Source organism: Actinomadura keratinilytica, assembly GCF_039539665.1.
Classification (GTDB): Bacteria; Actinomycetota; Actinomycetes; order Streptosporangiales; family Streptosporangiaceae; genus Spirillospora; species Spirillospora keratinilytica.
This window is the reverse complement of sequence record NZ_BAABDO010000041.1, coordinates 1-47,814: the sequence shown is the minus strand read 5'-3', so window position 1 is coordinate 47,814 and position 47,814 is coordinate 1. Positions and strand designations below refer to the sequence as shown.

Sequence of the window (47,814 nt, the reverse complement as noted above, 5' to 3'; positions counted from 1 at the left end):
GCCGCGCCGTGCGCGCGGCCGGGCGGCGGCGAGCCCGGCCGGAGTGAACACGGCCGCGAGCACGGCCGCGCAGAGCACGGCCGCGGCGACGCGCCGGCCCGCTGGTCCGGCCCCGACTGGGACCGCGCGGTCGAACTGATCGGCAAGGCCGACGAGATCTGCCTGGCCTGCCATGTGACCCCCGACGGGGACGCGCTGGGTTCGATGCTGGCGCTGGCGCTGGCGCTGCGGTCCCTGGGCAAGCGGGTGCTGGCCTCGTTCGGCGAGCCGTTCACCGTCCCGACGAGCCTGCGCTTCCTGCCCGGCCAGGACCTGCTGGTCGAGCCGTGGCGGATGCCCGCCGCCCCGCAGCTGATGATCGCGCTGGACACCGCGGCGGCGGACCGGCTGGGATCGCTGGCGCCCCGGGTGCGCGCCGCCGCCACGCTGATCGTCCTGGACCACCACGCGTCCGGCGGCGGGTTCGGCGTCCGCGGGCCCGAGCAGGTCCGGCTGGTGGACCCCGAGGCGGCGGCCACCGCCATGCTGGTGGACGAGCTGATCCGGCTGCTGCGCGTCCCGCTCACCCGCGACATCGCCCTCGGCCTGTACGCGGGGCTGGCCAGCGACACCGGCTCGTTCCGGTACCGGTGCACCACGCCCGCCGTGCACGCGATGGCGGCGCGGCTGCTGGAGGCGGGGGTGCGCCCCGACGAGGTGAGCCGCGAGCTGTGGGACCGCGCGTCGTTCGGCTACCTGCAGGTGCTGGCGGGCGCCCTCGGCCGGGCCCGGCTGGACCGCGACGCCGCGGGCGGCCTGGGCCTGCTGTGGACGGCGATCAGCCGGGACGACCGGACCGACCGCGGCGTGCCCTACGACCAGCTCGAAGGCGTCATCGACCAGCTGCGGCGGGCCGACGACGCCGAGGTCGCGGTGGTGTGCAAGCAGACCGACGACGGCGACTGGTACGTCTCCACCCGGTCCCGGGGCCGGGTCGACGTGGGCGGCGCGTGCGGCGAGCTCGGCGGCGGCGGGCACCGCACCGCCGCGGCGTTCACCGCCACCGGCGAGCCCGCCGACACCATCGACCGGCTGCGCGCCGTGCTGCGCGGCCCCGGCGACCAGCGCGACCACGGGGGGACGGGGTGAGCGACCGCACGCGGATCTCGGGGCTGGTCGTCGTCGACAAGCCCGCCGACTGGACCAGCCACGACGTGGTCGGCCGCATGCGGCGGCTGGCCGGCACCCGGCGGGTCGGGCACGCCGGCACCCTCGACCCGATGGCCACCGGCGTGCTGGTGGTCGGGGTGGGCGCGGCGACCCGGCTGCTGGGGCATCTGGCCCTGACGGAGAAGGCCTACGACGCCACGATCCGGCTCGGCCAGACCACCAACACCGACGACGCCGAGGGCGAGATCACCGCCACCGCCTCGGCCGCGGGCGTCACCGACGAGGCCCTGCACGCCGGGGTGGCGGCGCTCACCGGGCCGATCAGCCAGGTGCCGCCGCAGGTCAGCGCCATCAAGGTGGACGGCAAGCGCGCCTACCGGATGGCCCGCGAGGGCAGGCAGGTGGCGCTGGCGGCCCGTCCGGTGACGGTGCACGCGTTCACCGTCACCGCCGTGCGCCGCCACGGCGACCTGGTGGACGTGGACGCGTCGGTCACCTGCTCGTCCGGCACCTACATCCGGGCGCTGGCCCGCGATCTGGGCGCCGCGCTCGGCTGCGGCGGCCATCTGACCGCGCTGCGCCGCACCCGCGTCGGCCCCTACGACCTGGCCATGGCCCGCACCCTGGACCAGCTCGCCGAGAAGCTGGAGGTCATGCCGATGGCCGAGGCGGTGGCGGCCGCGTTCCCGCGCCGGGAGGTGTCGGCCGACGAGGCGCGCAAGGTCGTGCACGGCGGGCGGCTGCCCGCGGCGGGCCTGGGGCCGGGGCCGGTCGGGGTGTTCGCGCCCGACGGGACGCTGCTGGCGCTGATGGAGGAGCAGGGCAGGGTCGCCAAGCCGCTGGCCGTGTTCGCCCCCTAGCGGTGCGTCCGCCTTTGTTGCCTCCGAGTAAACTTCGTCGCGGTCCGGCGGGTTTCGCGTCATGAGGCGGCCCCCTCGGTCGTGCGGCGGGGCGGCGCATGGCAGTCTGTGATGCGACAGGGAAGACCGGGCAGGCAGGTTCCGACGCAGGGGAGTGCATGGTGCGGCGCTGGCATGGCCTCGACGAGGTTCCCGCCGACTGGGGCAGGTCGGTCGTCACCATCGGCGTGTTCGACGGCGTCCACCGGGGGCACCAGCGGATCGTGGGCCGGGCCGCCGAGCTGGCCCGCGAGCGCGGGCTGCGGTCGGTGGTGATCACTTTCGATCCGCACCCCGACGAGGTGGTCCGCCCCGGCACCCATCCGCCGCTGCTGGCGTCCACCGCGCGCCGCATCGGCCTGCTGGAGGGCCTCGGCACCGACGCGGTGGTCGTGGTGCCGTTCACGCTGGAGCTGTCGAAGGTGCCGCCGGACGAGTTCGTCCAGTCGGTGCTGGTGGACCGGCTGCACGCGGCGCACGTGATCGTCGGCGAGGACTTCCGGTTCGGCCACAAGGCCAAGGGCGACGTGGCGCTGCTGCGCGAGCTGGGGGAGAAGTACGACTTCACCGCCGAGGGCATGCCGCTGGTGGCCGACGGCGACACGATCTCCTCCACCTCCATCCGCGCCCGGCTGGAGCAGGGCGACGTCGAGGGCGCCGCGCACGCGCTGGGCCGCCCGCACCGCGTGGAGGGCGTGGTGGTGCGCGGGCACATGCGCGGCCGCGCGCTGGGCTTCCCCACCGCCAACCTGGAGACCCAGCCGCACACCGCGATCCCCAGCGACGGCGTCTACGCCGGGTGGCTGGTGGGCGACTCCGACCGGTATCCGGACTTCCGCTGGCCCGCCGCGATCTCCATCGGCACCAACCCCACGTTCGAGGGCGGCGGCGAGCGCACCGTGGAGGCGTACGCGCTCGACCGCGACGACCTGGACCTGTACGGCGAGCACATGGCCGTGGACTTCCAGGCCCGCCTGCGCGACACGCTGAAGTTCGACTCGGTCGAGGCGCTGATCGAGCAGATGCACCGGGACGCGGAGCGCACCCGCGAGATCACCGCGGACGCGACGTAGCCCCGGCGGCCGCGCGGTCCGCGGCGCCGCGCAGGGGCCGTCCGGGCCCTGCGAGGGCCGTACGGGGCGAAGCGGGGCGATCACCATCCGTCAAGGGGCGGAGGTCGGTGCACAAGCCGGGCATGGTACGGTGAAGAGTCGCCGGAACCATACCGGCCGGTGGGCTGCACCCTCATGCGGCTCGCCCCCTTTATTCCTGAACGCATCATGCGGACCCGGACGCCCGGCGGGGCGCGGGATCTGCGGATGACGATCTCATTGAAGGAGCCACGTGCCGCTCGACACCGCTACCAAGCAGAAGATCATCGCCGAGTTCGCGACCACTGAGGGTGACACCGGATCCCCGGAGGTCCAGGTCGCGCTGCTGACCAGGCGGATCAACGACCTGACCGAGCACCTCAAGGAGCACAAGCACGACCACCACAGCCGCCGCGGCCTGCTGCTGCTGGTCGGCCAGCGTCGCCGGCTCCTGAAGTACCTGCAGAACAAGGACATCAACCGCTACCGGCGGCTGATCGAGCGCCTCGGTCTGCGCCGTTAGGACGGTGGGGGGAGCGGCTCGCTCGGGGCCGCTCCCTCCGACTATTCGCCCCCGGCGGGTGTGAACCGCCCGGGGCCGGACAACTGAAGACAGAAGAGAGCCTCGCGGACTTCCCCCTGGTGCGGGCCGGTCCTCGGTAGTGGCTCCCGGATCATGCCTCCGCCGGAGACGGGTGGCGGCGCGCGAGAACGTGGGAGATCCGGGCGCTTCGATCGAAGACCGGCACAGCGCGACATCCACGGGAACCGGGCCGCGAGGGCGCACGAGAAACCAAGGAGATTCCCGTGACCGAGATTCCCGTGAGCCAGGGCGCGCGCATGGAAGGGGCGCACAGCTCCGCGGCCGTGATCGACAACGGTCCGCTCGGCACCCGCGTCGTCCGGTTCGAGACCGGCCGGCTGGCCCGCCAGGCCGCCGGCTCGGCCGTCGCCTACCTCGACGACGAGACGATGGTGCTGTCGGCGACCACCGCGTCCAAGAAGCCGAAGGAGAGCCTGGACTTCTTCCCGCTGACGGTGGACGTCGAGGAGCGGATGTACGCCGCCGGGCGCATCCCCGGCTCGTTCTTCCGCCGCGAGGGCCGCCCGTCCGAGGACGCCATCCTCACCTGCCGGCTGATCGACCGGCCGCTGCGCCCCTCGTTCGTCAAGGGGCTGCGCAACGAGATCCAGATCGTCGCGACGGTCCTGGCGCTGCACCCCGACCACCTGTACGACGTGGTCGCGATCAACGCCGCGTCGCTGTCCACCCAGCTGGCCGGGCTGCCGTTCTCCGGCCCGATCGGCGGCGTGCGCGTGGCGCTGATCGACGGCCGCTGGGTCGGCTTCCCCACCCACCCCGAGCTGGAGCGGGCCACCTTCGACATGGTGGTGGCCGGCCGGGTGCTGGAGGACGGCGACGTCGCGATCATGATGGTGGAGGCCGAGTCCACCCGCGACACCCTGGCCCTGGTGGCCGAGGGCGCCGTGGCCCCCACCGAGGAGACGGTGGCCGAGGGCCTGGAGGCCGCCAAGCCGTTCATCGCCGCGCTGTGCAAGGCGCAGTCCGAGCTGGCCGCCAAGGCCGCCAAGCCCGTCGCCGAGTACCCGCTGTTCCCCGACTACCAGGACGACGTGCTGGAGGCGGTCAACGCCACCGTGGCCGCCGAGCTGGCCGAGGCGCTGACGATCGCCGACAAGCAGACCCGCGAGAACCGGCTGGACGAGATCAAGACGTCCGCGCTGGAGAAGCTGGCCCCCGACTTCGAGGGCCGGGAGAAGGAGATCCCCGCCGCGTTCCGCGCCGTGACCAAGCGGCTGGTGCGCGAGCGGATCATCCGCGACGGGGTGCGCATCGACGGCCGCGGCGTCAAGGACATCCGCAGCCTGGCGGCCGAGGCGCACGTGATCCCGCGGGTGCACGGCTCGGCGCTGTTCGAGCGCGGCGAGACCCAGATCCTGGGCGTGACGACGCTGAACATGCTGCGCATGGAGCAGACGATCGACACGCTCAACCCCGAGCGCACCAAGCGCTACATGCACCACTACAACTTCCCGCCCTACTCCACCGGGGAGACCGGCCGGGTCGGTTCGCCCAAGCGCCGCGAGATCGGGCACGGCGCGCTGGCCGAGCGCGCGCTGATCCCGGTGCTGCCCAGCCGCGAGGAGTTCCCGTACGCGATCCGGCAGGTGTCGGAGGCGATCGGCTCCAACGGCTCCACCTCGATGGGCTCGGTGTGCGCGTCCACCATGTCGCTGCTGGACGCGGGCGTGCCGCTCAAGGCGATGGTGGCCGGCATCGCGATGGGCCTGATCCACGAGGGCGGCGAGTACGTCACGCTGACCGACATCCTCGGCGCCGAGGACGCCTTCGGCGACATGGACTTCAAGGTCGCCGGCACCCGCGATCTGATCACCGCGCTGCAGCTGGACACCAAGCTGGACGGCATCCCCGCCCAGGTGCTGGCCGCGGCGCTGCGCCAGGCCCGGGGCGCGCGGCTGGCGATCCTGGACGTGATGGCCGAGGCGATCGAGGAGCCCGCGGAGCTGAGCCCGAATGCGCCGCGGATCATCACCATCAAGGTCCCGGTCGACAAGATCGGCGAGGTGATCGGCCCCAAGGGCAAGATGATCAACTCGATCCAGGACGACACCGGCGCCGACATCACCATCGAGGACGACGGCACGATCTACGTCGGCGCCACCGACGGCCCGTCCGCCGAGGCCGCCCGGCAGGCGATCAACGCGATCGCCAACCCGCACATGCCCGAGGTGGGCGAGCGGTACCTGGGCACCGTCGTCAAGATCACCGCGTTCGGCGCGTTCGTGTCGCTGCTGCCCGGCAAGGACGGCCTGCTGCACGTCTCGCAGATCCGCAAGCTGCACGGCGGCGCCCGGATCGAGAACGTCGAGGACGTCATCAAGGTCGGCGAGAAGATCCAGGTCGAGGTGACCGAGATCGACCAGCGCGGCAAGCTGTCGCTGGTGCCGGTGGAGGTCGTCGAGCGCGAGGCCGCCGAGCGCGAGCAGGCCGCGGACCGCGGCGGGTACGGCGACGCCGCCGCGGCCGAGGACGCCGAGTCCGCCGCGGACGGCGGCCCGGCCCAGTCCGAGGGCGGCGAGCGGCGGCGTCCGCGCCGGCGTCGCACCCGCCGCGGTGGAGGCGACGACGCGGCCCAGCGCAACACCTGACCGTACGGGGGACTTCCCCCGCTGGAAGTCATGACCGACCGGCCCGCCCCATAGGCTTGGGGTTCGGCCGGTCGGCCCGTTTGGACCCGGCGTGAGGCGCCGGATCGTCCGCCCCGAGTGAATGCGAGCGACGACGTGACCCTGGCGGCGAGGGCGCAGGAGCCCGGAACGACCCATACCATCCACCCCGGCAGCGACGGTTCCGGTCCGGTCAAGCGGACGGTGCTGCCCGGCGGTCTGCGCGTGGTGACCGAGTCGATGCCGACGGTGCGGTCGGCGGCGTTCGGCATCTGGGCGGCCGTCGGCTCCCGCGACGAGGCCCCCGCCGACGCGGGCGCCAGCCACTACCTGGAGCACGTGCTGTTCAAGGGCACCGAGCGGCGGTCGGCGCTGGAGATCTCCGCCGCGGTCGAGGCGGTCGGCGGCGACCTGAACGCCTTCACCGCCAAGGAGTACACCTGCTACTACGCGCGGGTGCTGGACTCCGACCTGCCGCTGGCCGCCGACGTGGTGTGCGACATGGTGGCGTCCTCGCTGAACCGGCCCGAGGACGTGGAGGCCGAGCGCGGCGTGATCCTCGAAGAGATCCACATGCGCGACGACGACCCCGGCGACCTGATCCACGACGAGTTCGCCGCCGCGCTGTACGGGGACGGGCCGCTGGGCCGCCCCATCCTGGGCACGGTCGAGTCGATCAACGCGCTGACCCGGGACCGCATCCACGGCTACTACCGCGAGCGCTACGTCCCGCCGAACCTGGTGGTGGCGGTGGCGGGCCGGGTCGACCACGACGAGGTCGTCCGGCTGGTGCAGGAGGCCTACGCCGACCGGCTGACCGGCGACGCCCTGCCCAGCCCGCCCCGGCTGGGCGGCGAGCCGGTCCCGGTGTCCCCGTCGGTCCGCGTGCTGGACAAGGACACCGAGCAGGCCCACCTGGTGCTCGGCGGCGTCGGCGTCGCCCGCGGCGACGACCGCCGGTTCGCGCTGGGGGTGCTGAACGCGGCGCTGGGCGGCGGGATGTCGTCGCGGCTGTTCCAGGAGGTCCGGGAGAAGCGCGGCCTGGCGTACTCGGTGTACAGCTACACCTCCCAGTACGCCGACAGCGGCGTGTTCGGCGTGTACGCCGGCTGCCAGCCCGGCAAGGTCGACGAGGTGCTGTCCATCTGCCGGGACCAGGTCGCGGCGGTGGCCGAGCGCGGGCTGACCGACGAGGAGCTGGCGCGCGGCAAGGGGCAGCTGCGCGGCGGCATGGTGCTGGGCCTGGAGGACACCGGTTCGCGGATGAGCCGCATCGCCAAGAGCGAGCTGGTGTACGAGTCGCTGCTGGCCGTCGACGAGGTGCTGGCCCGCATCGACGCGGTCACCCCCGACGACGTGCGCGAGGTGGCCCGGGACGTGCTGGCCGGGCCGCAGGCCCTCACCGTCATCGGCCCGTTCGGCGACCGCGATTTCACCCTCTGAGCTGGGGCTGGGATAGGCTCGGTGACCGGTCCGAACAGGAGGAGAACGTGATCAAAGTCGGGGTGCTGGGCGCGCGCGGGCGCATGGGCGCCGAGGTGTGCCGGGCCGTGCAGGGCGCGGACGACATGGAGCTGGTGGCCGCCGTCGACCAGGACGACGCGCGCGACCCGCTCGCCGCCGCCGACGTCGCGGTCGACTTCACCCATCCCGATGCGGTCATGGACAACGTGCGCTGGTGCGTCGAGCACGGCCTGCACGTGGTGGTCGGCACCACCGGGTTCGACGCGTCCCGGCTGGACACCGTGCGGTCCTGGCTGGCGGCGCACGGCAAGGGCAACGTGCTCATCGCCCCCAATTTCGGCATCGGCGCCGTGCTGATGATGCACTTCGCGCAGAAGGCCGCCCCGTTCTTCGAGTCCGTCGAGATCATCGAGCTGCACCACCCGAACAAGGCGGACGCGCCGAGCGGCACCGCGCACCGCACCGCCGAGCTGGTCGCGGCGGCGCGCGGCGAGGCGGGCACGGGCCCCTCGCCGGACGCCACCACCGCCGAGCTGACGGGCGCGCGGGGCGCCGACGTCGACGGGGTGCGGGTGCACGCCGTCCGCCTGTCCGGCCTGATCGCGCACCAGGAGGTGCTGCTCGGCGGGCACGGCGAGGTGCTCACCGTCCGGCACGACTCGATGAACCGCGAGTCGTTCATGCCGGGCGTGCTGCTGGGCGTCCGCTCGGTCGCGGGGCTGCCCGACCGGCTCACCGTGGGCATCGAGTCGCTGCTCGGGCTGTGATGCGCTTCGCCGGGGAGCCCTGGGACTACCTCGCCGCGGACGAGGTGATCGACCACGAGCATCCGGTCGTGCAGCAGGTCGCGTCCGAGCTGCGCACCGGCGACGACGTCGCCTACGCGCACGGCGCGTTCGAGTACGTCCGCGACCGGGTGACCCACTCCATGGACGCGGGCGACCGCCGCGTCACCTGGCGCGCGTCGGACGTGCTGAGCGAGGGCACCGGCCTGTGCTACGCCAAGGCGCACGCGTTCGTGGCGCTGCTGCGGGCGGGCGGCGTCCAGGCGGGGCTGTGCTACCAGCGGCTGCGGGACGGCGACGGGTTCGTCGTGCACGGGCTGGCCGCCGCGCTGATCGACGACCGGTGGGTGCGGCTCGACCCGCGCGGCAACAAGCCGGGCATCGACGTGCGGTTCTCCGCCGACGAGGACGCCCTGGCCTTCCGCCCCGACCCGGCGCTGGGCGAGGAGGACTACCGCACCGTGTACGCCGCGCCGCACCCCGCCGTCCTGGACGTGCTCAGAAGCCACGACGACTGCGTGGCGATGTGCGAGAACGGGCGCCTGCCTTCCGCGCTGGAGTGACGTTGCGTCGCTAGGCTTTCGCCATGCGTAGCGTTCCGTTCGCCGCCGCGGCGGCTGCCGTGGCGGCCGTCACCGCCGCCGCCACACCGGCGGCCGGTGCCGTCGCGGCCGGCCCGCACGGCCTCGGGGGCGACATCGACGCCATCCTCGCCGACCCGCGCCTGGCGGGCGCCGGGGTCGGCGTCGCGGTGCGCGACGCGCGGACGGGCCGGACCCTGTACGAGCGGGGCGCCGACAGGCCGCTGGTGCCCGCGTCCAACCAGAAGCTGCAGACCCTCGCGGCCGCGTTGGATGCGCTGGGCCCCCGGTACCGGTTCCGCACGACCGTCGCGTCCGGGCCCCGCAGCGGCGGGCGGGTGCACGGCGACCTGTACCTGAAGGGCACCGGCGACCCGACGCTGCTCCCGCGCGACTACCGCCGCCTGGCCGGGGCGGTGGCCGCGGCGGGGATCCGGCGCGTGGAGGGCAGGCTCGTCGCCGACGACACCCACTTCGACGACCGGCGGCTGGGGGACGGCTGGGAGGCCGACGACGAGCAGTACGCCTACGCCGCCCAGGTGTCGGCGCTGACGCTGTCCCCGGACCGGGACCTGCACGCCGGGGCGGTGCGGGTGGACGTCGCCGCGACGCGTCCGGGTGCGCCCGTGCGCGTCGCGCTGCGGCCGCCGACCCGCTACCTCACCGTCGACAACCGGGCCAGGACCGGCAGGCCCGGGACGCGGTCCACGCTGTCGGTCACCAGGCCGCGCGGCACCACCGTCATCCGCGTCACCGGCCGGTATCCGGCGGGCGGGCCCGCGCTGCGGCGGCTGCGCAGCGTCCACGAACCCGCCCTGTACGCGGCGGCCGTCTTCCGCGCCGCGCTCCGCGCCCACGGCGTGCGCGTGGACGGCGCCACCGTGCGCGGCCGCACGCCCGCCGACGCCAGGCCGGTGGCCGTCCGCAGCTCCGTGCCGCTGGCGAGGCTGGCCGTCCCCTACATGAAGCTGAGCAACAACACCATCGCCGAGATCCTGGTCAAGGCGATGGGCCGCGAGAGGAAGGGCGTCGGGAGCTGGCCCGCGGGCCTGTCGGTGACGCGCCGCCGACTGGGCCGCCTCGGCGTGGACGCCTCGCGCCTGACGCTCGCCGACGGCTCCGGTCTGTCGCGCGCGAACCGGACGACGCCGCGGCAGCTGACCGAACTGCTGCTGCGGGTGCGCGGCGAGCCGTGGTTCCCCGCGTTCGCCCGCTCCCTGCCGGTGGCCGGGCACCCCCACCCGTGGGTGGGCGGCACGCTGGCGTCCCGGATGAGGCACAGCCCCGCGGCGGGGAACGTCCGCGCCAAGACCGGCACCCTCACCGGCGTCACCGCGCTGTCGGGCTATGTGAGGGGGCGCGGCGGGCGCCCCCTGGTCTTCTCGATCGTCCTCAACGGCTACCGTGCCCGGTCCGCGCCCAAGGACATCGAGGACAGGATCGCGATCCGGCTCGCGGGCGGGCCGCTCCTGTCGCGCGCCGCCCGCACGGCCGCCCCGCAGACGGGCCGCGAATGCTCCTGGACCGCCGCCTGCTAGCCCCTGCTAGCCCTGCGACGTCTTCGGCAGCACGAAGCCGTGCTTGTGGAACAGCGCGCGGGCGGTGGGGGTGGTGAGCCAGTCGACGAAGTCGGCCGCGTCCTGAGGGTGCGCGCTGTCCTTGACCGCGGAGGCCGGGTAGGCGGCGGTGACGTTCTGCTCGGCGGGGATCGGCACACTGCTGGTGGCGATGCCCGCCGACCGCAGGTCGGTGATGTAGACCAGCCCGGCGTCCGCCTCGCCCGTGCGGACCCGGTCCAGCACGGCCCGCACGTTGATCTCCTCGGAGCTCCACCGCACGGTCAGGTTCGCGCGGGCCAGCATCTGGCGCGCGTACCGGCCGGCCGGGACGGACTCCGCGGCGACCGCGATCCGCAGGCCGCGCCGGGTCAGGCTGGACAGGCCGCGGATGCGCCGGGGGTTGCCGGGCGCGACCGCGATCGTCATCGAGTTGTGCGCGACGACGCGGCGGGGCCCGACGAGATCGGCGGCGGCCTGGTCCATCGCCGTCTCGTCCGCGGTGATCAGCACGTCGCCGGTGTCGCGGTCCTCCAGCCGCGCGGCCATCTCCTGGGAGCCGCCGAAGACCGTCTCCAGCCGCACGTCCCGGTGCGTCTGGGTATAGGCGGTGACGAGCTCGCCGAGGACCTCGGTCAGCGACGAGGCGGCCAGCACGGTGAGCGTCCTGGGGCCGGACGAGCGGCCGCAGCCCCCCGCGGTCCCCGTGAGACAGAGCAGGACGAGGACGGCGCAGGCCACCAGGCGCCGTCGACGGGGGGTGTCGGGCATATGGCCTCATCTTAGGGATCGCTCCGGTCGCCGCCGGTGATTCGCCCCCGGTGTGTCAGTGCGCGCGGCTAGTGTGCGTGCAGGCGGATGCGCCGGACGACGGCGCGCCGGCCCGCACGCGGTCCGCGTGCGCGTGACGCAACTTCCCCCTGAACGGAGGCGTGGATGTCGCTCGACCTGATGGAGCTGCTGCCCGACGACTGGCGGAGCCGACTCGACCCGCTGGTGGACCCGGAGGTCATGGCCGGGCTCGGCGCCTTCGTGGAGCAGGAGTACGCGTCGGGCACCGTGTACCCGCCCCGGGAGGACCTGTTCAACGCGTTCCGGCACTGCCCCTACGACCGGGCGCGGGTGCTGATCCTCGGCCAGGACCCCTACCACGGGCCGGGGCAGGCGCACGGGCTGAGCTTCAGCGTCCGCGAGGGCGTGCGGCTGCCTCCGTCGCTGCGCAACATCTTCAAGGAGCTGGCCGCCGACCTGGGCGTGCCGGTCGCCAAGTCCGGCGACCTGACCCCGTGGGCCGACCAGGGCGTCCTGCTGCTCAACGCGGTGCTGACGGTGCGCGAGGGGCAGGCGGGCTCGCATGCGGGCAAGGGCTGGGAGCAGTTCACCGACGCCGCCATCCGCGCGCTGAACGACAAGACCGACCGGGTGGTGTTCGTGCTGTGGGGCGGGTACGCGCGCAAGAAGGCGCCGCTCGTCACGGGCGCGCACCACGTCGTCCTGGAGTCGGCGCACCCCAGCCCGCTCAGCGCCAAGAAGTTCTTCGGCACCAAGCCGTTCAGCGCCGTCAACAAGGCCCTCGCCGACGCGGGCCAGCCCGAGATCCGCTGGGAGCTGGCCGGGGCCGAGCAGGGCTAGCGGGCCCGGGGCGGACGGCTCACAGGGCCAGGCGGCTCACAGGGCGAGGCGGCTCACAGGGCGAGGCCGATGGCGAACAGCGCGCCGAACGCCAGCTGCAGGCGGCCGGTCTGGCCCAGCACGGGGATCAGGGCCGGGCCGGTCGCGCCGCCCATCACGGTCTGCGTCGGCGGCACCGACAGCGGCGCGGCCGGCAGCGCCAGCAGGGCCCACGGGTGCGGGGCGGCCATCGCCAGCACGATGGTGAACGGCAGGGCGGTGCACGCGGCGTACAGGATGCGGGTGCGTCGGTCGCCGAGCACGACGGCCAGGGTGCGCTTGCCGGAGGCGGCGTCGGTGGGGATGTCGCGCAGGTTGTTGACGACCAGCAGCCCGCAGGCCAGCAGCCCGACCGGCACCGCCGCCGCCCACGCCTCCCACGGCAGCGTCTCGGTCTGCACGTACACGGTGCCGACGACGGCGACCAGCCCGAAGAACACGAACACCGACAGCTCGCCGAGCGCCCGGTACCCGTAGGGGTTCTTGCCGCCGGTGTAGAACCAGGCGGCCAGGATCGCGGCGGCGCCGACCAGCAGCAGCCACCAGGTGGTCACCGCGGCCAGCACCAGGCCCGCCACGGCGGCGGCGAGGAAGCAGCCGAGGGCCGCCGCCAGCACCTGGCGGGGCGCCGCGACCTTGGAGCCGACCAGCCGCAGCGGCCCGACGCGGGCCTCGTCGGTGCCGCGGATCCCGTCGCTGTAGTCGTTGGAGTAGTTGACGCCGATCTGCAGCAGCAGCGCGACGAACGCCGCGAGCAGGGCCCGCCACCACACGAACCCGTCCTGGCCGATGGCGACCCCCGTGCCGACGGCGACGGGGACGACGGAGGCGGGCAGGGTGCGGGGCCGGGATCCGGCGATCCATTGGGAGAGCGTGGCCACGGTGACCTCTGTTCGGGGACGCTTGTCGGGGACGCTGTTTCGGGTGACGCGGTGCGCCGGTTTACCGCCTAGATTCTCGCCGATTCCGATCACCGCGTGCGCCGGGCCCGCCGCCGTCGCCCGCCGGGCCGCCGCCCGGACGCAGCCGCAGCGCCGTCACCAGGCCGAGCGTCAGGACGGCGCCCGTCGCCAGCAGCGCCTGCCGCGTCCCCGCGGCCAGGCTCTGGTCCGCCGCCCGCGCCACGTCGGCCATGCCGGGCGCGTCGTGCAGGTCGCGCGCGAACGTCCCGGCGCTGTGCCGCAGCTCGTGCACGATCACCGCCTGCCGGTCCGCGGTCAGCGGGCCCTCCTGGAGCCGGTCGGCCATGGCGTTCCCCACGCCGGTGGCGAACACCGCGCCGACGAACGCGATGCCGAGGGCGCCGCCGATCTGCCGGGAGGTGGACTGGGTGCCGGACGCCTGGCCCGCCTGCGCCCTCGGCACGTCCATCAGCGACACGTTGGTCAGCTGCGCGGAGGTCAGGCCGAGCCCCAGCCCGTACAGCAGCATCCACGGCGCCATGCCGAGCCCGCCGGTCTCCGGGCCGAGGACGACCGCCAGCGCGAGGACCGCGGCGACCTCCAGCACCATGCCGAGCTGCACGACCCGGTGCGGCCCGCCGCGCTGCGCCAGCCGCCGCGCGGCGCCGCCCGCCAGGAACGCGCCCGCCGCCAGCGGCAGGATCGCCAGGCTGATCTGCAGCGGCGCGCTGCCGTGCACGCCCAGCAGGAACAGCGGCAGCACGAACAGCAGGCCCAGCTCGCCCACGTTGACCAGGGCCAGGGCCAGGTTGCCGCGCCGGAAGCCGGGGATCGCGAAGAGCGTCAGGTCGAGCAGCACGGGGCGGCCCGCGGCGGCCCTGGCCCGTTCCACCAGCACCAGCGCCGACAGCAGCACCGCCGACAGCCCCAGCATGACCGGGACGGGCGACGGCCCGCTCTCGGACCAGTGGAACGGCCCCACCGAGAACGCCCGGGTCGCCGTCCACCAGCCGTAGGACTGGCCCTCGATCAGCCCGCACATCAGCGCGCCGAAGCCCAGCGCCGACAGCACGCCGCCCGCCCAGTCGATGTCGCGCAGCGCGCCCCGCCGTCCGGCCGTGCGCGCCGGGCGCGGCGCGCGGGTCTCCGGCATCAGCAGCAGCGCCCCGGCGGCCAGCGCGGCGCAAAGCGGCAGGTTCACGCCGAACGCCCACCGCCAGCCCGACGCGGACGCCACCGCGCCGCCCAGCAGCGGGCCCAGCGCGGCCATGCCGCTGATCAGCGCCCCGTAGAGCCCGAACGCCGCGGCCCGCTCCCGGCCGGTGAACGTCGCGTGCACCGTCGACAGGGCGGCGGGCAGGATCATCGCGGCGCCCACGCCCTGCGCGGCCCGCGCGGCGATCAGCGCCGACCCGTCCGGGGCCAGCGCGGCGGCCGCGCTCGCGGCGGTGAACACGCCCACGCCCAGCACGAACAGGCGGCGCCGCCCGAACAGGTCGCCCGCCCGTCCGGCGGGGATCAGCAGCGCGGCGAACACCAGCGCGTACACCGAGGTCACCCATTCGGCGTCGGTGCTGGTGAGGCCGAGCCCGGAGATGATCTGGGGGAGCAGGACGCTGACGATCGTGGCGTCCACCACGATCAGCGCGACGCCCAGGCTGATCACGACCAGGCCGAACCAGCGGTTGCGGCCGGTCGCACGGGCCGGCGGCTGCGCGGTCGGCGAGGTCAGGGGCGTCGACAGGGGCTCGGACATGGGCACGGCTTCCAACATAAGGGCGGGGCGGAGCGGCCCCGCACCGCCCCCGGCGTTACGGCGCGGACCGGTCCCGCGGTGCGCGGATGTCGGTGTGCAGCCGGATCTCGCGCACCGGCTCGCCCATGTCGAGGGTGCGGGACGTCCCGTCCGGCGCCCACCCGGCCGACCCGAGGAACGCGCGCATCGCCTCGTCCGCCTCGAACACCCACGTGGTCAGCGTCTCGGCGCCGTCGTCGCGCAGCAGGTCGGCGGTGGCGGCCAGCAGGCGGCTGCCGTGCCCGGCGCCGGTGTGCGCCGGATCGACCAGCAGCGCCACCAGTTCGGCGGTGCCCGGCGCGGCGTCCGGATCCTCCGACGGGCCGTGCGCGGCGAACCCCACGACCAGGTCGGACGCCACCGCCACCAGCACCCGGTGCCGCGGGCTCGGCGGCGCGGTGATCGACTCGGCCCACCGCTCGTGCCAGCGGTCGCGGGCGGCCGGGCTGGTCACCTGCTCCAGCACCGCGGCGGGCAGCAGGTCGCGGTAGAACCGCCGCCAGGCGCGGACCTGGATGTCGGCGACGGCGGCCGCGTCCGGGCGGCGCGCGGGCCGCACGCCCGCATCGGCCATGGCGTTCCGTCCTCTCCTCGCGCGTACGCGATCACGCTACCGCCCCGCGCGCGTCACGACCCCTGCGCCCGCGGGGCCGCGGCGCGGCGGCGCGCCCGGTAGGCGCGGGTCTTGGTGCGGTTGCCGCACACCCGCATGGAGCACCACGCGCGGGAGCGGTTCTTGGACGTGTCCAGGAACGCCCACAGGCACGTGTCCTGCCGGCAGACCTTCAGCCGGGGCCAGGTGCCGTCCGCGGCGGCGGCCGTCCCGGCCGCCTCGCCGACCGCCAGCCCGGCCGCCACGCCGGACCCGGCCGGCACGAGCACGGGCCGCCCGGCGGCCAGCGAGATGCGCAGCGGCAGCCGCTCCAGCACCCCCTCCAGCTCCGCGGGCGGCGGGCCGGCGGCGGGGGAGTGGTGGGCGAGCATGGCGGCGCGCAGGCCCTCGCGCAGGGTGACGGCGGCGGCGAGGTCCTGCCCGGTCGCCCGCGCCGGGCCCGCGACCAGCCCCCGGTCCTCCAGCCAGTGCGCCAGCTCGCCGGGCGTGCCGAGCCGGTCGACGCCGCGTTCCACGTCGAGCGTGTTGACGAAGTCCCGCAGCAGCAGGGCCGGGCCGGATTCCGCGGCTCGCATCTCGGCCATCTTCTCTCCTGCCCTCCGCGGCCGAGGCTACCAGGGCAGACACCGGTGTCCGTGATCGACCGGTCGCGATACGGCACCGGTCGATCAGGTCACGGCATGCAGGGCGGCCGCCAGGCGGCGGACCCCCTCGGCCAGTTCCGCCTCGGACGCGGCCGCGGCATAGCTGAGCCGCAGGTGGGGGCCGGACGGCTCGGCGGGGAAGAACGGCCGTCCCGCGCTCACCAGCACGCCCCCCTGCAGCGCCGCGTCGGCCAGCTCGACGTCGCTCGTCCCGTCCGGCAGCCGCGCCCACAGGTGGAAGCCGCCGGAGGGACGGTTGACCTGCAGCTCCGGCAGTTCGCGGCCGAGCGCGGCGAGCAGCGCGTCCCGCCGTGCCTTCAGGGCGGTGCGCACGGCGCGCAGGTGGCGCGGCCAGCCCGGCGAGCTGACCAGCTCCAGCAGCGTCTCCTGCAGCGGCCGGGCCGGGAAGAAGCCCTCGACCAGCTGGGTGGCGCGGATCCGCTCGGCCACCGGGCCGCGGGCGATCACGGCGCTCACCCGCAGGCTCGGCGCGGTGGCCTTGGTGAGCGAGGCGATGTGCACGACGCGGCCGTCGGCGTCCTGGGTCGCCAGCGGCGGCGGGCCCGGCTGGATCCCCAGGTGGCGGGCGAAGTCGTCCTCGATCACGAACGCGCCCGCGGCCCGCGCCACCGCCAGCACCTGGGCGCGGCGCTCGGCGGCCAGCACCGCCCCGGTCGGGTTGTGGAAGGTCGGCTGGCAGTACAGCGCGCGGGCGCCGGTCATCGCGAACGCCTCGGCGAGCAGGTCGGGACGCACTCCGTCGGCGTCCACCGGGACCGGCACCGGATGCAGCCCGCTCGCCCGCGCGACGGCCGTGGCGCCCACGTAGGTCGGCGACTCGACCAGCAGCGGCGCGCCCGGCGGCAGCAGCGCCCGCAGCACCGTCGTGATCGACTGCTGCCCGCCCGAGGTGATCAGCACGTCGGCGGGGGCGACGTCGCCGCCGACCGTGCGGGCGAACCAGGCGCGCAGCTCCGGCACTCCGCCCAGCGGCGGCGTCTCCCAGGCGGCCGGACGCCGGGCCGCTCTCGCCGCCGCCGCGGCGATGGCGCGCGCCGGCTGCAGCACCGGATGCAGATACCCGCCGCTCAGCGGCACCACGCCCTCGCGCGGCGGCTCCAGCAGCCACGCCACGCCGCCCGCCTCGATCGACCGGTCGCCGAGCGCGACGGCCTGCCAGCCGTGGTCGGCGGGCCCGGGCGCCTTGGTCGGACGCTCGGCGACGAAGGTGCCGCTGCCCGGACGGGTCACCACCACCCCCTCGGCGGCGAGCAGCCCGAGCGCCCGCGCCACCGTGACGGGGCTGACCTTGTGCCGGGCGACCAGGACGCGGCTGGACGGCAGCCGGGTACCGGGCCGCAGCCGCCGCGCCTCGGCACGCAGCACTTCGGCCAAGGCCGCCGCACTGCTATCCTTTTGCATGAGATATAAGGATAGCGCTACTGGCCCCGTGTCGATAGTGCCGCGCGGCCTGGGCCTGGCCGGGCTCGGCGTGCTGATCTACTCGTTCACCTTCCCGAGCACCGTCTTCGCGCTGGAGGGCCTCGACCCCTACCTGATCGGCATCGGCCGCTCCGCCGCGGCCGCCGTGCTCGCGGTGTTCGCGCTCGCCGCGGTGCGCGCCCGCCCGCCCCGCCGCGACCAGTGGCCCGCCCTGCTGGCGGTCGGCGGCGGCGTCATCTTCGGCTTCCCGGTGCTGTCCACGCTCGCCCTCGACCACGGCGCCTCGTCCGCGCACTCGGCCGTCGTGACCGGCCTGCTGCCCGCCGCCACCGCCGTGGCCGGCGTGCTGCGCGCCGGGGAACGGCCGTCCCCGGCGTTCTGGCTGGCCGGCGGCGCCGGAGCCGCCTGCGTCACCGCGTTCGCGATCGCCCGCGGCGCCGGCCGCCTCACCCCCGCCGACCTGCTGCTGTTCGGCGCGCTGGTCTCCGCCGCGATCGGCTACGCCGAAGGCGGCCGCCTGGCCCGCGACATGGCCGGCTGGCGCGTCATCTCCTGGGCCACCGTGATCTGCGCGCCGATCACCTTCCCCGTCACCGCCCACCTGCTGGCCACCACCGACCCCGACTGGACGCCCCGCACCGCCGCCGGCTTCGGATACGTCGCCCTGTTCTCCGCCTACCTGGGCTTCTTCGCCTGGTACGAGGGCCTGGCCCGGGCCGGCATCGCCCGCGCCAGCCAGCTCCAGCTGGCCCAGCCCGTCCTGACCCTGCTGTGGTCGGGCATCCTCCTCGGCGAGCTGATCGACGCCCTCACCCTGCTGGCGGCGGTCGCCGTCCTGCTCTGCGTGGCCCTCACCCAACGCACCCGCATCCGCTCGACAACCCCCACCGCAACTCCCCGCAACGACCGACCGACCCCCGCCCCAAGATGACCACCCCGCCGCTGTCATCACTCCCGTCGACGCGCGCTGGGCAGCCCGACGAGGGCCGTGTGGATGTGGTCGTCGAGTTCGGCGACGAACGGCTCGGACCGCCACGGCCGCAGCTCTTGCCGCGCCTGCCGCAGCCGCCACGCGGGCACCCTGCCCCGCGTGGCGGCCGCGAGCTCAATGCACTCGTGCAACCGTCCGGCCGCCGTCTCCGCCGCCCCCGGACCTCCGGTACGCAACGTGGCCGACGCCCGGTCGGCCGGCACGATTCGCGCGCTGGACGCTTCCCCGCGACCCCCCCGAGCGCCCGCGCCGCCCGGCCGAGCCGCTCCTCGGCGGCCTCGGCCTCGCCCAGGAACAGGCCGCAGACGCCTTCGAAACCCTCCGGCCGTCCCTTGGAGAACGTCCCGCCCATGGGATCGTCGGAGGTGTCGGTGTCGAGATCGCACCAAGCCAGGCGCAACGCGGCCCGCGCGTGGCGGTGCAGGGGAGGAGTGCTACGCGCAGCCGTCTCCGCCTGGAGCGCGTGCGCCCGTGCCCGCACGAGCCGACTCGGGCCGCTGCACGCGTCCGCCACGGCGGCATCGGCGAGGCGCCGGGCCCTGGCGATGTCGCCGGTGGCGTAGTAGACGACCATCGTCTGGCCGGTGCGGATGAGCGCACGGCGGGACGGGTCCGCACCGCCGGTGGTGCTCACCGCCTGCTCGTAGAGCGCGAGGGCCGCGCCGTCGTCATGGGTCTCGAACGCCGGCCGGGCCGCCAGGGCGTACGCGGTGCCCGCGACCCGGCGAAGCCGCGCCCGCACGGTCGGCGGCTGCTCACCGGCCGGAAGGCGCCGGCAGGCGTCGACCACCGCGGCGTGGCTCAGGTGCAGACGCACGAACGGCACCGAGCCGACCTGCGCGTCGACCGCTGCGGTGGCGGCGCCGAGCTCATCGAGCAGCGGCAGGTCGACGGTCTCCGGACGGGCGAGGGCCGCGGCGAGATGCCGCCGCGGGCGCGTACCGAGGAACGCCAGAAGGCTCGTCCCGGACTCGGTGACCGCCGCCGCCGTGAAGGAGGCCGACTCGTCCAGCCGGTCCCGGTCCACGCCCAGCGACGACAGTGCCGCCGGCAGCTCCTGGGAAGTCCGAGCCCGGGCCAAGGGCGACGGCTCCGAGAGGCGTGCGGGCGTACAGGTGGGCGAGTAGCACTCGGTAGCGCTCGTCGGGCGGGTGCTCTCCCGCCTCCCAGCGGGCGATCGTGCGTTTGATGCTCGCGGGTCGGGCCGCGGCGATGCGGGCGAAACGCAGCCGGCTCGCCAGGGAGCGCAGTTCGGCCGCCAGGTCGCCCCAGGACATGCCGCGGGCCTCGCGGAGGCGGCGGAGGGTCCGCGCGCCCTGCTGCCTGTCGGTGCTCACATCCGCAGTACATCACCGATAGTGATCAAATGGGTGCGATCAGGCGTGGAAGTCCCCGCTCGGCTGCATAGGCGAGCGTGTAGGCCGGGCCGCTGATCGCGGCGACGCTCGACCGCGTCATGGATGTCGCCGGCGAGGCGGCCCCCGGTGCGGGGCCGCCTGTCGGTGACGGAAGTTGAGCGGGCGCCATCGTTTGGCTCGCTTGTGTGGGGTCGCGCTGGAAGTCTCCGTTGTGTGATGGGGTGGGGCTTGTTGCAGATCGTCTTTGGTTAGGGGTGTGTCTGTGCGGCGGGGGCTGAGGGTGGTGTTGTGGGGGTGCGCCTATGTGCTGGGGTTGGTGGCCCTGGTGGTCGTAGGGGCGTGGACGTGGTGGCAGCCCGAGCCCAGGGCGCGGGGCACGCTGGTCAACGGGCTGTGGGCGCGACACCAGTGGGTGGGGGAGACGCACAGCGAGCAGGAGTACCGCGACCTGGCGCGGCTGCTGCGGGAGAACCGCATCACCGACGTGTTCTTCCACGCCGGGCCGTTCGAGGCCGACGGCACGGTGCCGCCCGCCAAGTACCGCAACGCGGGCAAGCTCATCGAGGCGATGCGGCGGTACGCGCCGGGGGTGCGCGCCCAGGCCTACCTGGGGCAGATCCGCAAGGTGGACGGGCACGGCATCACCGACTTGGACGACCCGGCCGTGCGCGCACGGGTGCTGGACACCGACCGGATCTTCCTGGACCTGGGGTTCGACGGCATCCACTACGACTTCGAACCCGTCTACCCGGACGACGGCGCGTTCCTCGACCTGCTGGAGCGCACCCGCGAGCTGACCCGGGCCCGCGGCCGGGTGCTGTCGGTGGCGCTGGAGCAGCCGACGCTGGTGGACGCGGCGCAGCCCGTCTACAAGAGGCTCATCCCGCGGCACGGAACCGTGCACTACCCGCCGCGGCCGACCGCGGAGTACCTGCGCGCCGTCGCCGACCGGGCCGATCAGGTGGCGATCATGACCTATGACGTGTCGCTGCCGACCGAGTCGCTGGCGGGATGGCATTTCGCCCGCCACACCCGGCGCACCCTGGAGCTGATCGGCGACCGCACGACGGTGTTCATGGGCGTCCCGACGTACCGGCCGCTCATGGACTGGGCCGAGGACCTGACGGTGGCGCTGCGGGGGGTGCGGCGCGGCCTGGACGGGCTGGAGCGCCCGCCGGCGCGGCCCTACGGGGTGGGCATCTACGCCGAGTGGACGACCGACGCGCGTGAATGGGCCCATTACCGGGCGAGTTGGCTGCCCGGAGCGTCAGGGAACGTTAGCGGTTAGGAAAGAGGGCCTCGGCGCATCGGCGGGTCGTCGGCGGGGGTCCGCCGGGAGCGGATCGGTCGGAGTGGGCAAACCTCGCAACCGGTTATCAAATTCGCATGGTTGGCGGCATGTCCCGGCGTCGGCCGTCGGTAGCACATCTCCGTGTTATCCGATCGAGTCCGGATAGTGGCCTGACTGGGCCCGGAACGCGTAGTTCGCGTGCAACCATCTGGATCAGAGAAGCCGTCGCCACGCGTACCCCCGAGCGTGTGGCGACGGCTTCTTCCCAGTCCTCCCACGCGGCGGTCCCCCGCCCGTGGCGCGCCGGCGGTGCCGCGGCCCGGAGGCACCAGGTCGGACACCCCCGCAGGGTGGAGGGACCTGCGGGTCCACGGGGCCCCGCCATAGCGGTACCGTTCGTTGCATGGCACCCAGCACAACGAGTGACGCTCCGTTCGGGCGGATGCTGACCGCGATGGTCACCCCCTTCCTGCCCGACGGCCGAGTCGACTACGACGGAGCCGCCCGGCTGGCGGCCCATCTGGTCGATGAGCAGCGCTGTGACGGCCTGGTCGTCAACGGGACGACCGGCGAGTCGCCCACCACCGGCGATGCCGAGAAACAGCAGCTGGTACGCATCGTCGTCGAGACGGTCGGCGACCGCGCGACGGTCGTCGCCGGTGCCGGGACCAACGACACCGCGCACAGCGCCGAGCTGGCCCGCCAGGCCGAGGCGGCTGGGGCGCACGGCCTGCTGGTGGTCACGCCGTACTACAACAAGCCGCCGCAGGAGGGGCTGCTGCGGCACTTCACCGAGGTGGCCGACGCCACCGATCTGCCGGTGATGCTGTACGACATCCCGGGCCGCACCGGAGTGCCGATCCACACCGACACCCTGCTGCGCCTGGCCGAGCACCCGCGCATCCTGGCGGTCAAGGACGCCAAGGGCGACCTGTTCGCCGGATCGCAGGTGATGGCCGCCAGCCCGCTGGTGTTCTACTCCGGCGACGACGCCCTCAACCTGCCCTGGCTGGCGGTGGGCGCCGCCGGGTTCGTCAGCGTGATCGGCCACGTGGCGGGCGCGGACCTGCGCGAGATGATCGATGCTTATCTCGCCGGAGACCGGGAACGGGCCCTGGCGATCCACCGCCGGCTGCTGCCCGTCGTCACCGCGATCATGACCCGCACGCAGGGCGCCATCGCCGTCAAGGCCGCGCTGAACCTGCTGGGGCTGCCCGGCGGCACCGTCCGCGCGCCGCTGGCGGACGCCTCGCCCGAATTCGCGGCGCGGCTGCGGGAAGACCTGATGATTGGGGGAGTCAAAGTGCCGGAGGCGAGTGTTCCGGAGGTCAATGCGTGAGTCATCCGCACCCGGATCTCTCCTCTCCGCCGCCGCTGGCGGAGGGCGGGCTGCGCGTCGTCGCGCTCGGCGGGCTGGGCGAGATCGGCCGCAACATGACCGTCTTCGAGTTCGGCGGGCGGTTGCTGCTGGTCGACTGCGGGGTGCTGTTCCCCGAGACCGAGCAGCCGGGCGTCGACCTGATCCTGCCGGACTTCGAGTACATCCGCGACCGGCTGGACGCGGTGGACGCGCTGATCCTCACCCACGGCCACGAGGACCACATCGGCGCCGTTCCGTACCTGCTGCGCGAACGGCCCGACATCCCGATCGTGGGGTCGCGGCTGACGCTGGCGCTGCTGGCCGCCAAGCTCTCCGAGCACCGCATCAAGCCGGAGCTGACCGAGGTCGGCGAGGGCGAGCGGCGGACGTTCGGGCCGTTCGACTGCGAGTTCCTGGCCGTCAACCACTCCATCCCGGACGCGCTCGCGGTGGCGGTGCGCACCCCCGCCGGCCTGGTGCTGCACACCGGCGACTTCAAGATGGACCAGCTGCCGCTGGACGGGCGGCTGACCGACCTGCCGGGGTTCGCCCGGCTGGGCGCCGAGGGCGTCGACCTGCTGATGGCGGACTCGACCAACGCCGAGGTGCCCGGTTTCGTCACCAGCGAGCGCAACATCGGCCCGGTGATCGACGAGGTGTTCCGCACCGCGCAGGAGCGGATCATCGTGGCCTGCTTCGCCTCGCACGTGCACCGCGTGCAGCAGGTGCTGGACGCGGCCGTCGCCAACGGCCGCAAGGTGTGCTTCATCGGCCGCTCGATGGTGCGCAACATGAGCGTGGCCCGCGAGCTGGGCTACCTCAACGTGCCCGACACGGTCATGGTGGAGCAGAAGGAGATCGACAACGTGCCGCCGGACCGGCTGGTGCTGGTGTGCACCGGTTCGCAGGGCGAGCCGATGTCGGCGCTGTCGCGGATGGCCAACCGCGACCACCAGATCCGCGTCACCGAGCGCGACACCGTCGTGCTGGCGTCCTCGCTGATCCCCGGCAACGAGGAGTCGGTCAACCGGGTCATCAACGGGCTGACCCGGTGGGGCGCCCGCGTGGTGCACAAGGGCAACGCGCTGGTGCACGTGTCGGGGCACGCCGCGGCGGGCGAGCTGCTGTACGTCCTGAACGTCACCAAGCCCGGCAACTTCCTGCCGATCCACGGCGAGTGGCGGCACCTGCGCGCGCACGCCAAGCTCGCCGCGATGACCGGCGTGCCGGAGGAGAACATCGTCATCGCCGAGGACGGCGTGGTGGTGGACCTGGTCGACGGCCGGGCCCGGATCGTCGGCGCGGTGCCCGCCGGGTACGTGTACGTCGACGGGCTGTCGGTCGGCGAGGTCACCGAGACGTCGCTGAAGGACCGGCGGATCCTCGGCGAGGAGGGGTTCGTCTCCATCGTGGTGGCGGTGGACTCCACCTCGGGCAAGCTGCTGGCCGGCCCGGAGATCCACGCGCGCGGCGCGGGCATCGTCAACGAGGACTTCGACGAGGTGCTGGACCGGATCGAGGCGGTGCTGCGGGACGCGGCCGCCGACGGGATCAACGACTCGCACCAGCTCAGCCAGCTGATCCGCCGCACGGTCGGCAAATGGGTCAGCGACAGCTACCGGCGCCGCCCGATGATCGTCCCGGTGGTCGTCGAGGTCTGACCGCCCCGCCGGGCCCCTGAGCCCCCGCCCGGTTCGGCCCCGGGCGGGGGAGTTGTGCGTGGTTCGTGGGCGAGTGGTCGATGTGCAACACGCCGCTTGCGGTGCTCGCGGAACCCGTGAGGTCCTTGGCTAGTCTCAGCATCATGGCCACACGTGCGTCCGGAGGAGCGAAAGGGGCTGCTGGGCGTTCCCGAGCGGCCTCGGGCGCTCCGCGCACCCGGTCGGCCGCGGCGCGCAGGCCCTCCGGCCCGCCGGCTCCGCGAAAGCGTCCGAGCGGTGCGGCCAGGGGAGGCGGCGGCCGCGGCGCGGCAGCCAAGCGCCCCCCGCAGCGTCCCGGTCCGTTCGCCCAGCTGTTCATCGGTCTGTTCACGCTGCTGGCCAAGCTGTACCACCTGCTGGCGGTGACGGTCGGGTCGGTGTTCCGCGCCTACGGGCGCGGCGCCCGCGAGCTGGACGCCGAGCACCAGCGCGACGGCCTGGGCCTGGCGCTGCTGGGCGGCGCGATCGTGCTGGCCTCGGTGACGTGGTGGCGGCCCGAGGGCGTGCTCACCCGGGCGCTGGAGCAGGTGGTGCGCGGCGGCCTCGGGGTGGTCTGCATGGGCCTGCCGCTGCTGCTGGCCGTGCTGGCCTGGCGGGTGCTGCGCCATCCCGAGCACAACGAGGAGAACCCGCGCATCGTCATCGGCCTGACGGCGCTGGGCGTCGGCCTGCTGGGCATCCTGCACCTCGCCGCGGGCGGCCCGTCCCCGGCCAGGGACATGGCGGGCGTGCGGGCCGCGGGCGGCGTCGTCGGCTGGCTGGCCGCCGCGCCGCTGGAGGCCGCGCTGAGCGGCTGGGTGGCGGTGCCGCTGCTGCTCCTGCTGTCGGCGTTCGGGCTGCTGGTGGTCACGGCGACGCCGATCAACCGGGTGCCCGAGCGGCTGCACGACCTGTGGTCGGTGGCGACGCTGCAGGGCCGTCCGGAGCGCCCCGGGCGCCGCCCCGCCGCCGACGAGGACGACGCGCCGCCCCGGCCCGGGCGGCGCCGCAAGAAGCCGCCGCAGGACGGCGACGAGCCGGAGGTCGGCGAGCACACCAGGCCGTACGACACCCCCGTCCTGCCGGACCGGCCGAAGAAGACCGCGCCGCAGCCGGAGCTGGCCGACGACCTGTTCAGCCCCGACCCGTTCGGCTCGCCCGCGCCCCCCGCGGCCGTCCCCGACCCGCCGCCCGGACCCGAGCCGGCGACCGAGGTGGTGCCCGCGCCGCCGCCCGCCGTCGAGGTGCCGGACCCGACCCCGGCGCCGCGCCGCGCCGAGCAGCTGCCGCTGTCGTCGTCGGGGGAGATCTACGAGCTGCCCTCGCCCGCGCTGCTGCGTCCCGGCACCGCGGCCAAGCCGCGCACCAAGGCCAACGACATGGTGGTGCAGGCGCTCACCGGGGTGCTGGAGCAGTTCGACATCGACGCGCAGGTCACCGGGTTCACCCGGGGGCCGACGATCACGCGCTACGAGATCGAGCTGGGCCCGGCGGTGAAGGTCGAGAAGGTCACCGCGCTGACCAAGAACATCGCCTACGCGGTCAAGAGCGCGGACGTGCGGATCATCTCCCCGATCCCCGGCAAGTCCGCGATCGGCGTGGAGATCCCCAACGTCGACAAGGACATCGTCAGCCTGGGCGACGTGCTGCGCTCGCCCGCCGCGGTCAACGAGCAGCACCCGATGGTGGTGGGGCTGGGCAAGGACGTCGAGGGCCGCACGGTGGTGGCGAACCTGGCGAAGATGCCGCACATCCTCATCGCGGGCGCCACCGGGGCCGGCAAGTCCACCTGCATCAACGGGCTGATCACCTCGGTGCTGATGCGGGCCACCCCGGACGAGGTGCGGATGATCCTGGTCGACCCCAAGCGGGTCGAGCTGACCATGTACCAGGGCATCCCGCACCTGATCACCCCGATCATCACCAACCCGAAGAAGGCCGCCGAGGCGCTGGAGTGGGTGGTCGGGGAGATGGACCGCCGCTACGACGACCTGGCCGCGTCCGGGTTCCGGCACATCGACGACTTCAACAAGGCGGTGCGGGCGGGCCGGCTCACCGCGCCGCCCGGCAGCGAGCGCGTCTACCAGCCGTACCCGTACATGCTGGTGATCGTGGACGAGCTGGCCGACCTGATGATGGTGGCGCCGCGCGACGTCGAGGACTCGGTGGTGCGCATCACCCAGCTGGCCCGCGCCGCCGGGATCCACCTGGTGCTGGCCACCCAGCGGCCCAGCGTGGACGTGGTGACCGGGCTGATCAAGGCGAACGTGCCGTCCCGGCTGGCGTTCGCCACCTCCTCGCTGGCCGACAGCCGCGTCATCCTCGACCAGCCGGGCGCCGAGAAGCTGGTCGGGCAGGGCGACGCGCTGTTCCTGCCGATGGGCGCCAGCAAGCCGATGCGCATCCAGAACGCGTTCGTCTCCGAGAAGGAGATCCACGCGGTCGTCGAGCACTGCAAGAAGCAGATGGAGCCCGCCTACCGGGAGGACGTCACCGAGGCGGCGGGCCCGAAGAAGCAGATCGACGAGGACATCGGCGACGACATGGACCTGCTGCTGCAGGCCATCGAGCTGGTGGTCAGCACGCAGTTCGGGTCGACGTCGATGCTGCAGCGCAAGCTGCGCGTGGGGTTCGCCAAGGCGGGCCGGCTGATGGACCTGATGGAGAGCCGCGGCATCGTCGGGCCCAGCGAGGGCTCCAAGGCGCGCGACGTGCTCACCAAGCCGGACGAGCTGGCCGAGGTGCTGGCCAAGGTGCGCGGCGAATCGTGAACCGCGCGGACGATCATCGCCGAACACCCGCCGCGGGACCGCGATGATCGCGTACGATCGGCCCACCGCGGGCGGCGCGGCCGCTCCGTCCGTCGCTCGCGTTCGCGGACATTTCGCCATAAATCCCTCGCTATGCCAAAAATGATCTTTGGATGGCGGGGGCGGCGGTCGGACGACGCCTTCGGTGCCGTCTCCCCCGTCGGCATGGCGGATTGATGCGAAATCTTGCCCAGTTTCGAACGTGTTGCCTGTCGCCCAGCGGGCATTGCGATTTCTAGACTGGTGTCACAGGAGTGTGGGGACGGTCCAGGCGCGCTCTCAGGGAGGCCCGGCGTGAGCATTGGTGAGACCTTGGCGAGGGAGCGTCAGCGGGCCGGTCTCACGATCACGCAGGTGAGCTTGCGAACCCGGATCCGTGAGACCGTCATCCGCGGCATCGAACGCGACGACTTCAGCGCCTGCGGCGGCAACTTCTACGCCCGCGGGCACATCCGCAGCATCGGCCGCGTGATCGGCATCGATCCGGAGCCGCTGGTGCAGGAGTTCGACGCGATGCACGGCGGCGCCCCCGCACCGATCTCCGCGGTCACCGCGTTCGAGCCGGAGCACCCGGTGCCGTTCCGCGAGCGCCGCGCGCCGAACTGGAGCGCGGCGATGGCCCTGGCCCTGGCGCTCGTGGTCATCTACGGGGTGTTCCAGGTGTTCAGCGGCGACTCCGCGCACCGCACCGCCCGCCAGGTGGCCGGGTCCCCCGAGCTGGGCGTGGCCTCCCCGGCGCCCACGCGCACGCAGCGGGCCGAGGATCCGGTGGCCGTGGCGCCGCGCAAGAACGTCCAGCTGGCGGTGCAGGCGCGGCGCAACACGTGGCTGAGCGTGCAGGGCGACAAGGGCCGCGAGCTGTTCAGCGGCACGCTGCGCCCCGGGCAGTCGCGCGAGTGGACGGCCAAGAAGAAGATCAGCATCATCATCGGCAACAGCTCCGGGGTGCGGCTGACCGTCAACGGCAAGAACCTGGGCACCCCCGACCAGAACGGCGGCGTGGTCCGGCTGAGCTTCACGCCCGACGACCCCGACGCCGCCTGACCCGCGCCGCACCCGACCCGCGCCGCACCTGACCCGAAAGGCCGCCCGAAACGGAGGCCGGGCGGGTGCCCCCGGACGGACCGCGCGGGGCCCGCGGCCCGTTACCGTTAGGGCATGTCCAATCGCCGCACGGTCTCCCTCGTCACCCTCGGCTGCGCACGCAACGAGGTCGACTCCGAAGAGCTCGCCGCCCGCCTGGAGGAGTCGGGGTGGGGCCTGACCGACAACGCCGACGACGCCGACGTGGTCGTGGTCAACACCTGCGGTTTCATCGAGGCGGCCAAGAAGGACTCCATCGACACGCTGCTGGCCGCGCACGACTCGGGCGCCAAGGTGGTGGCGGCGGGCTGCATGGCCGAGCGGTACGGCAGGGAGCTGGCCGAGGCGCTGCCCGAGGCCGACGCGGTGCTCGGTTTCGACGACTACGCCGCGATCGGCGAGCGGCTGGACGACGTGCTCGCCGGACGCCGCCTCACCCCGCACACCCCGCGCGACCGGCGCACGCTGCTGCCGATCACGCCCGTGGAGCGGGCGGCGTCCGCCTCGGCCGTCGTGGTCCCCGGGCACGGCGCGCCCGCGGACCCGCCGGGCGATCTGCCCGACGGGGTCGCCCCGGCGTCCGGGCCGCGGGTGCTGCGCCGCCGGCTGGGCGGCGGGCCGGTCGCGCCGCTGAAGCTGGCGTCCGGCTGCGACCGCCGCTGCTCGTTCTGCGCGATCCCCGCCTTCCGCGGCGCGTACGTGTCGCGCCCCCCGGCCGAGGTGCTGGCGGAGGCGCGCTGGCTGGCCGGGCACGACGTGCGCGAGCTGGTGCTGGTCAGCGAGAACTCCACCTCCTACGGCAAGGACCTGGGCGACCTGCGCGCCCTGGAGAGGCTGCTGCCCGAGCTGGCGGCGGTGGACGGCGTCGCCCGGGTGCGCGTCAGCTACCTGCAGCCCGCCGAGCTGCGCCCCGGCCTCATCGAGACGATCTGCGGGACGCCGGGCGTCGCGCCGTACTTCGACCTGTCGTTCCAGCACGCCGCGGCCCCGGTGCTGCGCCGGATGCGCCGGTTCGGCGACCCGGAGCGCTTCCTGGAGCTGCTCGACCGCATCCGCGCGCTGGCGCCGGAGGCGGGCGTGCGGTCCAACTTCATCGTCGGGTTCCCCGGCGAGACCGACGGCGACGTCGAGGAGCTGCTGGCGTTCCTGTCCGCCGCCCGACTGGATGCGGCGGGGGTCTTCGGGTACTCCGACGAGGACGGGACCGAGGCCGCGACCCTGGACGGCAAGCTGCCGCCCGAGGAGATCGCCGCCCGGGTTGAGGAGGTGTCGGCGATGGCCGAGGAGCTGACCGCGCAGCGCGCCGAGGAGCGCGTCGGGACGCGGGTGGAGGTGCTGCTGGAGGACGAGACGCCGGACGGCGCGTTCGAGGGGCGCGCCGCCCACCAGGCGCCCGAGGTGGACGGCGCGGTCGTCGTGCACGGCGCCGCCGGGGCGTCCCCCGGCGACATCGTCGCGGCCACCGTGACCGGCAGCGACGGCGTCGACCTCGTGGCGGACGTGTCATGATCGCCGGAGCGCCCGATCCGGTGGCGGGCCCGGCGGCGCCCGGCGGCCCGCCCGGCCCCTCCGGCCCCTCCGGCCCCTCCGGACCGTCCGCCCCGCAGGCCAGCGTCTACAACATCGCCAACGGCCTGACGATGCTGCGCATCCTCATGGTGCCGGTGTTCGTGTGGCTGCTGTTCCAGGACGGCACGGCCTGGCGGCTGGCGGCGTTCGCGATGTTCGCGGCGGCCTCCGTCACCGACAAGATCGACGGCGATCTGGCCCGCAGCCGCGGCCTGGTCACCGACTTCGGCAAGATCGCCGACCCGATCGCCGACAAGGCGCTGACCGGGGCGGCGCTGATCGGCCTGTCGGTGCACGGCGAGCTGTGGTGGTGGGTGACCGCGCTGATCCTCACCCGGGAGATCGGCATCACCGTCCTGCGCCTGGTGGTGATCCGCTACGGCGTGATCCCCGCCAGCAAGGGCGGCAAGCTGAAGACGCTGCTGCAGGTCATCGCGATCGGCCTGTACATCCTGCCCGGCCCGTTCGACCCGGTGCGCTGGGCGGTCATGGGCGCGGCCGTCGCGGTGACGGTGGTGACCGGCGCCGACTACGTCGTGCGGGCGTGGCGGCTGCGCCGCACCGCGCGCCCGGCGCCGTCGGGGAAGGCGCCGTGACGGAGCTGACCTACGCCGAGGTCGGCGCCACCGAATGCGGCGACCTGCCCGGCGGCTACCGGCACCTGCGCCACCGCGCCCTGGTCGGCTCGGGGCGGCGCGCGATGCGGGAGGCGGCCGACGCCGTCCTGGAGTTCTGGATGCACCGTGCGGCGGGGGTGCGCATCGACGCGTCGGCGCAGCGGGCCGCGCCCGGCGTGCACGTCGAGTCGCGCATGGGCGTCGGCCCGCTGAGCCTGTCGGCGCCGTGCCGGGTCGTGTGGGTGCAGGAGGGCGAGCGCCGTGCGGGCTTCGGCTACGGCACCCTGCCGGGGCATCCCGCGACGGGGGAGGAGGCGTTCGTGGTGGAGCTGGACGACATGGACGACGTGTGGCTCCAGGTGACCTCGTTCAGCCGCCCCGCCGGATGGCAGATGCGCGCGGCGGGCCCGCTGGCCCCGCTCTTCCAACGCGTCTACGCCCGCCGTCTGGGCACCACCCTGCGCCGCCTGGTCGGCTGAGCGCGCGGGGGCCTCGGAGTTCCGGGGCGGGGGAGAGTCCCCGGCGGGCCGTCGCCCTGGACCCGCCGGGGAGACCGTGCGGGCGGTTCCGGCGCCCTTCGCGCTGGCCGGACGTCTCCAAGCCGCGGCCATCGGAGGCGTGGTGCCGCCATCACCCTTTGACGAAGCCGTCGAAAGCCTCGATGGTCCTATTCTGACAAATGCGGTGCCCGGGGCGGCGTCCAATAGGCGGATCAGGGTGGCCGAGCCGGCCTGCAGACGCGGCTCCAGGCCCGAACGTTCTGGGAATTCCTGCGATGCCGGGCCCGCGCGCCTTGGCGCTCGGGGTGATCTGGCGATGCACGTCACCCTGCTGGACAGTGGGAAGGCCTCGGGCTGGTCGGCGGTGGGACGGTTGATCCCGGTAGCCGGACGCGAGGTGCGTTTCGGCGTGATGTCGCGGCTTTTCGGGAAGATGAAAACCGATATTGCGGTCGTTCTTCACCATTCTCATGCCCCCCGTCGGCCTGTTCCGGACACGCTCCGCCGTCCCGGAATCCTTTGAAAGGATTCAGTGCGGCGGCGCGCCCAGGATGCGCCGGTCCCGCGGCGGGGCGCCCGCGGCACGTCGCCCCGCCGCCCCGATCCCCGGCCCGCCCGCGCGGCGCGAGTAGATTCGGTGCCCACCGGCTGCGAGAGGGGATGCGATGCGGGTCGAGTTGCTCACCGTCGGGGACGAGCTGCTGCTCGGCGACACGGTCAACGGCAACGCGGCGTGGCTGGGGCGGCGGCTGGCCGACCACGGCGTCGCGGTGACCCGCAGCACGGTCGTCGGCGACCGGCTCGACGTGATCGTCGAGGCGGTCACCGAGGCGCTCGGCCGGGCCGACGCGGTCATCACCACCGGCGGTCTCGGCCCGACCGGCGACGACGTCACCCGGGACGCGCTGGCCAAGGCGGCGGGCGTGGCGCTCGTCCGCGACCCGGAGCTGGAGCGGCGGCTGCGCGAGCGCGTCGCCGCGGCCGGGCGCGGGCTGCGGCCGATGGCGCTGCGCATGGCGGACGTCCCCGAGGGGGCCGGGCTGCTGGCCGACTCGGCGGGCGGCGCCCCGGGCCTGCGGGTGCGGCTGCCGGGCGGAACGGTGTACGCACTTCCGGGCGTCCCGGCCGAGATGCGCACGATCATGGAGGAGGTCGTGCTGCCGGAGCTGGCGGACGCCGCACGGTCCCGGGACGGCGGCCCCGCGGTGGCGCGCCGCCTGCTGCGCACCGCCGGCATCTGGGAGTCCGAGCTCGCCACCGCGCTGGCGCCGGTGGAGGCCCTCGACGGCGTCGCGCTGGCGTACCTGCCCGACCCCGCCGAGGTGCGGGTCCGCCTCACCGCCGCGCCGGACCGGCTCGACGACGTCGAGCGGCGCGCCCGCGAGCTGCTCGGCCCGGACGCGGTCTACGGCACGGACGAGGAGACCCTGGACAAGGTCGTGCACCGGCTGCTGGCCGAACGGTCGGCGACGGTCGCCACCGCCGAGTCCCTCACCGGGGGGCTGATCGGCGCCGAGCTGACCCGGATGCCCGGCTCGTCGGCGACGTACGCCGGGGGAATGGTGGCGTACTCCACGGCGTTGAAGGAGAAGATGCTCGGCGTCCCGGCCGACCTGCTCGCCCGGCACGGCGCGGTGCATCCGGACGTGGCCGCGGCCATGGCCGCCGGAGTGCGGGAACGCCTCGGCGCCACCTACGGCGTGGCGGTCACCGGAGTGGCGGGTCCCGACCCGCAGGACGGGCGTCCGGTCGGCACCGTCTTCGTCGGCGTGTCCGGTCCCGAAGGATCGCCCGTGGTGGTCGAGCCGCGACTGCCCGTCCCCGGCACCGGTGCCGTGGCGCGCGGGATCATCCGCCGAATGACCGTTGTGCACGCTCTTGAGCTGCTACGACGTGTTCTGCTGGACTTGCCGGTGCGGTGGGCGGCGCCTCCCGGCGGCGGCGACGCTCGCGAAGATCGGGAAGTCTAGGGCTGATTACAGCGTTACGTTCCAAGCGAACACGAAATCCACGGTCTGCCACCCCCGCGTCCGAGCCGGGTACGGTGGAACCGTCAGATGGTCCACACTGAGGGAGGGAGCGAGACGATGGTCCTGCTTCGCCAGCTGCTCGGTGACGTACTGCGGCAGCTGCGGCTGCGCCAGGGACGCACCCTCCGCGAGGTGTCCGCGGCGGCACGGGTTTCCCTCGGCTATCTCTCCGAGGTCGAGCGGGGACAGAAAGAGGCCTCTTCGGAACTGCTCTCCTCGATCTGCAAGGCCCTGGGGGTCCCGCTGTCGCACGTGCTTCGTGAAGTGGCGGACCAACTGGCCTTGGCCGAGCTCCAGCACGAGCCGGTGCTGGCGGGCGCTCCGCCCGAGCACGAGCGCATCTCCGACGAGCGGATCCCGTCCGATCGCATCCCGGCCACCCCGGAGGAGATCACCGGCGAGTTCCGCGCCGACATGGTCGCGGCCTAGCGCGGGGAACGGCGGCCCGCCCCGGCCGCCCAGGGCGCGGCGCGAGCGCGCGCCCCGCCTGGTGGGCGCATGCCCGCGCACCGTGCGGCGGCGACACGGGGGTGCCGGCCGATGTGGCGGGTCTCACGGATGAAGGCGGCTTTAATGGGGAGCCTTCCACTGTTAGTGCCGATACCGGCCGAACGACGTGGAAGGAACTCACATGGCAACGGTCAAGAGCCCGCTGGGCGACGAGGCCCGCAAGGTCGTGGCGGAGGCGCTGCAGGGCGCCCTCGTCGATATGATCGATCTGTCCCTGTTCGCCAAACAGGCCCACTGGAACCTGACGGGCCGCAACTTCAAGGTCGTCCACGAGCACCTCGACGAGGTCGTGGACCTGGCCCGCACGTACACCGACGAGGTGGCCGAGCGCGCCATCGCCCTCGGCGTCAACCCCGACGGCCGCGTCCGCACCGTCGCCGACCGCACCCCGATCCCGCAGCTGGAGCCGGGCTACGTGGCCGACGACAAGGTGGTGGCCGCGATGACCGACGTGCTGGCCCAGCTGATCACGCGGTTCCGCGAGCGGGTGCGGGCCACCGACGAGCCCGACCCGGTCACCCAGGACCTGCTCATCGAGATCACCAGCAAGCTGGAGATGCAGCACTGGATGTTCCAGGCCCAGCTGTAACCCGCGGCGATGACTGGTACGACGGCCACGACCGGCCAGCGCGAACCCCGGCCGCAGGCGGCCGGGGCTCGGCATGAGAAGGGGGCGGTGACGGTTTTCGACCGGCTGGTCGACCAGGCGTGGCCCGCCGCGCACGTCGAGGACGCGCACGGCTGGCGGCTGCGCTACGCCTACGGGGTCACCAAGCGCGCCAACTCCGTCTGGGCCGCCGCCGAGCCCCCCGATCCGGCCGCCGCGGTCGCGGCCGCCGAACGCTTCTACTTCGACCGCGGCCTGCCGGCGGTGTTCTCCGTCAGCCCCTGGTCGCGGCCCGCGGGCCTGGACGGCCTGCTGCACGGCCGCGGCTACACCGTCGCCGACCCGACCCTGGTCATGACGGCCGACCTGGCCGCCGACCGGCCCGTCACCCGGGAGGTCGAGGTCGCCGACGCGCCGTCCGGCGCCTGGCTGGACCTCTGGTGGTCGGTCGACGGCCGCGGCCCCGACGCGCTGCCCGCCGCCACCGGCATCCTCACCGGGGTGCCCGCCGCTTACGCCACGCTCGGGGACAGCGTGGGACGCGCCGTTCTCCAAGGCGACTGGCTCGGCGTGTACTGCATGGCCACGGCACCCCGAGCCCGCCGCCGAGGGCTCGCCCGCGAAGTGCTGCACGCCCTGCTCAACCACGGACGCGCCCAGGGCGCCCGCCGCGCCTACCTGTGCGTGACCGAACGCAACACGGCCGCCCGCGCCCTCTACGCGGGCTCGGGCTTCGCACCCGCCTCCCGCTACCACTACCGGGTCAGGGCACGCGCCTGAGGCTTCTCGCGGCGTCCGCGCCTGCCGGCCGCCCTCCCCGGCCCGGCCCCGCCGGGTCCGCCTCACGGGGGCACCGCGTATCCAGGACGAACCACACGGTGAACCCGCGGCCCCGGCGCCGCACGCCCCACGCCAGCGAGGACGCCGCCACGATCCGCAGGCCGCGCCCGCTCAGCCCGTCGCCGGCGTCCACCACGCGCGGCACCGTCGCCGCGCCGCCGTCGTCGGTGACCTCGCCCCGCACCCGCTCCCGCCCGATCAGCAGCTCGACCCTGATGCTGCCGCCCAGCCCCGAGTCGGTATAGCGCAGCGCGTTGGTCATCAGCTCCGACACGCACACCGAGCAGTCGTACAGCCCCGGATGGTCGGGTCCGAGCACGTCGCCCAGCCAGCGCCGCACATGCCCGACGGCCCGCTCGATCCCGGGCACCACCAGCGCCTCGAGCCGCGGCGCGGGAACGTCGCTCGTCCGCATGGCTTCTCTCCTTCCTCACGACGTCGTCGCAAGGAGTGAACGGGGCCCGCCGCGCCGTATGACACGCATTCACGGTCAGGGACTTCTTCCCTGAACACCAACGGACTGTGTCACAACTGCCACATGCGCCAAGCGGCGCACACGGCCCCCACGCCTGTGGCGGCCCCGTGGCGGCCGTCAGGCGGCCGGGGGCAGGTGGGCGAGGACGGTGCCGGCGAACTCCACGGCGAGCGGGCTGAGGGCGTCCCAGCTGCGCGCCGCCCAGCCCGCCTCCAGCGGCGGCAGCTCCGGGATCGGCACGAGCCGCACGTCGCTTCGGGGGTTGCGCGTCCAGCCGGGCAGCGCCGGCAGGACGGCGTGCCCGAGCCCGAGCTCGGCCAGCAGCAGCGCGGTGTCCCAGTCGGCCACGCTCGTGGTGGACTCAAGGCGCACGCCCTGCCGCTCCAGATGGCCCGCCAGATGCCCGCGCGACGTCGACTGCTCGGGCAGCTCGATGTGCCGGGTCCCGGCCAGGTCGGCGAGCGCGACCGACTCGCGGCGCGCCAGCGGCGCGTCCGCGCGCACCGCCAGCACCCACGGCATCCGGTAGGAGGGGCGCTGCTCGATCCCGTCCACCGGCGGGCCGATCGTCACCCAGGCCAGGTCGGCGTCGTGGGCGTGCACCGCCTCCAGGCAGCGGCGGCTGGAGTTGGCCGTCTGGAACTGCAGCGTCACGTCGGGGTGCCGGTCCCGGAACGCCGCCACGCCCGCCGCCATGAAGTGCCGCACGGTGGTCGCGCCGGTCGCGATGCGCACCGTGCCGCCGCGGCCGCGCCGCAGGTCGTCCAGCTGCCGCAGCGCCGCGTCCAGCCCGGCCAGGCCCTCGGCGGCCGCGCGGCGCAGGATCTGCCCCGCCCGGGTGGGCACCACCCCGCGCGGCCGCCGCTCCAGCAGCACCAGGCCGGTCTCCCGCTCCAGCCGCTTGACGTGCTGGCTGACCGCCGACTGGCTGCACGACATCTCCCGCGCCACCGCGCTCAGGCTCTGCGCCTCGCACACGGCCACGAACACCCGAAGGTCGTCCAACGTCATGCGTCCAAGGTAAAGCTTGGAGATCGTCAAGCAAACCCGAGAATTGACTTCATCTTGCGGGCGGCGCAGGATCGCCATAGCAGGCGGCGACCCGCCGGGGGCTCGCGCGACCCCGGCGGGCGCCGACCGCGACGCGGGGGCTATGCGCCGCCCGCAGGGGCGGGCTGGCAGTGCGGGCACCAGAAGGTGACGCGCTCGGCGGCGTCCGGGCCCTGGCCGGCGCGCCGCACCCGGGTGCCGCAGCGGCGGCAGGGGAGGCCGGCGCGCCCGTAGACCCAGTGCTCGCGGCCGGGGCGCCGGTCGCCGGTGGTGACGTGGCCGCGGCGGTCCTTGTTGGCGTCCAGCAGCCGGTGCGCCAGGTCCACCAGCCCCGGCAGGTCGGGCGCGTCGCCGACGGGCGTCCAGGGGTGCACGCCGCGCAGGAACAGCACCTCGGCCTTGTAGACGTTGCCGATCCCGGCCAGGCGGGTCTGGTCGAGCAGCGCCTCGCCGATCGGGCGGGCGGGCCGCTCCGCCAGGCGGCGGACGGCCTCGGCGGCCGGGCCGGGGCCCCACGCCGCGTCCAGCAGGTCGGGGCCGAGGTGCCCGACGGCGCGGTGCTCCTCGGCGGTGCGCAGCAGTTCCACGACGCCGAGGGAGTAGCCGAGCGCCAGCCATTCGGCGTTGCCGAGGACCAGGCGGATGCGGTGGTCGCGCGGGGGCGGCCCGGCGGCCCGGCGCACCCGCCACACGCCGTCCATCTTCAGGTGCGTGTGGACGGTGACGCCGCCGTCGACGCGCACGAGCAGGTGCTTGCCGCGCGCCACGGCCGAAAGGACGGTGCGCCCGCGCAGGTCGGCGGTCGCCAGCCGGGGCACCCGAAAGTCGCTGCGCGTCAGCGGACGCCCGGCGAGCGCCTCGTGCAGGCGCCGGGCGGTCTGCCAGACGACGTCGCCCTCGGGCACGGCGCGCCCCTCGGCTTCCCCTCGGCCGCCCCTCAGATGAAGGACGGGCTCTCCCAGGCGGCGGGGTCCTCGGTCAGCTTGCGCACCGGCTCGGGCAGCTCGCCCGACGCGATGTGGGCGAGGGAGACCCGCTCCAGGATGCCGCGCTCGCTGGCGCGCAGCGCGATCCACACCTCCTGCAGCGAACGGGCCGGGCCCGCGTAGCCGACGTGCTCGGGGCGCTCGCCCCGCACGCCCAGCAGCGGACCGTCGATGGCGCGGATGATGTCGGCCAGGGAGATCTGGTCGGCCGACTTGGCCAGCCAGTAGCCGCCCTCGGGGCCGCGCTGGCTGCGGACCAGGCCGGAGCGGCGCAGCTGGCCGAGGATGTTCTCCAGGAACTTGGGCGGGATCTGCTGCGCTTCGGCGAGCTGGACCGCTGTCACCGGGTGACTCCCGGCCACAGCCAGCTCCGCGGCGGCACGCAGCGCGTAGTCGACCCGGGCGGACAATCGCATGGCAGCCATTATCCCTTGTCGGTAGGACTGGTTCGGCTTGGTCCCCCACCTTGATCGCCGGGCGGCGCGCGGGACCCGCGAAAGGACCGGTCCGGACCGTTCCCGGGGCCGTTCGGCGACCGCAGGCGGCGTGTGCCCGCACGACCGCCCGGCGGCGGCCGCGCGGGGACACGCGGCGGGTCAGGCCAGGCCGAGCAGCTCGGCGGCGGCCTGGGCGTTGGCGTGGGCGGCGCCGTAGGTGGCCAGGTGGACGGCCCCGTCCGGCCGCCACACCGGCAGGCCCATCTCCACCACGACGGTGTCGGGCCGGGCGGCCACCAGGGCCTCGGCCAGGGCCCGCTGGCCCGCGTGGCGGTGCGCGTCGCGCAGCACGACGACGAGACCGCGGCCGCTGGCACGTTCCAGCACGCCTTCCGCCTCCGCCGCCGACCCCTCGGCCCGCACCGCGTCCGGCGCCCACGGGCCGAGCCCCCACGGGGTGGGCCCGACCGCGATGTTGCCGGTCGCGGCGACCTCGACGACCAGCGGGGCGTTCCCGCCGTCCCGCCAGTCGGGCAGCTCGCCCGACACCCGCACCGCCCGGCGGGCCGCCTCCAGCCCGGTGGCGCGGTCGGCGGTGGCCGGGGCCCGGTCCGCCAGCCAGTCGCGCAGCGCGCGGGTGCGGGCCGCCGCGTCCGCCAGGCGGTCCAGGGGCAGCCGCCCGCCGCGCACCGCCTCCTCGATCGCCGCCAGGACGGCGCGCAGGCTGTCGTGGTGCTCGCGCGACCCCAGGCACAGCAGGTCGGCGCCCGCCAGCAGGGCCCGCACGGCCGCCTCGGGGATCCCGATCTCGCCGCTGGCGCCCGCCATGTCCAGCGCGTCGGTCACGATCACCCCGTCGTAGCCGAGGCGGCCGCGCAGCAGCCCGGTGATCGCGGCGCGGGACAGGGTGGCCGGAACGCCCCCGGTGACCGCGGGCAGGTTCAGGTGGCCGGTCATCACCGCCCGCGTGCCCGCCCCGATCGCCGCGCGGAACGGCACCAGCTCGCGGCGCTCCAGCAGTTCCATGTCGGCGTCCACGACCGGCACGCCCAGGTGGGAGTCGACCACGGTGGCGCCGTGGCCGGGGAAGTGCTTGGCGCACGCGGCCACCCCCGCCTCCTGGGTGCCGGCCACGGCGGCGGCCGCGTGCCGGGCCACCAGCTCGGCGTCGGAGCCGAACGAGCGGGTGCCGATCACCGGGTTGTCGGCGGCGGTGTTGACGTCCACCGACGGGGCGAAGTTGAGATTCACCCCCGCCTCGGCCAGCTCGGCGCCCAGCGACCGGTAGACCCGGCGGGTCAGCTCGGGGTCGTCGACCGCGCCGAGCGCGGCGTTGCCCGGATAGGGGCTGGCGGTCACGTGCCCGGTGAGGCGGGTGACGTCGCCGCCCTCCTCGTCGATGGTGACCAGCGGGTCGCCCGCCTTGCGCAGCTCGGCGGTCAGCGCGGCCAGCTCCTCGGTGCCGGGCACGTTGCCGTTGATGGCGAAGACGGTGACGCCGCCGAGGCCCTGCTCCACCTCCTCCAGCAGCCAGCGGGGCGGCAGCGCGCCGGGGAAGGCGGGCAGCAGCGTGCCCCGCGCCAACCGGGTGATCTCGCTGTCGGTTCGGCTCGTCTCCGGCCCGCTCATCCCTTCACCGCCCCGGCGGTCAGGCCCGCCACCATGCGGCGCTGGACCAGCAGGAAGAACGCGATGACCGGCACGGTCAGCAGCGTGGAGGCGGCCATGATCGGCCCCCAGGCGTTGCCGCTGCGGCCGAAGAAGAACTGCAACATGATCGGCAAGGTGTATCTGTCCTGGTCGTCGAGGAAGGTGAAGGCGAAGATGAACTCGTTCCAGGCGGTGATGAACGAGAAGATGCTCGTGGCCACCAGGCCCGGCGCCACCAGCGGCAGCAGGACGGTGACGAACGTGCGCACCGGCCCGGCGCCGTCGATGGCGGCGGCGTCCTCCAGCTCGCGCGGCACCGCGGCGACGAACCCGCGCAGCATCCAGATCGCGAACGGCACCGCGAAGGCGATGTAGACCACCAGCAGCCCGGCCAGGCTGTTGAGCATGTCCAGCCGCTTGAGGTCCAGGAACAGCGGGATGACCAGCGCCTCGATCGGCACCATCTGCACCACCAGCAGCATGATCAGGAACGTGGTGCGGAACCGGAACCGGAACCGCGCGACGGCGGTGGCGGCCAGCAGCGCCAGCAGGCTGGACACCAGCACGGTGCCGAGCGCCAGCAGCGCGCTGTTGCGCAGGTACACCCAGAACGGCACCTCGGCGATGCCGCCGTTCAGCACCAGGTCGAAGTGCTGCAGGGTGGGATGCGCGGGCAGCGGCCGGGGCGTGGTGCTGAAGATCTCGGTGTTGGGCTTGAAGGCCGTGGACACCATCCACAGCACCGGGAACACGGCGACGGCGAAGACCAGCAGCCCGGCGCCGTTCAGCACGGCCTTGCGCACGGCCTTGGTCTTGGCGCTCATGCCGTCTCCCCCTGGCGCACCAGGACGCGCACGTACACGGCCGTGACGACCAGCAGGATCGCCGTCAGCACCAGCGCGATCGCCGAGCCCATGCCGAGCTTGGGATTGAGCGACCCGAACGCCTCGGAGTAGGCGTACAGCGACAGGTTGAAGGCGTCCCGGTTGGCCATCCCGGCCATGATGAACAGCTGGGTGAACACCTTGAAGTCCCAGATCACGCTCATCACGACCAGCACCATGAAGATCGGCTTGAGCAGCGGGAAGGTGATCTGCCAGAACGCGCGCCACGGGCCGGCGCCGTCCACCCGCGCCGCCTCGTACAGCTCGCCGGGCAGGCTCTTCAGCCCGGCCAGCACCGAGACGGCCACGAACGGGCAGGACTGCCACACCACGCACACCGTCAGCACGGTGTAGGCGGGCAGCGGGCCGGCGAACCAGTTGAAGTCGCTCCAGCCGCCGCCGACCAGCGCGTCCGGCAGCAGGTCCAGGAACCAGTTGACCAGGCCGCCGGTGGTGCCGAACAGCCAGGAGAAGATGATCGCGGCGGTGACCGGCGGGGTGGCCCAGGCGACCATCACGCCGCCGGCGACGAACCGCGACATGCGCCGGCCCAGCCGGTTGAGCAGCAGCCCCACCAGCGTGCCGAGCACCAGCGTGGCCGTCACCGCGACCGCCGCGAACAGCACGGTCTGCCGCAGCGACTGCCAGAAGAGCGGGTCGCCGAGGATCGTCTCGAAGTTGGCGGTGCCGACGTTCTCGGCGGGCTCGCCGCGCAGCTGCCGGTTGCCGATCTTCTGGAACGACATGACGGCGATCTGCACCATCGGCCAGAACATCAGCACCGCGATGACGACGACGGTCGGCGCGATGAGCAGGTACGGGCCGTAGCGCGGCCCGCGGCGGGTGCGGCGGGGGCGGGCCCGGCCGGAGGGGGCGCTCCGGCCGGGCCGCCCGCGCACCGCCGGAGCGGTGTCGAGCATGGCGTCAGCCCCCGATCACGGGTTGAGCAGCGTGTCGGCCTGCTCGTTGGCCTTCTTCATCTCCTCGGCGGCCGAACCGCCCTGCATCACCGCCTTGACCGCGTTCGGCAGCACCTTCTTGGCCTGCTCGAACTCGCCCCAGCCCGCGCTGATCGGCGGGAACTTGGTGTTGGCCGCGATCTGCGTGAAGGCCGCCAGCGCGGGGTCGGTGAAGCTGACGTCCGAGCGCATCGAGGAGAAGCCGCTGTAGTCGGCCCACGCCTTGGCGTTCTTGGCGTTGTTGAGGACGGTGATGTAGTCGAACGCGGCGTCCTTGGCCTTGCTGTCGTTCCACACCGCCAGGTCCGAGCCGCCCGCCATGACCGGGGCGTTGCCGCCGTTCTTGGCGGGGATCGGGAACACCGCCCACTTGTCGGCGTCCTTGTCGGAGATCTTCTTCATCTCCTTCAGCGCCCAGCTGCCGTCGATGTACATGCCGAGCTTGCCGAGGGCGAAGTCGCGCTGCGGGCCCTCCAGCTCGTTCTTGCCGATGTACTTGGCCGGGGCGACCTTCTCCTTGGTGACCAGCCCGGCGTAGAAGTCGACGGCCTCCACGGCCGCCGGCTGGTCGAGCTTGCCGACGAACCTGCCGCCCTCGTCGACGGCCACCTCGCCGCCGTTGCCCCAGATGAAGCTGAGCAGCGCGTTGGTCTGGTCGCTGGGCGCGCCGATGCCCGGGACCTTCTTCTCGTCCTGGATCTTCCTGGCCGCCGCGGTCAGCTCGGCCCAGGTCTTGGGCGGCTGGATGCCCAGCTCCTGGAACCAGTCCTTGCGGTACCAGACGGCGCGCACGCCGCCGTACCACGGCACCGCGTAGGTCTTGCCGCCGGAGCGGTCGTTGGCCAGGGCGGTCTTGTTGAGCTTGGCGCCGTCGGCCCAGCCGTTGAACCTGTCGGTGATGTCGGCGAGGCTGCCCTGCTCGATGTGGGACTGCACGTCGGTGTTGCCCAGCTCGGTGACGTCGGGGCCCTCGCCGCCCGCCGCGGCCTTCTGGAACGTGGTGGCCACCTGCGCCCACGGCACGTACTTGACGACCACGTCGGTGTCGGGGTGCTTCTGCTTGAACTCGGCCTCGACCCCGTCGAGGAACTTGGTCTGCTCGGGCGTCCCGTCGCCCATCATCCAGACTTTGAGCTGCGCGGGGCTCTGGCCCGTGCCGTCACCGTCGTCGTTGCCGCCGCCGCAGGCCGTGGCGGCCAGGGCGAGCGCGGCCGTCACGGCCGCTGCCTTGATGTACTTCACTGGGGGTCCTTTCCGGCTCATCCAGCGGGCGGGCCTTCGCGTGCGCGTCCGGGGGATGCGGTGGAACCGGCGGGGAGCCCGTAGGGTCCCAGCCATGGCACCGAATCGGCCCCGTGACGCCCTGCTCGTCGGTCGGCGCTGTCGTGCGGCCTGGTCCGGCACCGGGGGCGGTCCGGCCGCCTGCGCGTAAACTAACAAGAAAGTTTCCTAAACAAAACCGCCTGTTAGCGGATTGAGACGTTGAAGGGGTGGGCCATGGCCAGGCGCCCGGGGACGCCGCGGCTGCTGCGCGAGCTCAACGACCGTGCCGCGCTGGAGCTTCTGGTCACGCAGGGGCCGCTGACGCGCGCGCAGATCGGCGCGCACACCGGGTTGTCGAAGGTGACCGCCTCCCAGCTGCTGGCCCGGCTGGAGGAACGCGGGCTGGTGCAGGTGGTGGGCGAGCGCGCCGGGGGACGCGGGCCGAACGCCGCGCTGTACGCCGTCGTGCCGTCCAGCGCCTACGTGGTGGGCATCGAGGTGGGGCCGGACGGGGTGACCGCCGCCGTCGCCGACATCACCGGCGGCGTCGCCTCCCAGGTCACCGTGGACCCGGGCGGCGCCGACGACCCCGTCGGCACCGTGCACAGCGCCGTGGTGCGGGCCTGCCGCTCGGCCCGGGTCGCGCTGCGCCGCGTCACCGCGGTGGTCATCGGCACGCCCGGCGTCGTCGACCCGCGCACCGGCGACGTGCAGTTCGCCTTCGACCTGCCCGCCTGGCACGAGGGCGTGCTCGACGCCCTGCACACCGACCTGCGCCGCCCCGTCGTCATCGAGAACGACGTCAACCTGGCCGCCATCGCCGAACGCGCCTACGGCGCGGCGCGGGGCGCCGAGGACTTCGCGCTGGTGTGGCTGGGCCGCGGCATCGGCCTGTCGATCATGCTCGGCGGCCGGCTGCACCGGGGGCGCTCGGGCGGCGCGGGCGAGCTGGGCTACCTGCCCGTCCCCGGCGCGCCCCTGCCGATGGGGTCGGCCCGCCGCGACCACGACGCCGAGGGCGTCACCAAGTCCAGCTCCTGGGGCATCCCGGCCCTGGCCGGCGGGTACGGCTCCCTGGTCAGCACCGACGCGGTGCTCGACCTGGCCCGCGCGCACGGCCTCACCGAGTCCACCGCCGTCGAGTGCGTGCGCGCCGCGGCCGCCGACGAGGACCGGGGCGGGGCCTTCCTGGACGAGCTCGCCGACCGCATCTCCTACGGCGTCGCGTCGGTGAACATCGTCCTGGACCCCGGCCTGGTCGTCCTGTCGGGCCAGCTGGGACGCGCCGGCGGACGGCCCCTCGCCGCCCGCATCGAACGCGCCGTGGGCCGCTACAGCCCGACCCGGCCGACGGTGGCCGTCACCCAGGTCGAAGGCGACCCCGTGCTGCGCGGCGCCCTGCACGCCGCGCTGGAACAGGCCCGAGAGGAGGTCTTCTCCGCCCCCGCGGGCTGACGCGGCATCCGGCGCCTCCGCACGGGGCCGCCGCGGAGGCGCCGCGGTTCACCGCGCGGGACGGCGCGCCGGCGGCTGCTCGCGGCGCCGCCGAGGGTCCCGCATCGCGCGGTCGAGGACGGTCTGGCTGATGATCTGACGCTTGCGCCGCCGGGCGGCGACCCACCGTGTCGTCGGTGTCATGGCGACTCCCCGTTCCGCGGCGACCCGCCCCCCGGGCCGCCGCAACCCCCTATGTCCCGATGATCCCAGGAATACGGCTCCGGCGGATCCGCCCGAGGGAGGAAACCGCGGGCGGACCTCTCAGACCTTCTGCCGAGGTGCCGTGCAACCCTGGAACGTAAGGCGCCCGCGGTGTCTTCCCGGCACCGAGCCGATCAAGGAAACTCGTCGACATGGCATTGCGCGACCGGCTGCGCCGCCTCCTGCGGCGGCCCGGCACCGTCGACCTGCGGCCGCTCCAGGCCGCGGTCGCCGAGGCCGGCGCCCGCGAACCGGAGGTGCGCGCCCTCTCCGACGAGGCCCTGACCAGCGCCGCACGCGCCCTGTCGGAAGGCGGCCCCGACTCCTCCGACGGCCGGCCGGGCTCCGACGCCACTGCGCACTTCCTCGCCGTGGCCCGGGAGGCGGCGCGGCGCACCCTCGGCGAGCGGCCCTACGACGTGCAGCTGCTCGGCACCCTCGGGCTGCTGTCGGGCCACGTGGTGGAGATGGCCACCGGCGAGGGCAAGACCCTGGCGGGCGCGCTGGCCGCCGCCGGATACGCGCTGCGCGGCAAGCGGGTGCACGTGATGTCGGTCAACGACTACCTGGCCCGCCGCGACGCCGAGTGGATGGGGCCGCTGTACGCGATGCTCGGCGTGACGGCGGCGTGGGTCGGGCAGTCGTCCACCCCCGACGAGCGCCGCCGCGCCTACGCCGCCGACGTCGCCTACGCGCCCGTCAGCGAGATCGGGTTCGACCTGCTGCGCGACCGCCTGGCCACCGACCCCGCCGACCTCGTCCTGCCCGAGCCGGACGTCGCGCTGATCGACGAGGCGGACTCGGTGCTGGTGGACGAGGCGCGCGTGCCGCTCGTCCTGGCCGGCGCCGCCGACACCGCCGCCGCCGACGCCGGCTACGCCGAACTGGTGCGGCGGCTGCGGCCCGGCCTGCACTACACCGCCGACGAGGAGGCCCGCAACGTCCAGCTGACCGCCGCCGGGGCCCGCGCCGTCGAGCAGGCCCTCGGCGGGATCGACCTGTACGCCCCCGAGCACCTGGACGCCCTCACCGCCGTCAACGTCGCCCTGCACGCCGAGGTGCTGCTGCAGCGCGACGTCGACTACATCGTCCGCGACGGCGCGGTGAAGCTGGTCAGCGCCTCGCGCGGCCGGGTGGCGCTGCTGCAGCGCTGGCCGGACGGACTGCAGGCGGCGGTCGAGGCCAAGGAGGCCCTGGAGGCGTCCCCCAGCGGCGAGATCCTCGACTCGATCACCGTCCAGGAGCTGGTCGGCCGGTACCCGGTGCGGTGCGGCATGACCGGCACCGCCCGGGCCGTCGCCGACCAGCTCCGCGAGTTCTACGACCTGGAGATCGCGGTCATCCCGCCCAACCGCCCGTGCGTGCGGGTCGACGAGCCCGACCGGCTGTACGCCACCGCCGCCGACAAGGAGGTCGCGATCGTCGACGAGATCGCCGCCGCGCACGCCGCCGGACGCCCCGTGCTGGTCGGCACCCTCGACATCGCCGAGTCCGAACGCCTGGCCCGCCGCCTGGACCGGGCCGGCCTGCCCTGCGTGGTGCTCAACGCCAAGAACGACGCCGAAGAGGCCGCGATCATCGCCCGGGCCGGGGCGCCCGGCGCCATCACCGTGTCCACCCAGATGGCCGGGCGCGGCACCGACATCCGCCTGGGCGGCGGCGCCCCGCCCGCCGGCGCGTCCCCCGCCCCGCCGCCCGAGGCCGACCGCGACCGGGTGGCCGGGCTCGGCGGCCTGCTGGTGATCGGCACCGGCCGGCACCCCAGCAGCCGCCTGGACGACCAGCTGCGCGGCCGCGCCGGGCGGCAGGGCGACCCCGGCGGCTCGGTCTTCTTCGCCAGCCTGGAGGACGACCTGGTCGCCCGGTACGCGCCCGAGGAGTCCTACGACGGGCCCGTCGCGCCGGACGGGCGGGTGGACGCCAAGGGCGCGCACTGGATCGTCGAGCACGCCCAGCGCGTCGCCGAGGGCGTGGACCTGGAGATCCACCGCAACACCTGGCGCTACCACCATCTGATCGGCCTGCAGCGCCGCGAGATCCTCGCCGAACGCGACGCCGTCCTGCACGGCGACGCCGCCGACCGGCTGCTGGCCGACCTGCGCCCCGAACGGCACGCCCGGCTGGTCGAGGAGGCCGGCCCCGAGCAGACCGCCGCCGCGGCCCGCCAGATCATGCTGTTCCACCTCGACCGCTGCTGGGCCGAGCACCTGGCCTTCCTCGCCGACCTGCGCGAAGGCATCCACCTGCGCTCGCTCGGCCGCGGCCTGGACCCGCTGGTCGAGTTCAACCGCGAGGCCGTCCCCGCGGGCAAGCGCCTGCTGCGACGGGCCCGCGACCGCGCCGCCGACGCCTTCGACGCCCTGAAGGTCGCCGACGGCGGGATCGACCTGCCCGGAGCGGAACTGACCCGCCCCTCGGCGACCTGGACCTACGTCGTCCACGACAACCCGTTCGGCTCGCTGGACGAACGGGCCTTCCGCGGCCTGGTCGCCATGTTCCGCCGCACCCGGAGGACGACCCGGTAGACAGCCCCGGTGGACAGACCCGGTAGCGGGGTCCGGGAGGCGGACTTGGTAGCCGGGTCCGGCGGCAGGCAGGCGCCGGGCCGGTCAGCCGCGCAGGCGCAGGCCGCGCGGGGTCGGGTGGAAACCGGCGGCCTCCAGCGCGGCGGCCAGCGGGGACCGGCCGATCGACGCGCCGTCGGCGCGTTCGACGGTGAGCTTGCCGAGCGCGCCCTCCCGCACGGCCAGGGCGAGGGCGTCCACCGCCGGCTGCAGCACCCGCGGATCGTCGGACCAGGTCAGCAGCGTCCGCCCGCCGCGTTCGACGTACAGCACCAGGCGGCCCTCCACCAGCACGACCAGCGCGCCCGCCTTGCGCCCCGGCTTGTGGCCGCCGGCGACCTCCTCGTCGCGTCCGGGCCACGGCAGGGCGGCGCCGTACGGGTTGGCCGGGTCGGCCGCCGCCAGCACCAGCGCCCGTTCGCCGTCCTGCGGGGCGGGGGTCTGCCACGGGTCGGCGGGCTCGCGCGGACGCAGCGCCCGCAGCCGGTCGACGGCCCCGGGCAGCGCGAACTGGGCCGCGCCCAGGCCCTCGACGAAGTAGCCCCGGCGGCACCGGCCGCTCTCCTCGAACGCCCGCAGCACCGGGTAGACGGCCGCGAACCCGCCCGGGGAGCGCTCGGCCGCCACCGCGCCCCGGATGACGACGCCGTACCGCTCCAGCAGCGCGTCGGCCAGCGCGTGCGACCGGCGCGTGGCGTCGGCCTCGCGTTCGGGCAGCGGCCACCAGCGGCCCGCGACCGTCGGCGGCCCGGTGCGGGACGGCAGCACGGGACGGCCCCGGCGGCGGGCGGCGCGCGCCG

At 74.4% G+C, this 47,814-nt stretch carries 42 protein-coding genes; 25 read left to right on the top strand and 17 right to left on the bottom strand.

Going from position 1 to position 47,814, the window contains the following annotated elements:
- The 9 genes from ABD879_RS15610 to dacB form a co-directional block, all read left to right on the top strand.
- Positions 1-1,128, top strand: a 1,128-nt coding sequence (locus ABD879_RS15610; RefSeq protein ID WP_345022039.1) for a DHH family phosphoesterase, incomplete at its 5' end; no start/stop codon positions are given.
- Positions 1,125-2,009, top strand: coding sequence for a tRNA pseudouridine(55) synthase TruB (truB, locus tag ABD879_RS15605; RefSeq protein ID WP_345022037.1), 885 nt, complete (start codon positions 1,125-1,127; stop codon positions 2,007-2,009). The genes ABD879_RS15610 and truB, both read left to right, overlap by 4 nt.
- 161 nt (positions 2,010-2,170) lie before the next feature.
- Positions 2,171-3,121: a bifunctional riboflavin kinase/FAD synthetase gene (locus ABD879_RS15600; RefSeq protein ID WP_345022035.1), complete on the top strand. Its 951-nt coding sequence runs from the start codon at positions 2,171-2,173 to the stop codon at positions 3,119-3,121.
- 271 nt (positions 3,122-3,392) lie between these two features.
- Positions 3,393-3,662 (top strand): 30S ribosomal protein S15, encoded by a 270-nt coding sequence (gene rpsO / locus ABD879_RS15595; protein WP_345022033.1) that lies wholly within the window; start codon positions 3,393-3,395, stop codon positions 3,660-3,662.
- Positions 3,663-3,979: 317 nt separating this feature from the next.
- Positions 3,980-6,331, top strand: a complete 2,352-nt coding sequence (locus tag ABD879_RS15590; protein ID WP_345022045.1) for a polyribonucleotide nucleotidyltransferase — start codon at positions 3,980-3,982, stop codon at positions 6,329-6,331.
- 135 nt (positions 6,332-6,466) lie between these two features.
- Positions 6,467-7,792: a M16 family metallopeptidase gene (locus tag ABD879_RS15585; RefSeq protein WP_345022043.1), complete on the top strand. Its 1,326-nt coding sequence runs from the start codon at positions 6,467-6,469 to the stop codon at positions 7,790-7,792.
- Between the two features lie 47 nt (positions 7,793-7,839).
- Entirely contained in the window at positions 7,840-8,580 is a 741-nt protein-coding gene (dapB, locus tag ABD879_RS15580) for a 4-hydroxy-tetrahydrodipicolinate reductase (protein WP_345022031.1), read from the top strand.
- Entirely contained in the window at positions 8,580-9,161 is a 582-nt protein-coding gene (locus tag ABD879_RS15575; RefSeq protein ID WP_345022041.1) for a transglutaminase-like domain-containing protein, read from the top strand. Before dapB ends, ABD879_RS15575 begins: the two co-directional genes overlap by 1 nt.
- A gap of 23 nt (positions 9,162-9,184) precedes the next feature.
- The gene (gene dacB / locus ABD879_RS15570) at positions 9,185-10,717 is read left to right on the top strand and encodes a D-alanyl-D-alanine carboxypeptidase/D-alanyl-D-alanine endopeptidase (protein ID WP_345022029.1); all 1,533 of its coding nucleotides are present in this window, start codon (positions 9,185-9,187) and stop codon (positions 10,715-10,717) included.
- A 6-nt stretch (positions 10,718-10,723) separates the two neighbouring features.
- On the opposite strand, the gene modA is transcribed toward dacB, so the two are convergent.
- The gene (modA, locus tag ABD879_RS15565) at positions 10,724-11,506 is read right to left on the bottom strand and encodes a molybdate ABC transporter substrate-binding protein (RefSeq protein WP_345022027.1); all 783 of its coding nucleotides are present in this window, start codon (positions 11,504-11,506) and stop codon (positions 10,724-10,726) included.
- Between the two features lie 165 nt (positions 11,507-11,671).
- Here modA and ABD879_RS15560 point away from each other — a divergent pair, with 165 nt between their 5' ends.
- Positions 11,672-12,367 carry a uracil-DNA glycosylase gene (locus tag ABD879_RS15560; protein ID WP_345022025.1) on the top strand — a complete coding sequence of 232 codons (696 nt, stop codon included), beginning with the start codon at positions 11,672-11,674 and terminating at the stop codon, positions 12,365-12,367.
- Between the two features lie 53 nt (positions 12,368-12,420).
- Here the strand turns inward: ABD879_RS15560 and ABD879_RS15555 are convergent, their stop codons facing one another.
- The 5 genes from ABD879_RS15555 to ABD879_RS15535 form a co-directional block, all read right to left on the bottom strand.
- Positions 12,421-13,287, bottom strand: a complete 867-nt coding sequence (locus ABD879_RS15555; protein ID WP_345022023.1) for a 1,4-dihydroxy-2-naphthoate polyprenyltransferase — start codon at positions 13,285-13,287, stop codon at positions 12,421-12,423.
- Positions 13,288-13,348: 61 nt separating this feature from the next.
- Positions 13,349-15,064: an MFS transporter gene (locus tag ABD879_RS15550; protein WP_345022021.1), complete on the bottom strand. Its 1,716-nt coding sequence runs from the start codon at positions 15,062-15,064 to the stop codon at positions 13,349-13,351.
- Positions 15,065-15,119: 55 nt separating this feature from the next.
- Positions 15,120-15,677, bottom strand: coding sequence for a GNAT family N-acetyltransferase (locus ABD879_RS15545; protein WP_345022019.1), 558 nt, complete (start codon positions 15,675-15,677; stop codon positions 15,120-15,122).
- Between the two features lie 53 nt (positions 15,678-15,730).
- The gene (locus ABD879_RS15540) at positions 15,731-16,300 is read right to left on the bottom strand and encodes a CGNR zinc finger domain-containing protein (RefSeq protein ID WP_345022017.1); all 570 of its coding nucleotides are present in this window, start codon (positions 16,298-16,300) and stop codon (positions 15,731-15,733) included.
- 84 nt (positions 16,301-16,384) lie between these two features.
- The gene (locus tag ABD879_RS15535) at positions 16,385-17,782 is read right to left on the bottom strand and encodes an aminotransferase-like domain-containing protein (RefSeq protein WP_345022015.1); all 1,398 of its coding nucleotides are present in this window, start codon (positions 17,780-17,782) and stop codon (positions 16,385-16,387) included.
- A 28-nt stretch (positions 17,783-17,810) separates the two neighbouring features.
- On the opposite strand from ABD879_RS15535, the gene ABD879_RS15530 reads away from it, so the two are divergent.
- A complete protein-coding gene (locus ABD879_RS15530) occupies positions 17,811-18,734 on the top strand; it encodes a DMT family transporter (protein WP_345022013.1) in 924 nt (307 codons plus the stop codon).
- Here the strand turns inward: ABD879_RS15530 and ABD879_RS15525 are convergent.
- Positions 18,655-19,821: a hypothetical protein gene (locus ABD879_RS15525; RefSeq protein ID WP_345022011.1), complete on the bottom strand. Its 1,167-nt coding sequence runs from the start codon at positions 19,819-19,821 to the stop codon at positions 18,655-18,657. The genes ABD879_RS15530 and ABD879_RS15525 overlap by 80 nt on opposite strands.
- A gap of 635 nt (positions 19,822-20,456) precedes the next feature.
- Here ABD879_RS15525 and ABD879_RS15520 point away from each other — a divergent pair.
- The 12 genes from ABD879_RS15520 to ABD879_RS15465 all read left to right on the top strand — a co-directional run bounded on the left by ABD879_RS15520 (position 20,457) and on the right by ABD879_RS15465 (position 34,988).
- Positions 20,457-21,440: a glycoside hydrolase family 18 protein gene (locus ABD879_RS15520; RefSeq protein ID WP_345022009.1), complete on the top strand. Its 984-nt coding sequence runs from the start codon at positions 20,457-20,459 to the stop codon at positions 21,438-21,440.
- Positions 21,441-21,846: 406 nt separating this feature from the next.
- Positions 21,847-22,782, top strand: coding sequence for a 4-hydroxy-tetrahydrodipicolinate synthase (gene dapA, locus ABD879_RS15515; RefSeq protein WP_345022007.1), 936 nt, complete (start codon positions 21,847-21,849; stop codon positions 22,780-22,782).
- A complete protein-coding gene (locus ABD879_RS15510) occupies positions 22,779-24,464 on the top strand; it encodes a ribonuclease J (RefSeq protein WP_345022006.1) in 1,686 nt (561 codons plus the stop codon). The genes dapA and ABD879_RS15510 overlap by 4 nt, the downstream gene beginning before the upstream one ends.
- Positions 24,465-24,607: 143 nt before the next feature.
- A complete protein-coding gene (locus ABD879_RS15505; protein ID WP_345022004.1) occupies positions 24,608-27,253 on the top strand; it encodes an FtsK/SpoIIIE family DNA translocase in 2,646 nt (881 codons plus the stop codon).
- 282 nt (positions 27,254-27,535) lie between these two features.
- Positions 27,536-28,336: a helix-turn-helix domain-containing protein gene (locus tag ABD879_RS15500; protein ID WP_345022001.1), complete on the top strand. Its 801-nt coding sequence runs from the start codon at positions 27,536-27,538 to the stop codon at positions 28,334-28,336.
- A gap of 114 nt (positions 28,337-28,450) precedes the next feature.
- Positions 28,451-29,884, top strand: a complete 1,434-nt coding sequence (rimO, locus tag ABD879_RS15495) for a 30S ribosomal protein S12 methylthiotransferase RimO (RefSeq protein ID WP_345021999.1) — start codon at positions 28,451-28,453, stop codon at positions 29,882-29,884.
- Positions 29,881-30,540 (top strand): CDP-diacylglycerol--glycerol-3-phosphate 3-phosphatidyltransferase, encoded by a 660-nt coding sequence (gene pgsA, locus ABD879_RS15490; RefSeq protein ID WP_345021997.1) that lies wholly within the window; start codon positions 29,881-29,883, stop codon positions 30,538-30,540. Before rimO ends, pgsA begins: the two co-directional genes overlap by 4 nt.
- Positions 30,537-31,040, top strand: coding sequence for a DUF1990 domain-containing protein (locus tag ABD879_RS15485; protein WP_345021996.1), 504 nt, complete (start codon positions 30,537-30,539; stop codon positions 31,038-31,040). The genes pgsA and ABD879_RS15485 overlap by 4 nt, the downstream gene beginning before the upstream one ends.
- A 686-nt stretch (positions 31,041-31,726) precedes the next feature.
- Positions 31,727-33,031 carry a CinA family nicotinamide mononucleotide deamidase-related protein gene (locus ABD879_RS15480; protein WP_345021994.1) on the top strand — a complete coding sequence of 435 codons (1,305 nt, stop codon included), beginning with the start codon at positions 31,727-31,729 and terminating at the stop codon, positions 33,029-33,031.
- A 117-nt stretch (positions 33,032-33,148) separates the two neighbouring features.
- Positions 33,149-33,520 carry a helix-turn-helix domain-containing protein gene (locus ABD879_RS15475; RefSeq protein ID WP_345021992.1) on the top strand — a complete coding sequence of 124 codons (372 nt, stop codon included), beginning with the start codon at positions 33,149-33,151 and terminating at the stop codon, positions 33,518-33,520.
- A gap of 202 nt (positions 33,521-33,722) precedes the next feature.
- Positions 33,723-34,190, top strand: coding sequence for a Dps family protein (locus ABD879_RS15470; RefSeq protein ID WP_345021990.1), 468 nt, complete (start codon positions 33,723-33,725; stop codon positions 34,188-34,190).
- 87 nt (positions 34,191-34,277) lie between these two features.
- Complete coding sequence (locus tag ABD879_RS15465) at positions 34,278-34,988, top strand: GNAT family N-acetyltransferase (protein WP_345021988.1); 711 nt, start codon at positions 34,278-34,280, stop codon at positions 34,986-34,988.
- Here the strand turns inward: ABD879_RS15465 and ABD879_RS15460 are convergent.
- The 8 genes from ABD879_RS15460 to ABD879_RS15425 form a co-directional block, all read right to left on the bottom strand.
- Positions 34,972-35,463, bottom strand: a complete 492-nt coding sequence (locus ABD879_RS15460) for an ATP-binding protein (protein WP_345021986.1) — start codon at positions 35,461-35,463, stop codon at positions 34,972-34,974. The two genes, ABD879_RS15465 and ABD879_RS15460, sit on opposite strands and share 17 nt — an antisense overlap.
- Before the next feature lie 177 nt (positions 35,464-35,640).
- Positions 35,641-36,534 (bottom strand): LysR family transcriptional regulator, encoded by an 894-nt coding sequence (locus tag ABD879_RS15455; RefSeq protein WP_345021984.1) that lies wholly within the window; start codon positions 36,532-36,534, stop codon positions 35,641-35,643.
- Positions 36,535-36,674: 140 nt separating this feature from the next.
- Entirely contained in the window at positions 36,675-37,478 is an 804-nt protein-coding gene (locus ABD879_RS15450) for a DNA-formamidopyrimidine glycosylase family protein (RefSeq protein WP_345021982.1), read from the bottom strand.
- Positions 37,479-37,510: 32 nt separating this feature from the next.
- Entirely contained in the window at positions 37,511-37,975 is a 465-nt protein-coding gene (locus ABD879_RS15445; protein ID WP_345021980.1) for an RrF2 family transcriptional regulator, read from the bottom strand.
- Between the two features lie 180 nt (positions 37,976-38,155).
- Positions 38,156-39,625, bottom strand: coding sequence for a glycoside hydrolase family 3 protein (locus ABD879_RS15440; RefSeq protein WP_345021978.1), 1,470 nt, complete (start codon positions 39,623-39,625; stop codon positions 38,156-38,158).
- Positions 39,622-40,470, bottom strand: coding sequence for a carbohydrate ABC transporter permease (locus ABD879_RS15435; protein WP_345021976.1), 849 nt, complete (start codon positions 40,468-40,470; stop codon positions 39,622-39,624). The genes ABD879_RS15440 and ABD879_RS15435 overlap by 4 nt, the downstream gene beginning before the upstream one ends.
- Complete coding sequence (locus ABD879_RS15430) at positions 40,467-41,450, bottom strand: carbohydrate ABC transporter permease (RefSeq protein ID WP_345021973.1); 984 nt, start codon at positions 41,448-41,450, stop codon at positions 40,467-40,469. Before ABD879_RS15430 ends, ABD879_RS15435 begins: the two co-directional genes overlap by 4 nt.
- 15 nt (positions 41,451-41,465) lie before the next feature.
- Positions 41,466-42,731 (bottom strand): extracellular solute-binding protein, encoded by a 1,266-nt coding sequence (locus ABD879_RS15425; RefSeq protein WP_345021971.1) that lies wholly within the window; start codon positions 42,729-42,731, stop codon positions 41,466-41,468.
- 255 nt (positions 42,732-42,986) lie between these two features.
- Here ABD879_RS15425 and ABD879_RS15420 point away from each other — a divergent pair, with 255 nt between their 5' ends.
- Positions 42,987-44,207, top strand: coding sequence for an ROK family transcriptional regulator (locus tag ABD879_RS15420; RefSeq protein WP_345021969.1), 1,221 nt, complete (start codon positions 42,987-42,989; stop codon positions 44,205-44,207).
- A 48-nt stretch (positions 44,208-44,255) separates the two neighbouring features.
- Here ABD879_RS15420 and ABD879_RS15415 read toward each other — a convergent pair whose 3' ends face one another.
- Positions 44,256-44,390: a hypothetical protein gene (locus tag ABD879_RS15415; RefSeq protein ID WP_345021967.1), complete on the bottom strand. Its 135-nt coding sequence runs from the start codon at positions 44,388-44,390 to the stop codon at positions 44,256-44,258.
- Positions 44,391-44,602: 212 nt separating this feature from the next.
- On the opposite strand from ABD879_RS15415, the gene secA2 reads away from it, so the two are divergent.
- Positions 44,603-46,975 carry an accessory Sec system translocase SecA2 gene (secA2, locus tag ABD879_RS15410; RefSeq protein ID WP_345021964.1) on the top strand — a complete coding sequence of 791 codons (2,373 nt, stop codon included), beginning with the start codon at positions 44,603-44,605 and terminating at the stop codon, positions 46,973-46,975.
- An 84-nt stretch (positions 46,976-47,059) separates the two neighbouring features.
- On the opposite strand, the gene ABD879_RS15405 is transcribed toward secA2, so the two are convergent.
- Positions 47,060-47,814, bottom strand: a 755-nt coding sequence (locus ABD879_RS15405) for an Lhr family helicase (protein WP_425549636.1), incomplete at its 5' end; no start/stop codon positions are given.

Coding starts and splice junctions, on each gene's coding strand:
- dapA (WP_345022007.1), top strand. CDS start 21,847: ATGGCACCCAGCACAACGAGTGACGCTCCGTTCGGGCGGATGCTGACC.
- dacB (WP_345022029.1), top strand. CDS start 9,185: ATGCGTAGCGTTCCGTTCGCCGCCGCGGCGGCTGCCGTGGCGGCCGTC.
- ABD879_RS15430 (WP_345021973.1), bottom strand. CDS start 41,450: ATGCTCGACACCGCTCCGGCGGTGCGCGGGCGGCCCGGCCGGAGCGCC.
- secA2 (WP_345021964.1), top strand. CDS start 44,603: ATGGCATTGCGCGACCGGCTGCGCCGCCTCCTGCGGCGGCCCGGCACC.
- ABD879_RS15575 (WP_345022041.1), top strand. CDS start 8,580: ATGCGCTTCGCCGGGGAGCCCTGGGACTACCTCGCCGCGGACGAGGTG.
- ABD879_RS15445 (WP_345021980.1), bottom strand. CDS start 37,975: ATGCGATTGTCCGCCCGGGTCGACTACGCGCTGCGTGCCGCCGCGGAG.
- ABD879_RS15560 (WP_345022025.1), top strand. CDS start 11,672: ATGTCGCTCGACCTGATGGAGCTGCTGCCCGACGACTGGCGGAGCCGA.
- ABD879_RS15415 (WP_345021967.1), bottom strand. CDS start 44,390: ATGACACCGACGACACGGTGGGTCGCCGCCCGGCGGCGCAAGCGTCAG.
- ABD879_RS15460 (WP_345021986.1), bottom strand. CDS start 35,463: ATGCGGACGAGCGACGTTCCCGCGCCGCGGCTCGAGGCGCTGGTGGTG.
- ABD879_RS15455 (WP_345021984.1), bottom strand. CDS start 36,534: ATGACGTTGGACGACCTTCGGGTGTTCGTGGCCGTGTGCGAGGCGCAG.
- modA (WP_345022027.1), bottom strand. CDS start 11,506: ATGCCCGACACCCCCCGTCGACGGCGCCTGGTGGCCTGCGCCGTCCTC.
- ABD879_RS15435 (WP_345021976.1), bottom strand. CDS start 40,470: ATGAGCGCCAAGACCAAGGCCGTGCGCAAGGCCGTGCTGAACGGCGCC.
- ABD879_RS15470 (WP_345021990.1), top strand. CDS start 33,723: ATGGCAACGGTCAAGAGCCCGCTGGGCGACGAGGCCCGCAAGGTCGTG.
- ABD879_RS15590 (WP_345022045.1), top strand. CDS start 3,980: ATGGAAGGGGCGCACAGCTCCGCGGCCGTGATCGACAACGGTCCGCTC.
- ABD879_RS15535 (WP_345022015.1), bottom strand. CDS start 17,782: ATGCAAAAGGATAGCAGTGCGGCGGCCTTGGCCGAAGTGCTGCGTGCC.
- ABD879_RS15475 (WP_345021992.1), top strand. CDS start 33,149: ATGGTCCTGCTTCGCCAGCTGCTCGGTGACGTACTGCGGCAGCTGCGG.
- rimO (WP_345021999.1), top strand. CDS start 28,451: ATGTCCAATCGCCGCACGGTCTCCCTCGTCACCCTCGGCTGCGCACGC.
- ABD879_RS15540 (WP_345022017.1), bottom strand. CDS start 16,300: ATGGCCGAGATGCGAGCCGCGGAATCCGGCCCGGCCCTGCTGCTGCGG.
- ABD879_RS15505 (WP_345022004.1), top strand. CDS start 24,608: ATGGCCACACGTGCGTCCGGAGGAGCGAAAGGGGCTGCTGGGCGTTCC.
- pgsA (WP_345021997.1), top strand. CDS start 29,881: ATGATCGCCGGAGCGCCCGATCCGGTGGCGGGCCCGGCGGCGCCCGGC.
- ABD879_RS15480 (WP_345021994.1), top strand. CDS start 31,727: ATGCGGGTCGAGTTGCTCACCGTCGGGGACGAGCTGCTGCTCGGCGAC.
- ABD879_RS15550 (WP_345022021.1), bottom strand. CDS start 15,064: ATGTCCGAGCCCCTGTCGACGCCCCTGACCTCGCCGACCGCGCAGCCG.
- ABD879_RS15545 (WP_345022019.1), bottom strand. CDS start 15,677: ATGGCCGATGCGGGCGTGCGGCCCGCGCGCCGCCCGGACGCGGCCGCC.
- ABD879_RS15420 (WP_345021969.1), top strand. CDS start 42,987: ATGGCCAGGCGCCCGGGGACGCCGCGGCTGCTGCGCGAGCTCAACGAC.
- ABD879_RS15440 (WP_345021978.1), bottom strand. CDS start 39,625: ATGAGCGGGCCGGAGACGAGCCGAACCGACAGCGAGATCACCCGGTTG.